Here is a 54,895-nt window from a genome sequence, read left to right as displayed (position 1 = left end):
CGCGACCAGCGCCAGCCAGCGATATCCGACCGCGAACAGGAACAGGATGGAAAAGGCGATCCCGTAGCCGAAGCTGATCGGGCTCATATTCGGTCCGAAGATGCGCAAAATCGACGACAGCCCGAGATCCTCGAACAACGGGCTGTTGAGAAAGCTGAAGCGGAAGCGGTCGATCAGATCGACCGGGACATTGCCGGTTTGGCGCATTTCGGCTTCCCAGGCTCCGGAGCGGGTCGCCTTCAGTTCGTCGAAGTGCCAGAACGTGTAGCCGTTGGTGATTTCGAGCCAGAAATCGCGAAACAGCAATTCGACATAGCCGCAGACGATCAGCAGCGTGGCGACGGTCACCAGGAACGGCGTGATGCGGATCTCGAAGGTTGCGGCGGTCAGCAGCGAGAGCTGAAACAGAAACAGCGGAAACGCGATGTTGCGCAGATAGACGAGGGCCGCATGCGCGTCCTGCGTGGCGCCGAGCAGGAAATAGGCTCCCACGACCGCGAGGGTCATCAGCCCCCAATTCATGATCCGGTCGATCTCGGGCGAATGCTTGCGCTCGCGCAGCATGTACAGCGCCAGCGTGACCAGCCACATCACCGCGCAGATCAGGAAATTGTAGCCCTTGACGAAATCCATCTCCTGCTCGGTCGTGATGTAGGACGATAGGATCGAGACGAACAGATTCTGGAAGAAGATGATGAAGACGGCGATCGACGGCGCATAGGGCGGCGCCGCGAGCACGATGGCGCAGCCGATCAGGCCTTCGACGACGATCGCGAGCCCTGCATTGGCCGCCTGCATGATCGGGGCGAATGCGATCGATGCCACGGCGATGCCGAGCGCAGGAACGAGGTCGCCGGCCAACAGCGGCCGCGGGGCTATGTCTGCTCGCACAGGCTCTGACCTAAATGACCGGATGGGTGGCGTGCCACACCCGCATCGTCGATCTAGCCGCGCATTGTGTAAGAACCGGTTAACCAGATCGGTCACCGCGTCCCGAGCAGCGCCCTCAGCACGTCGCGGTCGGCCTTGCCGGTGACGGCGTCGGCCAGGCCGAAGCCCTGCGACAGCTCCCAATGGGTCCAGCCCCAGCACTGCTGCCGGGCGTAGGCCGTGACGCCGGCGAGCCAGCGCAACCGGCTGTCGCGCGGTGCGCCGGCCTTGAGCACCCCGAACTCGTTGATGATGATCGGACGGGAATATTGCCGCTGCCAGGCAGCCGCGGGCTCGAGCCATTTATCGATGCCGCGGTCGGGGATGGCGCGGTCGACCATCGCAAGCGCCTTGGGCCTGTTCAGCGCAGTCAGCTGCTCCCGCAACTGCTGAACCTTCGGATCGTCGGCGCGGATCGGATAGGGCAATCCGACGACGTCGTGGAGCGGCTCGCTCCGATCCCAATGGGCCTGATGGGTGAACACCATCGGATCGTAGAAGTGGATGGCATAAACGACATTCGGATCGTCGAGCGGAGCGAAGTCCGGCAGCGAGTCCGCACGCTGCCAATTGACCGGACCGGTGATCAGCGTGGTCTGCGGCAGCAATTGGCGAATGAAACCGGCCAGCTCCCGAGCCTCGCCTTGCCACTGCGCGGCGTCGACCTCCGGCTCGTTCAGCAGTTCCGCAAACACCCGATCGGAGGGATAGCGCTGCATGACCCGCGCGAGCGCGGTCCAGGCGCTCTTCATTTCAGCCATCGCGCCGGGCGGATCGTCCTTGTGGAGCGCATTGAAGTGCTGACCCGAATGCAGGTCGATAGACACGGCATAGCCGAATGCGAGCAGGGTCTTCAGTGCGGCATCGACGGTTTGCAGCCGGCTGTCGATCTCCGCTTTCGTGGCGAAGCGCGGCATGACGAAGTCGGCAGGCACCGGCAGCCGGATGTGGGTCAGGCCGGCCTTGCGCAGTTCGAGCAGCAGGTCGCGCGGCGGCGCCGACCGCGGATCGACAATCCAGCCGTCGGCGTTGACACCGCGCGACAAGGCTTTGATCCGGTCCGGCGGAACGCCTTCGATCAGGGCAGGGCAGGCCCGCGCGGCGACCGACAGCAGAATGGATGCGGCGACGATGATGGCGGGGATCGACAGCCGGGCCATCGGACGATCAACTCGCGATCGCTGCCGCAGCAGCGAGCCAGAACGCGGGGCGGCTCTCACGCATATTGCCTGTCGTGCTGCCGACTGGCGACAGTGAGCTGGAGTTCGCTGAGAACGCCGCCATTCGTGTTGAATCAACATAACCTTGCGGCCTCGCGGCCGGGCAAACGGCAGCGCGAGCAGCGGGCGCGCGATCACGCGCTTCCAGGCCACGATCGGGAGGTTGCAGACCACGCTGTCCGCGCTGCCGACCGCGCGCCAGATATCGCCGATCCTGCCCTCGGTCTGGGTCAGGGTTAACGCCGTGCCAGCGCCGGGCTCGAGCTTGTCGATCGTCTCCTGCAGCAGGCGGGTGAATTGCCCGACGCCGCAGGGCATCCGCGGCCCGGCGCCGAGAAACAGCGCGCGATATCGGGGTGGTTCGGTCATTGAGTGCTGTCGGCCACGGCGTCCGGCTCCGGGAACGTCGCGGTTAGCCATATCGGCGAGACATTAGCTTTGCGTAACCCCGCGCGCATACGCGACGGCACCGTTCTTGCCAATCCCTGCCCAAGAGCTGCCAGCTCGTCCCGGAACGGGACATCGGATGAAGCGAAACGGCGCAGCCAGGAGCGCGATCATGACGACGGGCGTGATCTTTGCGAATTGGGATGACAACCATTCCAGGCTCTGGAGCCATCGGCCGATCCGGCTCGAGCACACCATGCACAGGCAGCCGGCGTTTTCGATGGACGATCTCGCCAAGCTGATCGAGCACTATCCGCGCGAGCATTACAGCCTGGTCAAGACTGGCGCCAAGGGATCGAGCCGGGTCTGGCGCGAGGGCGAGATCGGCAGGCTGCGCGGCTATCAGGTGATCGAGGCGATTTCGCGCGGCGGTCTGTGGCTGAACCTACGCAACGTCAGCGCGATCGATCGCCGCTACCGCGACATGATCGAGCGGATGTTCGGCGAGATCGCAGCCAAGGTTCCCGGTTTCGATGCGCCGACCCATCAGGCCGGCATCCTGATTTCATCGCCCGATGCACAGGTCTACTACCACGCCGATCTGCCGGGGCAGGGCCTCGTCCAGATCGCGGGTCGCAAGCGGGTCTACATCTATCCCAGCACGCAACCGTTCATCCGGCCCGAGCATCTCGAGAACATCGCGCTGTTCGACGTCGAGGTCGATATCCCCTACGAGCCCTGGTACGACTGGCATGCGCAGGTGATCGATCTCGAACCCGGCCAGATGCTGAACTGGCCGCTCAATGCGCCGCACCGCGTCGAGAACCTCGATACCGTCAACATCTCGATGACGATCTCCTATGTGAACGACGAGATCCGCCGCGCCCAGATCCTGCATCTCGCCAACGGCATGCTGCGTCATCGCTTCGGCTACACGCCGCGCAGCCGCAGCATCCGCGGCCCGACCTTCTTCGCCAAGCAGGTGATGCAGAAGCTGCTGCGCGACGGCAAACGGGTGAAGCGCGAACGCGCGGTTCGGCGCGCGATCGACTTCCGCCTCGACGAAAGCGATCTCGGCAAGATCGTCGACCTGCCCAAGGACCCGCCCAAGGCGGCGTTCGAGGCCGCCTAAGCAGGCTTGCCGGGTGCAGGTGCTGGAATGACGGTCTTGACGACAGCGGTTGAGAAATTCGGGGCGCGGGTCGCTTCCCATGCGGTCGGCCTGTTCGCCGGGCCGGCTGATCATCGATCGCACCATCGCAGCGCTGCACAAGGATGGTGTGCGGGAGTTCGAGCGAAGGGCGGCATTCCCGAATGAGAATGCCGCCCTGATCGCATTTGCCGCGAAGCTTAGCCGTGCAGCTTTCTGGCAGCCTCCGCGATCGCGCGGCCCTGATAGCGCGCGCCGGTCAGCTCGTTCTCGCTGGGCTGGCGGCTGCCGTCGCCGCCGGTGATCGTGGTGGCGCCATAGGGCGCGCCGCCGGTGACCTCGTCGAGCTTCATCTGTCCGGCAAAGCCGTAGTTCAGGCCGATCACCGTCATGCCGAAATGCAAGAGGTTGGTGATGATCGAGAACAGCGTGGTCTCCTGGCCGCCATGCTGGGTCGCGCTCGAGGTGAAGGCGCCGCCGACCTTGCCGTTCAGCGCGCCCCTGGCCCAGAGCCCGCCGGCCTGGTCGAGGAAGTTGGCCATCTGCGAGGCCATGCGGCCGAAGCGGGTGCCGGTGCCGACGATGATCGCGTCGTAATTGGCGAGGTCGTTGATCTCTGCGATCGGCGCGGGCTGGTCGAGCTTGTAGTACGAGGCTTTCGCGACCTCGGCCGGCACGAGCTCGGGCACGCGCTTGATATCGACGGTGGCGCCGGCTTCGCGCGCGCCTTCCGCGACGGCATTGGCCATCGCTTCGATGTGACCGTAGGCGGAGTAATAGAGAACGAGAACCTTGGCCATGACGGCCTCCTTTGGGGGTTGAGGTAGGGGGAGATGATTTGGAGGAGAAGCATGCGTGGACGTTCGTCCGCGCATGCAGGGTGAGTGGTGATCAGGCCGCGTCGACGAGCACGAGCTCGGCATCCTCGAGCGCGGTGATCTTCAGCTTGGCTTCATCGCGGATCGCGGCGCCGTCGCGCGCATTGACGCGCACGCCGTTGACCTCGATGCTGCCGGCCGCCGGCACCAGATAGAGGTGGCGGACCTTGTCGGCGGCGTATTCCGCGCTCTCGCCGGCCCTCAGCGTGGTGGCGAGCACCCGCGCATCGGCGCGGATCGGCAGCGCGTCGTTGTCGCCGGCGATGCCGGAGGCGATGGTGACGAGCTTGCCGGAGCGGTCCGCCTTCGGGAACGGCTTCGAACCCCAGGTCGGGTGACCGCCCTTCGTCGTCGGCTCGATCCAGATCTGGAAGATCTTGGTCTTGGACGGTTCCAGATTGTACTCGGAGTGACGAATGCCGCTGCCGGCGCTCATCACCTGCACGTCGCCGGCTTCGGTGCGTCCCTTGTTGCCGAGCGAGTCCTGGTGCGTGATCGCGCCTTCGCGAACATAGGTGATGATCTCCATGTTGGCATGCGGATGCGCCGGGAAGCCGGAGTTGGGCGCGATCTCGTCGTCGTTCCACACCCGCAGCGCGCCGTGGCTGACATTGTCGGGATCGTAGTAGCTCGCGAATGAGAAGTGGTGCTTGGCCTTCAACCAGCCGTGGTCGGCACCGCCGAGCTCTGCGAATGGTCTGAGTTCGATCATGGTGATTTCCCCTTGATTTAGATGTTGCGCGGTCGCCGGGCGTCAACGCTCGGCGTTGATTGCGATCAGGCGCCGAAGCCGCCGTCGACGTTGAGCACGGTGCCGGTCACGAAGGATGCTTCCGGGCTTGCCAGGAACACGACGCCTGCGGCGACTTCCTCCGGGAGGCCGAAGCGCTGCAGCGCGTGCTGCAAGCGTTGCGTCTCGGCAAACTCGCCGCCGTCCTTCGGGTTCATGTCGGTGTCGATCGAGCCGGGCTGCACCACGTTGACGGTGATGCCGCGCGGTCCGAGGTCGCGCGCCGCGCCCTTGGTGTAGCCGACGACGGCCGCCTTGCTGGCGACGTAGTCGGCGAGCCCCGGAAACGAGGCGCGATCGGCGAGCATCGAGCCGACGGTGACGATACGGCCGCCTTCACCCATCAGCTTCGAGGCGGCGCGGATCGCGGTGATGACGCCGTCGACGTTGATGGCCTCCTGGCGGGCGAGCGTCGCGGTGTCGGCCTTGGGATCGTCGACCGCACCACCCGATGCGACACCGGCGTTGTTGACGAGGATGTCGAGCCGGCCAAAATCCCGGGCGACGGTCTTTACCAGCTGATCGACGTCGGATGACGAGGCCTGGTCGGCCTTGTAGGCGCGGGCATTGACGCCCTTGCCCTTCAACTCGGCGACGACGGCTTCCGCCTTTTCGGGAGAGGCGACGTAGCTGATGGCGACATTGGCACCTTCCGCGGCGAGCGCGCGGGCGCTGGCCGCGCCGATGCCGCGCGAACCGCCGGTGACGAGAGCAACCTTGCCTGAGAGCTTCTTGGTCATTTGGATTTCTCCACCGATTGAATTTGATGGCACTTGGATATGCCTCCGGCTGTGGTATAGAAATAGAAACTATTGAAACTCATTGTTTCCAAATTGAACGATCAGGACAGCGGCCCATGTCGAAACTGCCGGACTTCGAGGCGCTCGCGATCTTCGCAAAAGTCGTGGAATTGCGGTCGTTTGCGGCAGCTGCGACGGAACTGTCGCTGTCCAAGGCGACGGTCTCGAAGGCGGTCAGCCGGCTTGAGGAGCGGCTCGGCGCGCGGCTGTTCAACCGCACCTCGCGGCGGCTGGCGCTGACCGATGCCGGCCAGAAATTGTCGGAGCGCGCCGCACGGCTGCTGGCCGACGGCGAGGCTGCCGAGAGCGAGGCGCTGGCGCAATCGACCACGCCGCGCGGCCTGGTGCGGCTCGCGGTGCCGATGAGCTTCGGCATCAAGACCGTGGCGCCGCTGCTGCCGGAATTCATGGAGGCCTATCCGGAGGTCGCGATCGATCTGCATCTGAGCGACGCCACGGTCGATCTGATCGGCGAAGGCTTTGATGCCGGCCTGCGCATCGCGCGGCTGCCGGATTCTTCGCTGATCGCGCGGCGGCTGTGCGGCATGCCGCGCTATACGGTGGCGGCGCCGTCCTATCTGAAGCGCCATGGCCGGCCGACCCATCCGATGCATCTCGCCGAGCACAAGTGCTTCGGCTACGCCTATCTCTCGACCCAGGGCGTCTGGCACTACACCAATGCGTCGGGCGAACAGGCGAGCGTGCGCCCCGCCGGCCAGTTGCGGGTCAACAATGGCGAGGCCGTGATGCCCGCCCTGCTCGCCGGTCTCGGCATCGCCGATCTGCCCGACTTCATCGTCGGCGAGGCGATCGCGCGCGGCGAGGTCGAAGTGATCCTGAAAGGCTGGAAGCAGCCTGAAGGCGCCGTGCATCTCGTCACGCCGCCCGGCGGCCCGCGTCCCGCCCGCGTCGAGGTGCTGGCGGATTTCCTCGCCAGCCGTTTCGCCAAAGGCCGCACCCAGCGGAAATAGAGAGCCGCGCTCACCGGAAGTCTTCGGCACTGCACACGCGGCTGAAGCCCGCGTGACCCGTCACATCCGTGTCATCCCTTTTAAATTGTATCACTTGTGTGAACTAACCCATGATCGTGGGCCGCCGCGATCGTCTATTTCTGCGTCCTGAACCTGTTGCCGCACCGCGCATTTTCGGAGGAACCAGATGATTGACCTGACCAAGCACGATTTCACGTCATTGTCGGTGAAGGATCTGCTCGATGCCCGCGAGGCCTATCATGTGCATCTGGCTCATCTGCAGTCGGTCTACGCTACGGCGACCGGCCGCTATCTGATCCGCGACAGCGACCGCAACGCGACCGAGCGGCGGCACCATTCCAAGCCGCAGGCGCTCGGACCGCGCACGCTGTTCAATTCGTCGGTCAAGGACTGGTCGTGGCCCTGCATCCTGGTCTTTGTGCGGGACTGGATGAAACGCTCCGAGCTGAAGAACCATCCGGAGAAGCAGGACCAGCTGGTGCCTCCGTTCCTTTATTTGCCTGACGGGCGCGTCGTCCCCACCTGCGTCGTCAAGGTCGATCCGAACGAGGGCAGCCCCGGCGTCGTCGACCCGCCGGTGTTCAAGAGCGATCTGGTTGGCGGCGGCTTTCCGGTCCAGACCATGATCCAGGGCAAGATCCATCGCGGCTCGATCGGCTGTCTCGTCACCAATGGCGAGACCGTGTTTGCACTCTCCAACCGCCACGTCGTCGGCGCGGCCGGGCGCGAGATCTTCGCCGGCTTCAAGAACACGGAGCGCCGTCTCGGCGTCAGCGATGCGCTGCAACTCGGCAAGCGCGCCTTCAGCGACGTCTATCCCGGCTGGCCCGGCGCGCGCGTGGTGGCCAATCTCGATGCCGGATTGATCCGCGTCGACGACGTCAAGGGCTGGACCGCGCAGGTCTACGGTGTCGGCCAGGTCGGCGACGTCGTCGATCTCAATGTCGGCACCTTCCGCCTCGACATCATCAACCAGCCGCTGATCGCCTTCGGTGCGACCAGCGGATTGATGAAGGGCAAGATCATTGGCCTGTTCTATCGCTACAAGACCGTCGGCGGCATGGAATATGTCAGCGATTTCGTGATCGGTCCGCGCGACGGCGACACGCCGCTCAACAACTATCCCGGCGATTCCGGCACGGTCTGGTTTCTCGACGATCCGGACGCGAAGAGGAACGCCGGCGGTGCGCGCATCCTCAGTCCCCTGGCGCTGGAATGGGGCGGCCAGGAACTGTTCGGATCGGGCGGCAAGATTCCGCTGCAGGTCGCGCTCGGCATCTGCATGGCGACGCTGTGCCGCGAGCTGGATGTCGAGCTGATCGGCGACTGGAACGCCGGCCACACCGAGTATTGGGGCGAATGGGGACACGTCAAGATCGGCGCCTACGCGACCGGCCTGATCGATGCGAAGCTTCCCAAGCTCTCGGCCATGATGGATGCCAATTCCGACAATATCGGCCTCGACGACAAGCTGCTTGCCGACCTCAAGCCATATCAGCGCGGCGCATTCGCGCCGCTGGCCGACGTCGCCGACCTGGTGTGGCGCTTCACCCGGCACACCGACGAGAGCAACCATTTCGCCGACATGGACAAGCCGGGCAAGGACGGCAAGACGCTGCTGGATCTTTGCGCCGAGTCGACGCGCAACGTCGATCCGAAAGTCTGGAACGACTATTATGAAGGGATCGGCGAGGACCGTCGTGGCGCGTTGCCGTTCCGGGTCTGGCAGATCTTCGACGAGATGGTCGAATATGCCGCCGCCAACAAGAAGCTGGAATTTGTCTGCGCCGCCGGGATCGTCGCGCATTACATCGGCGATGCCTGCCAGCCGCTGCACATCTCGCAATTCCACCATGGCCTCGATCCGAACGACAAGGCGCACGCCAAGGTGCACAGCATCTACGAGACCACGATGATCGGCCGGCACGGCAAGGATCTCATCAAGATGATCTCCGACGCCAGGACCAGCGACGTCGCGGAGATCGCCCCGGGCGGCACGCCGACCGGTCGCGACGCTGCGGTCGCCGTGGTTGCGCTGATGCAGCGAACCGTGAAGCGGCTGCCGCCGATGACCATCGTGAATCTGTTCAACTCGCATATGGGCAGCGGCCAGGTCGACGTGATGTGGTCGAAGCTGAAGGACGCCACCGCCGCCTGCATGCAGGACGGCGCCAAGACGCTTGCCCGGGTCTGGGAAGCGGCCTGGCGCGCCGGTGCGGGCGAGGACCGTGGGCAGGGCGGCAAGTTCGATCAGAACAGTTTGAGCAAGCTCTACAACGATCCGAGCTTCCTGCCGGCATATCCGCTCCAGCAGCTCACACTCGATGCGGACGACCACATCGTTCCCGTTGGGGGAGGTGGAGCACGTCGTCGGAGCGCGTCGACGGTACGGCGCGCGCGCCCGCAAGCAGCGAAGAAGGCGGCGAAGAAGGCAGCCAAGAGTTCGGCGAGGAAAGCGGTCAAGAAGGCCGTGGCACGCAAGCGTCCGGCAGCAGCCGCGCCGGTCCGCCGCGCAGCCGCCAGCAAGAAGACCGCAACCAAGCGCGGCGCGGCCAGGAAGCGGTCGGTTGCAAGGACGCGCAAGGCAAGTCGCAAGCGTTAGATGAGTTTACGTCGAAACGGGTAACGGATTCCGTTTCATCTCTCACCGCACGCGGGGAGAGATCGGAATGCATCGTAAGATGCGTTCCGGGTGAGGGGAGTCTCCGGTCCGGTCGCCTATCTGGACGCGCCGGATTTTTCAAAATTTGTTGCAGGCGAGGGCGCGCGCTTGATTGCGGCGGTGACGAACATCGGCAAGGTCGAATAGGGAACCTGGATTCATCCGCTTTCACATTTAGTTGTCTGCGCGAACCATCCTTGGCCGCATTCATTTGCCATTTCTGAAGCAACTCGCCGCGTGGAACCCGCGCGCGGATCAAATCGAAAGCAACGAACAAGGGCACTGGGCATGCAGACGGAGCGGATTGTCCTGAGCTTAGCGATCGCGATCGGCGGCCTTGGCGCCGCGGCGCCTGCGTTATCGCAGGAGTATCGCGGCACCTGGGAACAGCAGATGGCGTGCACGCCGGACGTGATGCGGCTGTGCAGCGATCAGATTCCCGACACCAATCGGATCGTCGCCTGCCTGCGGCAGAACACGGCGCTGCTTGGCAGTTCCTGCCGCGCGGTGTTCGAGTCGAATGCGCAACAACAGGCACAAACGCAGGGGCGCGCACCGCAGCCGCAGACGATGCAGCGGCCGCGCGCGCAGCAGATGCAGCCGGCCCCGGTTGCGCCGCCGCTGCGCGGCGATGACGAGGATTAAAGCATGATCCGGAAAAGTGCGAAGCGGTTTTCCGAAAAGATCATGCTCAAACAAAGAGCTGAAGCTCGATGACGATTCAACCTGATCTCATCGCGCTTTAGTGTCTACACAGTGACTTCTGTCTGAGACCTGACTTCGCAGACGTCGACCCATTCGGCCGCGGTCAGCTCGGCCATCCGCTCGGGCGTGATGCGTACCGCGCTGTGGGTCGAGCCCGCGGCCGGGACCACGACGTCGAATGCCTTCAGCGACACATCGCAATACACCGGCAGCGGCGTCTTCAGGCCGAACGGGCAGACGCCGCCGACTTCGTGGCCGGTGATGTCGGCAACCTCGTCGAGGCCGAGCATCTTCGGCTTGCCGCCGAAGGCTGCCTTCACCTTCTTGTTGTCCATCCGCGACGTGCCGGCGGCGACGATCAGCACCACGCGGTCGCCGACCCGCAGGCTCAGCGTCTTGGCGATCCGCGCCGGCTCGACGCCATAGGCCTCCGCCGCCAGCGCGACGGTCGCAGAGCTCACAGCGGATTCGATCACGGAGATATCGGGCGCCTTCTCGGCGAAGAAGGCGCGGACTGACTCGAGGCTCATACTTTTCAGGACCTTGCAGACACCAGGGCAGGAAGTTCGGACAGACCGTGGATCCGATGATCCGGCACCACGCCGAGCTCGTCCATCTGGGTACGCAGAGCCTTGAACATCGTCAATGGGGCGACCGTCTCGCTCTCGACGCAGGCCAGCGCCATCGCTTCCGGCGTCACCCGCTCGATCCAGGCGACATTGAGCCCAAACGCCTTGGCGCCGCAGGCGTCCCACGGATTGGAGGAGATGAACAAGACCTCCGCGGGCGGCACGTTCAGCACCTCCTCGATCAGCGTGTAGGCCTCGGGCGCCGGCTTGAATACCTTGTGGGCATCGACGCTGATGGTCGCATCGAGCAGGCGGTCGAGCCCCGAATTGCGCACCAGCGCGTTCAGCATGTCAGGGCTGCCGTTGGAGAGGATCGCGAGCTTTTTGTCTTTCATCGCCTCGAGCGCCGCGACGGCATCCGGATACAGCGCAAGATGCTGATACTTGTCGATGATGCCGCCCAAAGGTCGCTTCGTCATATTGCAGGCCGAGGCAACGCAGCGTGTAGGCGAGCGAATCGCGGGTCGCTGTGGAGAAATCCTGGTAGCGCCGCATCAGCGTGCGCAGCCAGGAGTATTCGAGCTGCTTGATGCGCCAGACCTGGGTGATGATGTCGCCATAGCCGGGGAATGCATCCTCGGTGATTTCGGCCACCGACTGGACATCGTAGAGCGTGCCATAGGCGTCGAAGACGATCGCTTTGATTGTCATTGTGATCTCCCTTGCCCGCCGATCGTCGCATACAGGAATTTCCTGAGTGCGTCGATGGACTGATCCCGGGCCGCCGCGTTGAATTCGAGGTGATGGCCGAGCAGCTGGGCCGGCGTGCTGTAATGCGACACGTCGAAATCATGGTAGGCGCCGGGATAGACGATCAGCTCGATCGGATAACCAAGGCCCTGCTGCCGCGAGATGCCGTCATCGTCGCGGCCTTCCGCCAGGTTCCGGCACTCTTGCGCCGGCGCCCAGTCGTCCAGTTCTCCGACCATTATCAGGGTCGGCACGGTCATGTTGCCCTTGATGCCGAGGCAGCGCGGATAGAAGGCGACGGCGGCACGGAATTTTACCGACGCGTTGACCTCGATCGCGCCATGCTCGACAGAGAACAATGCGAGCCATCCGCCTTGCGAAAAGCCGATCACGGCAATGCGTGTCGGATCGACCATGGATTGTCGGCTCAGGAAGCTCAGCGCGCGGTAGGCGTCGTGAACCGTTGCGGCAGGGACATCGCCGGTGCAGGTGTTGCTGATGCCACGCGGGCCGAACCGGTCCACGGTGAGCGTGACATAGCCCCAGGCCGCGAGCCGTTTGCCCCAGCGCTCGTCGAGTTCTCGCCACTGCCCACTGCAGCCATGCAGCAACACTACGGCGGGCAGGAGACCCGGTCGCTCCGGCCGCCGCAACAGGCCCTGCAGTGGCTGCGCGTTGTTGAGCGGGCTTTCGAACTCGACCAGCACAGAGGGCGCTTCGGCTGTTGCCGCAGGCTTGCCGTCCGCGCTCCCGACCAGGAGCACGGCGAGGAGGGTGGCAAGTCCGGCCCGGTTCGTCATCGGCCGCCCCGCAAGCGTGCGGCCGACGATACTCCCTTAAATCATGATGCGCTTCCCCGGAATCGCATCATGATCTCATCTCCTTATTTGAGCATGATCTTTTCGGAAAACCGCTTCGCACTTTTCCGGATCATGCTCTAAATCCCCAAAATCTTGCGCGCGTTGGCCTTCAGGACCTTGGGCCGGATCTCCTCGCGGATGTCGAGCTTGGCGAAGTCGGCGAGCCAGCGGTCCGGCGTGATGACAGGCCAGTCCGAGCCGAACAGCATCTTGTCCTGCAAGATCGAGTTGATGTAGCGCACCAGGATCGGCGGGAAATATTTCGGCGACCAGCCGGACAGGTCGATATAGACGTTCGGCTTGTGGGTCGCGACCGAGAGCGCCTCTTCCTGCCAGGGGAAGGAGGGATGCGCGAGGATGATCTTGAGGTCGGGAAAGTCGGCCGCGACGTCATCCATGTACATCGGGTTGGAATATTTCAGCCGCATCCCCATGCCGCCCGGCATGCCCGAGCCGACGCCGGTCTGGCCGGTGTGGAACAGCGCGATCGCACCGCCCTCGTTGATTGCCTCATAGAGCGGATAGGCCATGCGGTCGTTGGCGTAGAAGCCCTGCATGGTCGGATGGAATTTGAAGCCGCGGACGCCGTAGTCCTCGATCAGCCTGCGCGCCTCGCGGACGCCGAGCCTGCCCTTGTGCGGGTCGATCGAGACGAACGGGATCAGAACGTCGAGATGATCGGAGGCGATCTCCAGCATCTCCTCGTTCTTGTAGCGGCGGAAACCGGTCTCGCGTTCGGCGTCCACCGGGAAGATCACCGCGGCGATGTTCTTGGCGCGGTAATAGGCCGCGGTCTCCGGCACGGTCGGCGGATGCTTGTGCGGCGACTTGAAATAGTCGGCCATCTGCGCCTGGAAATCGTCATAGCCGTCGTCGCCATGCATGCCGCACGGCTCCTCGGCATGGGTGTGGATGTCGATCGCTGTGACCTTTTCGATGTCGGGCAGTTTGAGCTTGGGCATTCGGCTTCCCCGGCGGCGCGTTTGTTGGTGATGGAAAATAATTATATGATATAACAATTTTCGCAAGCGGTCTGAGTTGATGGGACGCGATGGCGAAGCGGGCTCGGTTCGGCCGCGAGTGGTCCTTGAGTGGGCGCGAGCGCGGCGTGCGAGCACGATTCGCTGGTCACGAATCCACCGCCAGGGCGCCGCGACGGGATCGGGGATTGGCGCCGCATACGCGACGGTCGCCGTTTCTGATGCGATCTCAATGGCGTGCCAGGGTGACCGACGCCGGTTCCAGGCCGCGATATGGCCGAAAATCGGCCCATCTCGGTTGACATTCAACGGTCCGATGGCTTAGAACCCGGCCGTCCCGCGCGGTCGGCCGCTTGTCGGGATAATCCCATTTTGCCATTCATTGGCATTAATCAGGTACGGCCTCCAACACGGGCCTTTCGAAGTAACAGGATTGTCCCATGAAGGTCCGTAACTCGCTGAAGTCGCTGCGCGGCCGCCATCGCAACAACCGTCTGGTCCGCCGCAAGGGCCGCGTCTATGTGATCAACAAGGTCCAGCGCCGTTTCAAGGCGCGCCAGGGTTGATCCGGCGCGGGTCGGCCGATTGCGCCGATCCCAACACATCTCTTTCACAGGTCTTTGACGCCGTGCTGCTTTGCAGCGCGGCGTTGTGCGTCTAGACTTCGGGCCATGGGATTCAACTTCCTTGGACTTGGCAACCGCCGGCTGGCGATCCTGATCGCCGCGCTGCTTGCCGTGCCGGTCGCGGCCATGCCTGTCGCGGCCGCCGCGCAGGACGATCCGCGGGTGGTCCCGCCGCCGAAGGCCCAGAAGAAACTGCCCGAAGCGCCGACCAAGCTGCCGAAGGTTCCGGCCGACCGTACTCGCGGGCTGGATTTCCTGTTCGGCGCCCTGAAGGCTGCGCCCGATGAGGACAGCGCCCGCCACGTCGAGGCGCGGATCTGGGCGCTGTGGCTGCAAACCCCGAGCGATACCGCGGCGCTGTTGATGGTGCGCGCCAAGGCTGCGCTCGACGCCCAGAATATCGATGTGGCGCTGAAGCTTCTGGACGCGGTGATCAAGCTCCGGCCCGATTATGTCGAGGCCTGGAACCGGCGCGCGACGATCTATTATCTCAAGAACGACTACGTCCGTTCGCTGGGAGACCTGCAGCAGGTGTTGACCCGTGAGCCTCGCCATTTCGGCGCGCTGGCGGGTGTCGGCATGATCATGCAGGACATGGGCGACGACAAGCGCGCGCTGGACGCCTTCCGCAAGGCGCTGGCTGTCGATCCCTATCTTGAGAAGGTGCCGCAGATCGTCAAGCAACTGACCGAGAAGGTCGAAGGCCGCGACATCTGATTGCGTGCGATTGACGCGAGGGGAGACGTTGCTCGCGAGCTGATGCTTGCTCGCGATACGGTCCGGCGCAGGAGATTAGTGCAGGAACTTGCCGCGGGATGCGCTGTCCTGGGCGACAGCAGCATAGAATTGCTGAAGCTCCGCCTCCAGGTGCTCATTCACGAGCAGCAGGGCCTTCAGGGCTCCGCGCAGGTCGCCGTTGCAGCTCGCCACGATCTGATCGATGGCCACATCGCTAGGGTCGGAAATCATGGTACTCCTCCGATTACTTCCCGTTGAACTCGTCGTGCGGACGCAGGTTCCTGTGGATTCAGTGCACAAGCCAAGAGGCACGTCCCGGTTTCGATGAAGCCTCGCCTCTGATGGCGAAATTGCCACGGGCAATCTATGGAATTACTAATGACGGTGGGATGAACCCGCTATCCACAGGCTGGGCGCATTGTGGACAACTGCGCCCTAGGCGCGAACCGGACAACCGAAAATTGGCTTTCCGAACAAGGGCATCCCAGGGCTGCGGGCAAATCCACGCGAAACCTGGCTTCGCCTTCGTCGTAATTTTCGGGTGCCCAAGACGCTTCAACTGCCCAAGACCCTTCGGACCCCCTCGATGTTAATCGCGATCATCGCGCTGGCGGCCGCAGGGCTGGCGCTGGCCTTGGCGACGCAAATCGGCGTCCAGCTGATCCAGCGCGCCTTTCCGCCGCAGGGGCGAATGATCGAGGTATCCGGCGCGCGGCTGCATGTCGTCGAGCTCGGCCCGCGCGATGCCGCGGGGGCGCCGGTCGTGCTGCTGCATGGCGCAAGCTCCAACCTGCGGGCAATGCAGCCGCTCAGCGACCGCATTGCCAAAACGCGCCGGGTGATCCTGATCGACCGGCCGGGCCATGGCTGGAGCACGCGCGCGCGCGTCGCGGATTCGACGCCGGCGATCCAGGGCCGGATGCTCGCGGAAGTGCTGACCAGGCTCGGTATCGACCGGGCGATCGTCGTGGCGCATTCCTGGGCCGGCGCGCTTGCCCTGCGCATGGCACTAGATCATCCGGATCGCGTGGCGGGCCTCGCGCTGCTCGCGCCCGTCGCCTATCCCTGGCGCGGCGGCGCCGGCCGCTACAATGATGTGATCTCGACGCCTTTGATCGGACCGCTGTTGGCGCACACAGTCACGCTGCCGCTCGGCTGCCTCGTCGCCAATTCGGGCGCGCGCGGGGTGTTTGCGCCGCAGCCGATGCCGGCCGATTTCGTCCGCGACAGCGAGACATTGCTCTTGCTGCGCCCGCGCGAATTCATCGCCAATGCGCGCGACCTCGTCACGCTGAAGGCCGCCGTGGTCGAACAGGCGCCGCGCTATGCGGAGATCAAGGCGCCGCTGTCCATCATTTCGGGCGACGTCGACAAGACGGTCTCGACCGGAATCCATTCGCGGCCGCTTGCAGCGTCAGCGCCCAACGCCAGGCTCATCGTGCTGCCGGGTGTCGGTCACATGGTGCAGTATGCGGCGCCCGACCTCGTGGCGTCCGAGATCGAGGCGATGGCCGACCAATTGGTCCAACCGGCGGCAACAGCGGACAAGATTGCGCCCGCGAATCTGTGATCCGGTGAGGCTTGCGCGGTTGCAGCCTGCCGAACATCATGCGGCTGCGCGGCTCGACAGATACCATCCAAAGGACAAGCCCCATGCGGATCGACAACATCGCCGACCTCATCGCTGAAACCCTCGCCCAGGCCGGCGTGAAGCGCATCTACGGTGTCGTCGGCGACAGCCTCAACGGCTTGACCGAGGCGCTGCGCAAGCGCGGCACGATCGGCTGGCTGCATGTGCGCCATGAGGAGGTGGCGGCCTTCGCCGCCGCGGCCGAATCCCAGATCACGGGCGACCTTGCGGTGTGCGCGGGCTCCTGCGGCCCGGGCAATCTCCATCTCATCAACGGCCTGTTCGACGCGCATCGCAGCCGCACGCCGGTGCTGGCGATCGCGGCCCAGATTCCATCAGCCGAGATCGGCGGCGGCTATTTCCAGGAGACCCATCCGCAGGACCTGTTCCGCGAATGCAGCCATTATTGCGAGCTGGTATCGGATCCGGCGCAACTGCCCTACATGCTGGAGAATGCGATCCGCGCCGCGGTCGGCAAGCGCGGCGTGGCCGTCTTGGTGCTGCCGGGCGACGTTGCGATGCGGCCGGCGCCGAAGCGCGACATCGCACCGAATGCCGGCCTGCTGCCGCCCGCGCCGGTGGTGCGTCCGGCCGAGGCCGAATTGAACGCGCTGGCCGCGCTGCTCAATGGCGCAAAGCGCGTCACGCTGTTCTGCGGCCGCGGTTGCGCCGGCGCGCATGCCGGCCTGATCAAGCTCGCCGAGACGCTGAAGAGCCCGATCGTGCATGCGCTCGGCGGCAAGGAATATGTCGAGTACGACAATCCCTACGATGTCGGCATGACCGGCTTCATCGGCTTCTCCTCGGGCTATGCCGCGATGCACGGCTGCGACGTGCTGCTGATGCTGGGCACCGACTTTCCCTACAAGCAGTTCTTCCCGACCGGCATCAGCATCGCGCAGGTCGATCTCCGTCCGGAAAACCTCGGACGCCGCTGCAAGCTCGATCTCGGCATCGTCGGCGACGTCGGCGAGACCATCGCCGCGCTGCTGCCGAAGCTGACCGTCAAGACCGAGCGCAAGTTTCTCGACGCCAGCCTCGCGCACTACAAGGACGCCCGCGCCGGACTCGACGATCTTGCCGGCGGCAAGCCGGGGCAAAAGCCGATCCATCCGCAATATCTGGCGCGCCTGCTCAGCGACCAGGCGACCGAGGATGCGGTGTTCACCGCCGACGTCGGCACGCCGACGATCTGGGCCGCGCGCTATCTGAAAATGAACGGCCGCCGCCGTCTGGTCGGCTCCTGGGTGCACGGCTCGATGGCCAACGCGATGGCGCATGCGATCGGCGCACAGGCGGCGCAGCCGGGGCGTCAGGTGGTGTCAATGTCCGGCGACGGCGGCTTTGCGATGCTGATGGGCGATTTGATCACGCTGACGCAGGCCAAGCTGCCGGTGAAGGTCGTGATCTTCAATAACAGCGTACTCGGCTTCGTCGCGCTGGAGATGAAGGCGGCCGGCTTCATCGAGACCGGCGTCGACCTGAAGAATCCCGATTTCGCGGCGATGGCCCGCGCGATGGGCATTCACGGCGTCAGGGTGGAGGATCCCGGCGAGCTCGAGGGCGCGATCCGCGGCGTGCTCGCACATGACGGCCCGGCCGTGCTCGACGTCGTGACCGCGACGCAGGAATTGTCGATGCCGCCGACCATCACGCTGGAACAGGTGAAGGGCTTCAGCCTGTGGGTGCTGCGCGCCGTGATGAGCGGCCGCGGCGACGAGGTGGTCGATCTCGCCAAGACCAATCTGTTGCCGCGCTGATCGCGGTAGCAGAGCATGATCCGGAAAAGTGCGTAGCGGCTTTCCGAAAAGATCATGCTCAAATCAGAAAGCCAGAAGGGGATGGCGATTCGAAGAAGAGCCATCCCCGTCCGCCCTGGCATTTGCGCAGGGCGGACGATGTCCGATACCGCCGATTACTGCTTCTGCTTGCCGTCCTTGTCGAACGACGACACGTAGGCCCACAGATTGTTGGCCTCGGTCTCGTTCTTGATGCCGGCGAAGGCCATCTTGGTGCCGGGGATCTTGGCCTTCGGATCCTTGATGTATTCGAGGAAGGTTTCCTTGTTCCAGGTGATGCCGGAATTCTTGTTGGCATCGGAATAACTGTAATCCGGCGCGGTGCCGGAGTGGCGGCCGTCGAGGCCGTTGAGCTCGGGGCCGACCTTGTTCTTGGCGCCTTCGCCGATCGCGTGGCAGGCGAGGCATTTGTTGAATGAGGTCTTGCCGGCGGCGGCATCCTGCGCCAGCGCGGAGGACGCGGTGGCCAGCGATGTGACGACCGCCAGCGCGCTCAAGGTCTTTAGGTTCATGGGGTTCTCTTCGTTTCGTCCCGGGGGGTAGTGTTTGGTTTGTGGCATGTCCGGCTTGGACAGGACAAGCCACGAAACTTTGACAGGTTTCATGGCCGTCCGCTTGTCCGAGAGAGAACTCGACATTGCGAGGCGGGGCAATCCGACCTTCGGCCGGGTAACTGAAACAGGTGCAGACCTGATTGATTTGTCGTAACAAATCCGCAAAGCGCCGAGCGCTCCGAGGGAACACCGATGTCCATCATGATGCCGGCGGCCGATCAGGCCGTCCTTGCCCGCCGCGCCGAAATCGTCGCCGCCTTGCGCGCCATCGTGCCGGGCGAGGGCGTGATCGACAGCGCCGCCGAAATGCTGGCCTATGAATCCGACGGTCTGACCGCCTATCGGCAACCGCCGATGGTCGTGGTGCTGCCCGATACCACCGAGCAGGTCGCGAAGGTCCTCAGATATTGCCAGGAGCAGGGCATCAAGGTGGTGCCGCGCGGCTCCGGCACCTCGCTGTCCGGCGGCGCGCTGCCGCTCGCCGACGGCGTGCTGCTCGGGCTCGGCAAGTTCAAGCGGATTCGCGAGATCGACTTCGACAACCGCGTTGTCGTCACCGAGCCCGGCGTCACCAACCTTGCGATCAGCCAGGCGGTCGCCCATGCCGGCTTCTACTACGCGCCCGATCCGTCGTCGCAGATCGCCTGCTCGATCGGCGGCAATGTCGCGGAGAATTCCGGCGGCGTGCACTGCCTGAAATACGGCACGACCACCAACAACGTGCTGGGCTGCGAGATCGTGCTGATGAGTGGCGAGATCCTGCGCATCGGCGGCAAGTCGGCGGAGAATGCCGGCTACGATCTGATGGGGATCATCACCGGCTCGGAGGGGCTGCTCGGCGTCATCACCGAGATCACGGTGCGCATCTTGCAGAAGCCCGAGACGGCGCGCGCGCTGATGGTCGGTTTCGCCGAGGTCGAGGCGGCCGGCGAATGCGTGGCTGCCATCATCGGCGCCGGCATCATCCCGGGCGGCATGGAGATGATGGACAAGCCGGCGATCCACGCCGCGGAAGCTTTCGTCCATGCCGGCTATCCGCTCGACGTCGAGGCGCTCCTGATCATCGAGCTCGACGGGCCCCAGGTCGAGGTCGACGAGCTGATCAAGCGGGTCGAGGCGATCGCGCAAGGCTGCGGCTCGACCTCCTGCCAGATCTCGACCTCGGAGGCCGAGCGCAATTTGTTCTGGGCCGGCCGCAAGGCGGCTTTCCCCGCGGTCGGGCGGATCTCGCCGGACTATCTCTGCATGGACGGCACCATCCCGCGCGGCGCGCTGCCGAAGGCGCTGGCGCGGATCCGCGAGCTCTCGGAGAAATACGGCCTCGGCGTCGCCAATGTGTTCCACGCCGGCGACGGCAATCTGCACCCCTTGATCCTCTACGATGCCAACAAGCCGGGCGAGATCGAGAAGGCGGAAGCGTTCGGCGCCGATATCCTGCGTTGCTGCGTCGAGGTCGGCGGCGTGCTCACCGGCGAGCATGGCGTCGGCATCGAGAAGCGCGACCTGATGCCGGAAATGTTCACCGAGATCGATCTCAACCAGCAGCAGCGGCTGAAATGCGCCTTCGATGCAGAGGGCCTGCTCAACCCCGGCAAGGTGTTTCCGACGCTGCACCGCTGCGCCGAGCTCGGCCGCGTCCATGTCCACGCCGGCAAGCTGGCGTTCCCGGATATCCCGCGGTTCTAAAAGCATGATCCGGAAAAGTGCGAAGCGGTTTTCCGAAAAGATCGTGCTCAAACAATGAGCTCAAGCGCGATGACGATTCAACCTGATCTCATCGCGCTTCAGGGCGATCGGTACATTTCGATCGATCGCGCTCGCCAGCCGATAACCTTAACCGATGCTTGCCGCGATGGCCCTGGCAGGTCGTCACGGCTGCCGTTGCGCGTCGCTGCAATTGCGGTGCCCACCCACCGTTTACACGGCCTTCAGCTGTTCCTCGGTATTTTCCCAAGATGCATGTCTTCGGAAACACATCGATGCCCAGCCTGGCCGATCAGCTGGCGCTTTCGCGCAATCGGCCCGCAGGTTTCGACTACATGCGGATTGCGCTGGCGGTATCGATCATCTGCCTGCACAGCCTGAACGTGACGCTCGGGCTTGGCCGGGCGCTGGAAATCCTGAGCTCGTTCCGCATCGGCATCGCGATGATCCTCGCGCTGTTCTTTGCGCTCAGCGGCTTCCTGGTGACGGCGAGCCTGCAGCGGTGCAAGAGCCTGATCTCCTTCCTCGGCCTGCGCGTGCTCCGGATCGGGCCGGCGCTCGCGGTCGAGACGACGCTGTCGGCCGTCATCATCGGCTCGGTGTTCACCGAGCTGCCATTGGCGCAGTATGTCGCCGACCCGACATTCCACGCCTATTTTCTCAACATGGTCGGCGACATCCATTACGAGCTGCCGGGCGTCTTCCTGCACAATCCGCTGCCGGAGGTGGTGAATGCCCAGCTCTGGACGGTGCCGTATGAATTGTGGTGCTACGTCGTCCTGGCGCTGCTCGCGGTGACCACGATCTGCTTCAACAGGGTGGCCTACCTTGTGTTCCTGGTGATCGTTCAGGTCGCGCTGGTGAGCTACGACGTCTACCGCTGGGAGGAGGTGCCGATCCAGCTTCGCCCGCACCTTCTGGTGTTCTGCTTCCTTGCCGGCGTCGGCTTCTACCTCTGGCGCGACAAGGTGCCGTTCAACCGCACGGCGTGCCTGGTCGCGCTGTTGCTGTGCGCCGCCGGCATGGCCACCGGACGCGGCGACGCGCTGGCTCCGGTGCCGGCCGCCTATGTCGCGTGCTATCTCGGTCTGCTGAACCCGCGACGGGGCTGGATCGTGTCGTCAGGCGATTACTCCTACGGGCTCTATCTCTATGGGTTCGTCATCCAGCAGTGCGTTGCCTCGTTCGGGCCGCCGGTCCAGCACTGGTATCTGAACATCCTGATCAGCCTGCCGCTTGCCTTCGGCGTCGCGTTCGTGTCCTGGCATCTCGTCGAGAAGCATGCGCTTCGGCTCAGGGCGCAGGTCGAACGGATCGAGGCGGCCGTGCTCTCCCGGATTTCGATCGCAGCCTTCTGGCGCAAATCGCCCGAGCGAATCGAGTTGGGTGCGACGCTCGGCGGCAGCCGCGCGTCGGTCTGATATTGCACCGGAGGGGGAGGACCTGCATCGCAAGCCCTCCCGCGGCACCGTCTTACAGCAGCACGTATTGCGTCCGTTCGCGCTTGGCCAGCAGCGGCAGCGCCTGCTCCGCGATATAGGTCTTGAAGCAGGCGCTCTCCGCATGCGCCTTGAATGCCGCTTCGTCCTGGAACAGTTCGTAGAACAGGAATTGCGCCGGGTTGTCCTTGCCGCGGCCGATCAGGAACAGCTTGGTGCCGGGGTCCTTCTGCGCCTCGGGCAGGAAGCCGTCGAGAATTGCCGCGACCTTGTCGGCCTGGCCTTCCTTGGCTTCCCATTGCGCCACGACCAGAAGGCCTGATGTGTTGATCGCATCGCTGATGGTTCTCGTGCTCATCGCATAGTGCTTCATATGCATTCCTCCGTTGCTTTGCTCCGATCGAGCTTGCGATCCGGTCCAGGGCGAGACGCCGGCGATCGTCATGATCGCCGCGAACGAGCCGATGGCCGATCGTCGGGTGAGCATCATCGTCGTGGTCGTGACTCCGAACGTTTCATGATCGCCTCCAGATGAAGTGCGCCAACCGTCGTGCCGGCCGAACCGCCCGCGAGAGATAGTGGATCGTGCTGCGCACTCGGTTAGGCGACGATCGAAATGTCGATGTCGTGAAAATGGTTCGACTTCGGTCGAAGTGTTACGTCTCCGCCTGCGCAGGACGCGCGATGTGGCCAAAACCTCGAGCGGAGTGGCCCGACCGCCGTTCCCACCTTTGTTGGGTGGCAAGCCCCGCTCCCGGACCATTCCGTCGGCATTGCGAGGGTGGGGTTCGTCGCATTTGATCTCGGAGCCAAATTTCGTTACCGACTAGCGTGTGGAAACGCTGAAAGTCAGAGACGTCCAGGACCTCGAAGAGGCGGTGCGCGCGGCTGTTGCCAGCGAGCAGCCGCTCGAGGTCATTGGTCATGGATCGAAACGCGCCATCGGCCATCCGATGGCGACCAATGCCGTGCTCGACGTTTCGGTGCTGAACGCGGTCAGCTCCTATGAGCCGAACGAGCTGATCATCACGGTGCAGGCCGGCGCGCCGCTCGCCGACGTGCAATCCCTGATCGACGCCAAGAACCAGCAATTCGCCTTCGAGCCGATGGACATGTCCGTGCTGCTCGGCACCGCGGGAGCCGGCACGATCGGCGGCATGATCGGCGCCGGCCTTGCCGGTCCGCGCCGTATCAAGGCCGGCGGCGCCCGGGATCACCTGCTCGGGGCGCACGCGGTGTCCGGATTCGGCGACAGTTTCAAGACCGGCGGGCGGGTGGTGAAGAACGTCACCGGCTACGATCTCTGCAAGCTGCTGACCGGTTCCTGGGGCACGCTGGCGGTCATCACCGAAGTGACGCTCAAGGTGATGCCGAAGCCGGAAGCCGAGCGGACGCTGGTGCTGCGCGGGCTCGACGACGTCGCCGCCAACAAGGCGATGACGGCAGCGCTGGGCTCGCCCTTCGACGTGTCGGGCGCGGCGCATCTGCCCGGCTCGTCGCTGCGGTCGGGGACCGGCGCGCTCGCCGGCCTCGCGGCCTCCGGCCAGCCGGTCACGCTGGTGCGGCTTGAGGGCATTTCGGCGTCGGCGGCGCACCGGGCGGCCTCGCTCAGCCAGGCACTCTCCTCCTATGGAACGGTCGAGAGCCTGGCTGACGACGCCTCAGCTGCGATCTGGAGCGCGCTACGCGACGTGGTGCCGCTCGCGGCGAGCGGCGCGCTCGGGGCCTGGCCGGTGTGGCGCATCGTTTGCCCGCCAGCCTCAGGCGGCTCGCTCGGTCAGGCGTTGTCGCGCGCCACCGGCGGCGACGTGATCTACGATTGGGGTGGCGGGCTGATCTGGGCCGCGGTGCCGCCCAATGCCGACGCGCAGGCTGCGCTGGTCCGCAGCCAGGTCGAGGCGGTCGGCGGGCACGCCACCCTGATCCGCGCCACCGAGGATGTGCGCCGTGCGGTCGACGTGTTCCAGCCGCAGCCGGCCGGGCTTGCCGCACTCGGCGAACGTATCAGGGCGAGTTTCGATCCGAGATCGGTCCTCAACCGCGGCCGGATGATTCGAGGCGGGGGGGCATGAAGACCGAGTTTACCCTGGCGCAGCTCGCCGATCCCGACATCAAGGAAGCCGACAAGATCCTGCGCGCCTGCGTGCATTGCGGCTTCTGCACCGCGACCTGTCCGACCTATGTGCTGCTCGGCGACGAACTCGATAGCCCGCGCGGCCGCATCTACCTGATCAAGGAGATGCTGGAGACGGACAAGCCGCCGACGGCGGACGTGGTCAAGCATATCGACCGCTGCCTGTCGTGCCTCGCCTGCATGACCACCTGTCCCTCGGGCGTGAACTACATGCACCTCGTCGACCAGGCCCGGGTCAGGATCGAGCGGGATTACGAGCGGCCGCTGACCGAGCGGCTGCTGCGGTCGGTGCTCGCCTACGTGCTGCCGCGGCCGGGCCTGTTCCGCATCAGCATGATCCTGGCCGGTCTCGCCCGTCCGCTCACAGCGCTGCTGCCAACGCCGTCGGTCGGTGCGGCGAGCCCGGGCCTGCTGCGGCGGATCAAGGCGATGCTGGTGCTGGCGCCGCGCAGCCTGCCGCCGCCGGGTCCGGCTGCGGGAACCGTGTTTGCGGCGACCGGCCGGCGGCGTGGGCGGGTCGCGCTGTTGCAGGGCTGCGCCCAGCAGGTGCTGGCGCCACGCATCAATCAGGCCGCGATCAACGTGCTGACCCGGCACGGCGTCGAGGTGGTGCTGGTCAAGGACGAGCAATGCTGCGGCGCGTTGACCCATCACATGGGGCAGGACGCCGACGCGCTGGCGCGCGCACGGGCCAACGTCACGGTGTGGCAAAGGGAAGCGGACCAGAACGGGCTCGACGCCATTCTGGTGACGACCTCGGGCTGTGGGACAGTTGTCAAGGACTACGGCTACCTGCTGCGCGAGGACAAAACATTCGCGGAAGCAGCCAAGCGAATCTCGGCGCTGGCAAAGGATATCACCGAGTATCTCGCTGGCCTCGAGCTCGCGCCTTCAACGCAGATAGGCGACGTCACCGTCGCCTATCACTCGGCTTGTTCGTTGCAGCATGGACAGAAAATCACTCAACTTCCGAAAGAATTGCTTTCCAAGAATGGATTCGTGGTGAAAGATGTGCCTGAGAGCCATTTGTGTTGCGGTTCGGCGGGGACCTACAACATTCTCCAGCCCGACATTGCGAGCAGATTGCGCGATCGCAAGGTCGCCAATATTGCGCTTGTCAAACCGGACATGATCGCTGCGGGCAATATTGGTTGCATGGTTCAGATTGCCGGCGGCACGTCAGTTCCTGTGGTGCACACGATTGAGCTTCTCGATTGGGCGACAGGAGGTCCCCGGCCAGGATTGAATTGATCGACTGCCATTCGAGCATGATCCGGACCCCAGCCTTGCCCTGACGCAAACTGAAGGACCGGCGCTTCCCTGCCACAGACGCGAAGCGATCGCGCGGCCATCATGCCCGACAAGCGAAGTGGAAGGTGCCTCTCCTCGGGGTGCAGCTGCTGACCGGCAAGCGATCACTTCAATACGCGGTGGACTCAAATCAGCGGCAACAGGAGGACCACGATGGCGAAGTCGAAGAAGGCGAAGAAAAGCAAGAAGGCCAAAAAGGCCAAGAAGGCGGTAGCGGCGAAGAGGAAGTCCGCGAAGAAGTCGGCCAAGAAGACTGCGAAGAAGGCCGCGAAGAAGTCTGCAAAGAAATCGGCGAAGAAGTCAGCCAAGAAGACCGCTAAGAAAGCTGCGAAGAAGGCTGCTCCGAAGAAGGCCGCGAAGCCGGCTGCGAAGAAGGCCGCCAAGAAGAGCGCTCCGAAGAAGGCCGCCGCGCCGAAGCCGGCTGCCCCGGTTGCAGCGCCCCCGGCGTCCGAGCCCGCGCCGCAGCCGGCCCCGAGCTGGGCCACGCCGAGCCACGAGCCGACGCCGAGCTGGGGCACGTCCGACAGCGAGCACCACTAGCCCGGATCTGCACCGGTTCACCTGATCGAAGCCGCAGCGGACGCCGCTGCGGCTTTTTCCGTATCGGCCGTCCGTAGGTTTGCGGAGACGCGATTCGCGACGATACCGACTGCTGCATGTCGAACTGTTGCTCGAATCCGATTTTGCGTGCCGCTCAACCGGGGCGGGAGCCCTGAGTCTTGTGGTGTAAATGCAACACTCGTCAACCAACGTGTGGCGAGAGTGCTGGAACGCCTAAAAAGTCGGCACATGCATGTCTTTTTGGCTTCACGGTCCCGTGCATGGGCTTCAGATTGAGCCCACGCGATTTAGTCGCAGTCCGTTATCGCGCGCCCTGGGGGCCACCGGAGCGGGGCTGTCTGGAAAAGTAGATGGGGATCGTCATGAAGAAACTGGCTTTGTTGGCAACGGCGCTGGCAATGATTTCGAGCTCGGCAATGGCCGCTGACATGGCGGTGAAGGCCGTCAAGGCGCCGCCGCCGGCTCCCTTCGATCCCTGGGACATCGCCTTCGGCGCCGGCATCGTCAGCGACTACATCTTCCGCGGCGTCACCCAGTCCAACCACAATCCGTCGGTCACCGCCTATTTCGAGCCGCGCTACAACGTCAACAAGGACCTGCAGCTCTACATTGGCACCTCGACCGAAAGCATCTCCTTCGCCAACCGCGCTGCGGCTGAAGTCGACGTCTACGGCGGTATCCGCCCGACCTTCGGCGCCTTCGCCTTCGACATCGGTGTCTGGGGTTACCTGTATCCGGGTGGAACCTGCTACTACGGCGCGCCGTTCGACACCGCCGGCAAGGCGCTGGGTGCCGATTGCGCCCTCAACTTCCTGCCGAACGGCAACGTCATGAAGAAGGACGTCTCGTTCTTCGAAGTCTACGGCAAGGTGACTTACACCATCAACGACAATTGGGCGTTCACCCTGAACGAATACTACTCGCCGAACTTCCTCAACACCGGCGCCTGGGGCAACTACTCCTCGATCATCGGCAAGTACACCGCGCCGAGCACCGTGTTCGGCACCAGCGGCGTCGGCATGTATGTGTCGGGTGAGTTCGGCCGGCAGTGGCTCGGCACCTCCGACAGCTTCTACGGCGTTCCGGCGTTCCCGAACGGCATCAAGTATGCCGACTACAACACCTGGAACATCGGCATCGGCTTCACCTACAAGGTGTTCACGCTCGATCTGCGCTACTCCGACACCGACATGTCGAAGGGCAATTGCAGCGCCTTCACCAGCGACTACACCGCAGGCGGCACCACCAATGTCACCCCGATCAACCCGCTCGGCACGGGCTCCAACTGGTGCGGCGCGGCCGGTATCGCCAAGCTCTCGGTCGACCTGACCGCGATGTCCAACCTGAAGTAATTTCCTCTTCCGAGGATCCGGGGGCGGCAGAGCAATCTGCCGCCCCTTTTGTTTTGCGGACTCGGGTGATGGCGAGACTGGAGCGGCAGACTGGCTGGACCTCTCCCGCTTGCGGGGGAGGTCGCCGCGCGTAGCGCGGCGGGTGGGGGCTCTTTCCACAATGCGATTCGTGGAGAGAGCCCCCACCCCAACCCTCCCCCGCAAGCGGGAGAGGGAGCCGAGTGCCTTCCGGGCTAGCTGTTCGAGTTCGTAGCCAAGTTCGCTCACCTACGACGCGGCGGCCTCAACCTTGTCACGCAAGGTGAAGCGGTCGCCGCCGCGGACCAGCGACACGTTGCGCTGGTGGAAGGCGTCGAGCGTCGAACGGTGGCCGATCGAGACCACCGTGGTGTCGGGCAGCTTCTCGGCGATCAGTCGGTACAGGGCGGCTTCCGACGGCTCGTCGAGCGAGGCCGTCGCCTCGTCGAGGAACAGGAATTGCGGCGCATGCAGCAGCGCCCGGGCGATGCCGAGCCGCTGCTGCTCGCCGAGCGACAGCATCCGGTTCCAGTGCGCTTCTTCCTCCAGCCGCGCCGCGAGTTGCGGCAGTCCGACGGCGGTGAGAACCTCGCGGACCCGTCCCGCATCGTAGCTTGCAGCCTGGCCCGGATAGACCACCGCGCCATGCAGCGAGCCGATCGGCAGATAGGGACGTTGCGGCAGCATCATCAGGCTGGCATTGGCGGGGATATGGACCGCGCCGCGGCCGAACGGCCAGATGCCGGCCACCGCGCGGAACAGCGTGGACTTGCCGGCGCCGGAGGGACCGGTGACCAGGGTGCGTTCATTGTCGCGAAGGCTGAAGCCGTCAGCCGCGAGCAGCGGCTTGCCGTCCGGCAGGGTGACCAGGAGATCGTCGAGATCGATCGTGTCGCCGGCTGTGGGCTTGACGTGGATGATGTCCTGCCGCTGCGCGAGCGCATCGCCGCCGCGGATCGAGTTCTCGAAGCCATCGAGACGCGCGACCACCGATTGCCATTCAGCCAGCGTCCGGTAGGCCGTGATGAAGAACGACAGTGAATCCTGCACGCTGCTGAAGGCGGACGCGGTCTGCATCATGCCGCCGAGCTGGATCTTGTTGGCGAAATAGGCCGGTGCGATCAACACATAGGGGAAGATCACGGCGGCCTGCGAATAGGTCGCGGTGAACGCGGTCAGCTTCTTGGTTCGTTGCATGATGTCGAGCCAGTTCCCGACCACGAATCCGAAGCGATCGAGCAATCGCGTGCGCTCGGCCGGTTCGCCGCGGAGCAGCGCAATCTGCTCGGCGTTCTCGCGGGTCCGCACCAGGTTGAAGCGGAAATCGGCTTCGAACCGTTGCTGCCGGAAGTTGAGGTCGACGAGCGGCCTGCCGATCACATGGGTCAAGACCGTTCCGAGGATCGCGTAGATCAGCGCGCCCCATACCAGATAGCCGGGAATCCCGATCTCTCTGCCGAACAGATGCAGCGGCGCCTGATTGGAAAGGCCCCACAGGATGAACACGAAGGAAGCAAGCGTCACGACGGAGCTCAACAATCCGATCCCGAGCGTCAGGGTCTGTTCGACGAAGCGCTGGGTGTCGTCGGCGATACGCTGGTCGGGGTTATCGGCGGCATCGCCGAGCAACTGCATGCGATAGTGGTTGGCATCGTTCAGCCAGCCGCCGAGATAACGCGTGGTCATCCAGCGCCGCCAGCGGATCTGCAGCCATTGATTGAGATAGAGCTGGTAGACTTTCAGGCCGATCCAGAACGCCGCGAGCACGCAGAAGTAACCGATCTGATAGGTGAAGACCGCCTGATCACGATCCTGCAGCGCGTTGTAGAAAACATTGTTCCAGCGGTTGAACAGCACGGTCAGAAACACGCTGGCGAGCTCGATGATCACCACCGCGGCCAACAGTCCGCGGCCTGCCCATTTGTCGTCGGAGTTGAAATAGGGCGAGGCGATGCGCCACACCGTCGCGAGCGTCGAGCGAATGTTGTTCACAGATTATCGTCTCCGGAGAAGTGGCCGCAACGGCCTGAAGTATCGGGACAATCGGCGTGATCCTCGACTAAAGTCGTAGGTCTGGCATGCAAGCGTTGGCTTGTCCCGGCGATCAAGTCAACCCTAGCATGACGACAACGGCGAGGGGCGGGGGACCTTCGATTTTTCGCGAGGATGTGAGCGATCCTTACCGATCGTTCATTCGCGAGCCTGGGCTGCAATTCTTCCGACGGGACTCCCGCAATCGCACCAGCGCGCCTGCCTGCACCGAGGCCGGGCGCTGCATAAGAATGTGGGAAGGACCCCGAGATGAGCACCTGGAATCAAATCTACAATCCGTTGGGCAATGCCGGGCTGTCGACGATCGCGGCCGCCATTCCCGTGGTCACGCTGCTGGTGCTGATCGCCAGCGGCAAGGTGAAGGCGCATATCGCGGCCATCATCGCCGTGATCGTGACCAACCTGATCACGATCTTCGTGTTCACGATGCCGGCCGGCATGTCGATCCGCGCATCGATCCTCGGCATCGTCACCGGGTTCTTTCCGATCGGCTGGATCGTGCTCAACGTCATCTTCCTCTACCAGGTCACGGTGAGATGCGGGAAGTTCGAGCTGCTCAAGCGCGCGGTCGGCGGCGTCACCGAGGATCGCCGCTTGCAGCTGCTCCTGATCGCGTTCTCGTTCGGCGCCTTCTTCGAGGGCGCCTCGGGCTTCGGCACGCCGGTCGCCATCACGGGTGCGGTGCTGATCGGGCTCGGCTTCTCGCCGCTCGCAGCCTCCGGCCTGTCGCTGATCGCCAACACCGCGCCGGTCGCCTTCGGTGCGCTGGGTACGCCGATCCAGGGCCTCGCCTCGGTCACCGGGCTCGATCCCTACGTCCTCGGCGCCATGGTCGGCCGGCAGCTGCCGCTGTTCTCGCTGATCGTGCCGTTCTGGGTGGTATGGGCGTTCGCGGGCTGGCGCGGCATGAAGGAAATCTGGCCGGCGATCCTGGTCACCGGCGTGTCGTTCGCGGTCCCGCAATTCGTGATCTCGAACTACATCAACCCCTGGATCGTCGACATCGGCGCATCGCTGATCTCGATGGGCGCGCTGATCCTGTTCCTGAAGGTCTGGCAGCCGCGTCAGCTCTGGCTGTCGCCCGCGCTGCGCGGCCGCGATGAATCGGCGGCGACGATGGCGGCAGCCAAGCCGCTCGACAAGACGCCGTTGACCCAGGGCGAATTGTGGAGCGCGCTGCTGCCGTGGATCATCGTCTGCATCCTGATGCTGATCTGGGGCAACGGGGCCTTCAAGACCTGGGCGAACGCCAACTTCACCTGGAACTATGCGGTGCCCGAGCTCGACAAGCTGATCTTCAAGGTGCCGCCGGTAGCCGCCAAGCCGACGCCGGAAGGCGCCGTGTTCAGCTTCACCTATCTGTCGTTCACCGGCACCGGCATGCTGATCGCGGCAATCATCTCCGGCCTCCTGATGGGCTTCTCGCCGCTCAAGCTGATCGCCGAGTACGGCCGCACCATCCGTCTGTGCGCGATCTCGCTGATCACGATCTCCGCGATGCTGGCGATCGGCACGCTGACCCGGCTCTCCGGCGTCGATGCCACGCTCGGCCTCGCCTTCGCGGCGACCGGCGTGCTGTATCCGTTCTTCGGCACCTTGCTCGGCTGGCTGGGCGTGGCGCTGACCGGATCGGATACCGCCTCGAACGTGCTGTTCGGCAATCTGCAGAAGATCACCTCCGAGCAGCTCGGCCTGTCGCCGATCCTGATGGCGGCGGCAAACTCCTCGGGCGGCGTGATGGGCAAGATGATCGACGCGCAATCGATCGTGGTCGCCTCCACCGCGACCAACTGGTACGGCCACGAAGGATCGATCCTGCGCTACGTGTTCCTGCACTCGATCGTGCTGGCGTGCCTGGTCGGTCTGTTCGTGACCCTGCAGGCCTATGTCTATCCATTCACGACGCTGGTGCTGAAATAGCGCGGCGAGGCGTCGCCCACGAAGATCCCCGCGGGTGCGAGCCCGCGGGGATTTTGCTTTTCAAGCGCTTTTTCTCGCGCCGCCATTCTGGCCAATCGCAGCCTCGTCCCATACAAGGGCGGCGTCGCAATTGCTGGGAATGGCGTGATGTCGATGAGGCGGATTCTGAACGGCGGCATCGCCGCGTTGGTGGTCGTTGCAGCGGCGCTTGGCGCGGGGCCGGTCCAGGCCCAGGAAGAATTCCCGTTCGGCTTCGTGATGACGCTCGATGCCGCGCGCATGCCGGGCTCCAAGCGGATTCCCTCGATCGAGGTCGGCGACAATGGCGAGGTGATCCTCGAGCTGTGGTGCGACGGCGGCAAGGGCCAGTTCTCGGTTGCTGGCAACACCATCGTGTTCGTTGCCGGCGCGATGGAGAACCGCAACTGCACGCCGGACCGGGCGCAAGCCGACAAGGATCTGCTCACCGCGCTCGGCGATACGACGAGCTGGCGGCGGCAGGGTGATCAGGTCACGTTCATCGGAAGCAAGTCGCTGCGTTTCGTGATCAACAGCAACTAGGGCATGATCCGGAAAAGTGCGAAGCGGTTTTCCGAAAAGATCATGCCCAAGCAAAAACTGACGAACTCATCGCGCTGTTGCGTCGAACGCGCGCTCAGGGCGTTGCGACCAAGCCGCTCGCGGTGGCAACGATCCAACGATTGCCCCAGCGCACGATGGAATCGACCCGGCCGAGGCCTGGGACGACGTCGCCGCGTGCGGCCATCTTGACGCCCTCCGGCCCCTCCAGCACGGCGGTGCCGTCGCGGACTTCGACCACCGACCATCCGGGAATCGTGCTTGGCCGGGTCTCCGCCGTCGCCACGGGCGGCTTCGTCCCGAGCGCCGCGGCCTGCGCGTTCAGGGTGGTGGGCGCGGCGCCGAGAGCGAGCGGGCGCGGGCTGGCAGGGGTGCTCTTCGGAATGCTGCCGGTGACGGCGGGGTCGGCGTTGGACGCGGTCCGGCGCTCGCCCCTCGATTCGCTTCTTGGGCTCGGCCGCGTCTCGGCAACGTGCGGGATAGGCGCTTCCTTCTGGGCCACCGGGACCGGGGCGGGAGCTGCAAAATCGTGCCAGTTGGCGCCGCCGGTCCATCCCAGCACGAAGCTTGCGGCCAGTGCGGTGGCTGCCAGCAGCGCGGTGCCGATCCGGTCGGCGAACGGCTCCCGCAGCAGCAGGGCGGCGTCGTGGTTCTCGCCTGAGACGTCCCAGAGGTCCGCCGTCTGCGCCGGCGAATGACCCTCCGTCACATCCGTTGGCCAGATGCTTCCAGGACTGATCGGCTCGCGGTCTTGCATGGCGTGACCCGTGTTCGGTAACGCAAAGGATGATCCTCGAAACTAAATCGAGCCTTAATTTTCGGTGACCGAACTGCGGCAGCACGAAGTCTTTTGGTCGCAGGCCCCGTAAATTGACGGGGCGGCGAGCGCGGCCCACAATCGCGCCGACGACCCCGCAATGGGCCAGAGATGCACAAGCCTGACATCAGCATCGCCCCCGAAGACCCGCGGCAGCCCGACGTGCGGCAGCTGATCGATCTGTCAGACGCCCACATGCAGGCGCTGTATCCGCCCGATAGCAATCACCTCGCCCCCGTCGAGACGCTTGCCGACGCGGCTACGGTCTTCCTCGTCGCGCGGCGCGATGGCGAGGTGCTCGGGTCGATCGCCTTCCGCCTCATCGCGCCCGGTCATGCCGAGATGAAGCGGATGTTCGTGCGTGCCGGCGCGCGCGGCACGGGCTCGGCCGCCGCCTGCTCGACGCGCTGGAGGACGCCGCGCGCGACCGGCGGATCGCGCGCATCAGCCTGGAGACCGGAATCCGGCAGCCGGAGGCGATCGGGCTCTATCGCGCCGCCGGTTACCAGGAGTGCTCGCCGTTCGGGGACTACGCGCCAGATCCGCTCAGCCTGTTCATGACCAAGCGCCTCTAGCTCCAGGCGGTCGTTTCCGGACGCCGTCACCGCAAAGCGGGTCGTCGCGGCGCTCAGCCGCCGCTATAGCGATGGCATGCTCGATTTCGACGCCCAGTATGCAGCCTTTCAACGCCGCGACCCGGCCTGGGACGGCATCGTGTTCGTCGCGGTCAGGACGACAGGCGTGTATTGCCGTCCCGTGTGCCGGGCGCGCACGCCGCTCGCCCGCAATGTGCGATTCTACGGCAGCGCCGCGTCGGCCGAGCGCGCCGGCTTCCGGCCCTGTCTGCGCTGCCGTCCCGAGGCGGCGCCGTTCTGCCCGGCATGGAAGGGCACCAGGACGACGGTCGAGCGCGCGCTGGCGCTGATCGAAGCGGGCGCCCTCGACCGCGGCAATGTTGCTGCGCTGGCCGATCGGCTCGGCATCGGCGCGCGGCATCTGTCGCGTCTGTTCGCCGAGCATCTCGATGCCTCGCCGCTGCAGGTCGCGCTCTCGCTGCGCGTGCAGCGCGCCAAGCGACTGATCGACGGCAGCGATCTTCCGATCTGTCTGGTGGCGCAGCGCGCCGGCTTCTCCAGCGCAAGGCGCATGAACGCCGCATTCGCAAAGCTCTACGGCCGCTCGCCCGTCTCGCTGCGACGGAAGCGGCTGCCAAACATCACGATGCAATGATGGAGATCAGCAATGGCCAAGAGCTACGGCACCGTCAGTGCCGAACAGAAACTCAGGATGAGCGGCCTCGAATTCGTCCAGGGGCTCGCCAGCGGCGCGTTGCCGCTCAACACCATCGCGCGGACGCTCGGCTATGACGTCACTGAAGCCGAGCACGGCCGCGTCGTCGTCACGCTGCTGCCGACGGATGCGCATCTCAATCCGGCAGGCACCGTGCATGGCGGGCTCACCGCGACACTGCTCGACAGCTGCATGGGCCTTGCAGTGCAGTCGACGCTCGATGCCGGAACGAGCCAGACCACGCTCGAATTCAAGATCTCGCTGGTACGGCCGATCACGCCGGACACCGGTCCGATCCGGGCCGAGGGCCAGGTGCTCAATTGCGGCCGCCGCATCGGCACCGCGGAAGGCAGGGTCACCGACGAGAAGGGGCGGCTGCTCGCGCATGGCACGACGACGTGCATGATCTTTCCGGCTTGATGAAGGGCCGCTGTGGAGAGCCTGCGCCGGCACCGCATCAGGAGATGCGATGCCGGCGCAGCAACATTGGAATGCGTCCAGCGAGCCCGCGGATCAGAGCGCTTCGATTTCACCAAGCCGATCGTTTGCGCTACCCGAGCGCAGCGAAGTGCGTTCGGGTAGCCGCGATGCGATCGTCGATGAAACGCCGGTTCAGCCGGCGTAGCCGCTCTGTTCAGGCAAGCGAATGAGGCCGAGCTGCAGCATGGCGGTCAGCGCATCTTCCTGTCCGAGCTCCTCGGCGATCCGTCCGTCCCGCACGCGCAGCACGGTCGTGCCGGCGAACGTCATCTTGCGGCCGGAGGCCGCGGGCAGCGAGCCGAGCCGGAAGTCGCTGAAGGCGGGCCCGGTGTGCGTGCCGCCACCCTCCCAGCGGCCGACGACGAGATCACCTTCCGCGACGAGATCGCCGACGCCCCAGAAATTGAGATCGGGAAACGCTTCGCGAAACTCGGTCATGAACTGCGTGATCGCGGCGCGGCCCCTCTTCGGTTCGTGCATCGGGTAGTGCACGACAATGTCTGACGTCGCGAGTTCTTCAATGATGCGCGGATTCCACGGGTTACCCCAGAACTCCTTAAACCATCGGCCGACCACGTTCTTGTTCTGCTCTGACATCTCATCGTCTCCATGTGCGCGTTGCCGGTATCGCGACCGGCGCTGTGTCGATGTGCGCATTAGGCAATTTGAGACGCGTGCCGCACCACCCGATTCCAGATCGGACGTGCTGTCAGCCTTCAGACGAAATTCCGCTTTGTCGATATGATGCTTGGCACCGCTTACCGAACGTCGTCGCGCAATCGGGAAGCGGGTGGCTCAGCGCCACACCGATTTGTCGGCGTCCCAGCGCTGACCTTTGAATTCCTTGAGCAGCGCGTCGATCGCGCCGTTGTCGTCCTTGGCCTCGCTGCCTTCCTCGTCGCTGCCGGAATCGTCGGACAGATTGAGCTTGGCGCCGGGGCTGTCATCCGACGTCGAGACGGTCGGGCTCGAGACCCACAGCATCAGCCTGTCCGAGCTGCCGGGCTTGTCGGGCGAGACGAGGGCGGTGACCTCGTAGTTCTGGGTGAGGCCGAGCGCAGGGTAGATCGCGCTTGGCCGCTTCAGCACCAGCTTCAGCTTGCCGGTATTTGCGTTCCAGGTCGCCGAGGCGGGCTTTGCTGCGAGCGTCTTCGCCAGCACGCCCGCGATCGCGGATGCGAGCTTGTCCTTGTTGATCTTGTCGCCATCACGCCAGTCGGCGGCGGCGAAGCGGATGGTGCGGTCCATCTCGACCATGCCGCTGGTCCAGCCGGCCGCCGTCACGCCGGGCGCTGATTTCGCCTTGGCGAGCAGCGCACTGGCGTGCTCGGGATCGACGGTGAGGTTGATGGTCTGCTCGCCGGAGCGCATCGCATCGCAGGTCACCGCGAGGCTGGAGGTGCCGATCTCGACGGCCTCGCCCTTCAGGCTCTTGAGGAAATCGGCCGCAGCATCGAGCTTGACCCGCACCCCGATCGATTCCGGCGAGACGTCGGTGAAGTCCTTCGGCTGCGGCGTGATGCCGTCCTCGGTGGCCTGGTTGTCCTGGAATTCCTTCTCGCTGAGATCGGAATTGTCCGTCGAAGCGACCTCGGTCACGGTCTGGCCGATCGTGATCTGGCCGCGGAACTCGAAGCTGTCGCCGGTCTGCTTGCGGTTCAGCTTGACCGTGACCGGCTGCTTGTCGGCGACGCTCTGGGTGGTGCCGGAGAGCGTCTGGCCGTTGACGGTCAGGTTGGCGACGAAGCGGTCCTTGCGGTCCGAGCTCTTGTCGGCGGGATAGCAGACGTCGAGCACGGCCGCGGTCACGGTCTTGCCCTGGCGGGTTTCCTTCAGCACCACGTCGGCATTGCCGTCCATCAGGCCGTCGATCGAAGTGAAATAGCGCGTCTCGGGGCCGTTCGACGGTGCCGGCTTGGTTTGCAGCTTCATCTGGGCGAGGGCAGGTGCCGAGACGACGGCAAGACCGAGCAGCAGGAGCGGGAGCGCGCGCATACGATAAGTCCTCGAAGGGCAGAATCGGTTCCGCCGTAACTAGCAAACCTCCGTGTCATTGGCCAAAAAAGAAGGCCGCCTGACGGCGGCTATCAATTTCGAACGATCTGACCTTTGGCACTGTCATGGCCCGCCGTATCGGTCCGGAGAGCGGTGCAGCCGATGTTCCGGCCATGACGAACGGAGACGGGGATCCGCGTCACGCGCGAACATTCGGTTCTTCGCCGTTCTCCAGCCTGCCGCGCAATGTGCCGACGACGCGGCTCACGGTTTCGATGTCCTTCATCGACAGTCCATCGGCGAGGCCGTTCACCCAAGGCAATTGCAGGCGCATCGCAGCGTCGAAGGCTTGCTGCCCCTTTTCGGTCAGCACGACGAGCTGGGCGCGGCGATGATGCGGATTGGTCTCGAATGTGACGAGCCCCTCCCGTTGCAGGTCGTTGACGATCCGCTGCACGTTTTGTCTGGCAGCGCCGAGGTCGCGCGCCAGCCACGCCACCGGTTGCGGGCGTTCGGCGGTGACGATGGCGCCGAGGATCTGCCAGCGCGCGCTGGTCAGGCCAAGTCCGGCCACCATCCGGTCGCCGGCGGTGAACAGCAGGCTGTTGAGTCTGAACAGGTCGAGAATCAGGTTGCTCAGGGCTTCGCCGGCCGGCGTTCGCTTGGTCTGTGGCATTTGTCACCATAAGTTTATATTGACATCATGATGTCAAAATAATATGTATCCATCGTAACGGAATGACAACATAGCACCATATCAACGGAGCCAGCCATGCCGCAGATGCGTCCCCTCGACCCCGCATTCCCGATCGACCGTCAGCTCGCGGTCGATGCCAGCAATATCGTGCTCGTCAACCTCTTCACGCTCGATGCGGCCGACGAGGACACGTTTCTGAAAGCCTGGCAGGCCGACGCCGCCATCATGAAGCGGCAGCCCGGCTTCATCTCGACCCAGCTGCACCGCGCGCTCGGGGACAGCCCGGCCTATCTGAACTACGCGGTCTGGGAATCGACCGCCGCCTTCCGTGCCGCCTTCATGAACCCGGAGTTCAGGGCCAAGTTGTCGGCCTACCCGGCCTCGGCCGTGGCGTCGCCGCATCTGTTCCAGAAGGTGGCGGTGGCTGGCATCTGCGTGGCTTAAATTCGTACCCACGTATCCCGGCCCATCCACGTCATTGCGAGCGAAGCGAAGCAATCCATCGAGCCGCAAGTGGAAAAATGGATTGCTTCGTCGCTATCGCTCCTCGCAATCACAGTGCCAAGCATCACAGCCCGTCCGCGAAGGAAAAAGGCGAGGTTTGGATGTCGCCTCAAAATCGCTCAGCTATGCACCAGCATGCCAACGCCGAGCGTGGCGGCAGCAGCCAGAAACGATATGTCCAGAAATCGCAGCGGCGCCTTTGGACGATGACCGGTCGAACCGGAAATGACGTAGTAGAGGCAATAGCCTGCGCCGAGGACGACAAACGTCAAGGTTTGCTTGAACCAGAACGTCAAGACGACCGCAAAGTCATCGATGCTGTCCAGGGCATAGGCGCCCAACGCGAGCACCGCGCCGATCGCATAGAACAGCGCCAGTGTCGACATCAGTGATTTGGCGTCGCGGGACATGCGATGATCCTTACGTCTCATTGTAATCGAATCGCAAAAAAGAAGGCCGCCCGGAGGCGGCCTTCGGTCTCGATGCGAATGCGGCGGGGCTTAGAAGCCGCCCATGCCGCCCATTCCACCCATGCCGCCGCCGCCCGGCATCGCCGGGGCCGCGTCCTTCGGCAGTTCGGCGACCATGGCTTCGGTGGTCACCAAGAGGCCGGCCACGGAGGAGGCGTCCTGCAGCGCGGTGCGCACCACCTTGGCGGGGTCGATGATGCCCTTGTCGACCATGTCGACATAGTCCTCGGTCTGGGCGTCGAAGCCGAAGGTCTCCGACTTGTTCTCGAGGATCTTGCCGACCACGATCGAGCCCTCGACGCCGGCGTTCTCCGAGATCTGGCGAACCGGAGCTTCGAGCGCCTTGAGCACGATGTTGATGCCGGCCTGGACGTCGGCATTCGCGTTGGTGAGACGGCCGACCGCCTTCTTGGCGCGCAGCAGCGCGACGCCGCCGCCCGGCACGATGCCTTCCTGCACCGCGGCGCGGGTCGCGTTCAGCGCGTCCTCGACACGGTCCTTCTTCTCCTTGACCTCGACCTCGGTCGCACCGCCGACCTTGATGACGGCAACGCCGCCGGCGAGCTTGGCGAGGCGCTCCTGCAGCTTCTCACGGTCGTAGTCCGAGGTGGTTTCCTCGATCTGCGCCTTGATCTGGCCGACGCGGGCGTCGATGTCCTTCTTCTTGCCGGCGCCCTTGACGATCGTGGTGTTCTCCTTGTCGATCACGATCTTGCCGGCGCGGCCGAGCATGTTGACCGTGACGTTCTCGAGCTTCATGCCGAGGTCGTCGGAGATCAGCTGACCGCCGGTCAGGATCGCGATGTCCTCCAGCATCGCCTTGCGGCGATCGCCGAAGCCCGGCGCCTTGACGGCGGCGACCTTGAGCCCGCCGCGCAGGCGGTTGACCACCAGCGTCGCCAGCGCCTCGCCCTCGACGTCCTCGGCGAGGATCAGGAGCGGACGGCCCGACTGCACCACGGCTTCCAGCACCGGCAGCATCGACTGCAGGCCGGTCAGCTTCTTCTCGTGCAGCAGGATGTAGGCATCCTCGAGCTCGGCGGTCATCTTCTCGGCATTGGTGATGAAGTAGGGGCTGAGATAGCCTCGGTCGAACTTCATGCCCTCGACGATGTCGACCTCGGTATCGAGCGACTTGTTTTCCTCGACGGTGATGACGCCCTCGTTGCCGACCTTCTGCATCGCCTGCGCGATCATCTTGCCGATCGCGGCATCGCCATTGGCCGAGATGGTGCCGACCTGGGCGACTTCCGAAGAGGAGGCGACCGGCTTGGCGCGCTTCTCGATGTCCTTGATCACGGCGGCGACCGCGGTGTCGATGCCGCGCTTGAGGTCCATCGGGTTCATGCCGGCGGCGACCGCCTTGGCGCCCTCGCGGACGATGGCCTGCGCCAGCACGGTCGCGGTGGTGGTGCCGTCACCGGCGGTGTCGTTGGTCTTGGAAGCGACCTCGCGCAGCATCTGCGCGCCCATGTTCTCGAACTTGTCGTCGAGCTCGATCTCCTTGGCGACGGTGACGCCGTCCTTGGTGATGCGGGGAGCGCCGAAGCTCTTCTCGATGACGACGTTGCGGCCTTTCGGGCCGAGCGTCACCTTCACGGCATTGGCGAGCACGTCGACACCGCGCAGCATGCGGTCGCGGGCGTCTCCGGCGAATTTTACGTCCTTGGCAGCCATTGATTTGAACTCCTGGAATGTCTGTGAATTGCTTGCCGCTCGCTTTGCGCGTCATTGCCGGGCTTGACCCGGCAATCCATCGCCCTCGTGAGAGTCTTGGGAAGCGTGATGGATGCCCGGGTCAAGCCCGGGCATGACAGCGGAGCGAACGCCGCGTTTCTCGAATTGGTCGTGGCCTTACGCCAGCACGCCCATGATGTCGGACTCCTTCATGATCAGGAGCTCCTGGTTGTCGAGCTTGACTTCGGTGCCCGACCACTTGCCGAACAGCACGCGGTCGCCGACCTTGAGGTCGATCGGGATCAGCTTGCCGGCCTCGTCGCGGCCACCCGGGCCGACGGCGACGATCTCGCCCTGGGACGGCTTCTCCTTGGCCGAGTCCGGAATGATGATGCCGCCCTTGGACTTCTCCTCGGCATCGATACGCTTGACCACGACGCGGTCATGCAGTGGGCGGAAGTTGGATTTAGCCATGACGTTCCCTCTTGGAGGCTCGGTTTCAGGTCCGGTTCATCGGGACCGGCGTTGAATGCCGGTCCGGTCGGCGCCAGGCAGGACGCCCGGCGCATTTAGCAATCGTGCTGCGAGAGTGCTAATTGTGCGCCGGGAAATATGGCTTGGCGCAGTTTCTGTCAAGCAAAGGGGTTAAGGCCTTGGTGAGGCCAATATAGGATGGTGGACCGGAAACCAAATCGTAGCGATGACGTAATTTTGTCAGACGTTATTGCTCCGCCTTAAGTTTTACGCTTGGCTGCATGACGGGTGCGGCCGGGAGATAGTTCGGGGGATGCATATGATTAGGTCACTCAACGCGCGATTGGTCGCACGGTTCGCGGCTGTTTCGGCGCTGACGACACTTTTGGGGGCGTGCGGCAGCATGAGCCTGCCGTCCTTGTCGTCGAACCCCGAGCCGGGGCCGGTCGAACCGGGAGTGGCCCCGGAGATGCCGGCGAGCATCCGCCCCGACGAAATCGTCGGCCGCTGGGGCCTCGCCTCGTTCCAGAATCCCGCCGACCGCGCCCGCACCGAGGCCGCCGCACGCGGCCAGTGCAAGCAGCCTTACGTGATCGGCGCCGGCCAGAACGGCGGCGTCATCATGCATCTGGCCGACCAGGCCACCCCGCAGGAACTGCGGCTGAAGGGTTCCCCGAGCGGCAAGAACTATATCGGCCCGCCCGGACCTGTGCCCGGCGAGCAGGACCGCGAGATCATCTCGTTCGACGGCCGGGTCCTGATCACCCGCTTCGTCGACAAGGACGCCGCCACCCGCTACGGCAATATGGTCTACGTCCGCTGCGCGCCGCGGGCGTAGCGGCGAACTCCTTCAGCATGAGATAGTGCCGCATCGGCAGTGCACCTCTCCCCTTGTGGGAGAGGTCGGATTGCATCGCCAGATGCTCTCCGGGTGAGGGGTTTCTCTCCGCGGCTGATCCTCTTGCGATTTGAGTAAGCGGCGACAACCGCTTATCCGGCGTGCTACCGTCGCACTCCGACGCGATTGACGCCGCCATTCATATTGCCGCCCGCGTTATGACGAACCGCAGTACGCGCCACCGGACGAGGCCTGAGCACGACGCCCGCCCTCGCCACGCACCCCCCCGGATACCCGACGTACTGGCAATAAACGACGGCCTTGGCCGGTGCCGGACTGAGAGTGACACCTGCAAACCCCAGCACGAGGCTGGCCGCAATTCCCGCAACTGTCACTGACTTGGTCGAAAGAATTTTCATCTGTCGCATGGTGATCCTCCTCATCGCACGTGAACCGAATGGTGATTGAGCCGCTGCAGATGCGACCCAACGCATCGTCGGTGGCAAAGGATGTGCGATGTTGATGTGGATCAATGCCGGGCGTGCCCTGCCGCCATGCGCGATCGATTGACGTCGTCGAGAGGGCGGCTCGAGGAGCCGCCCTCTCGCGGTGCCTTTGCGCGGACTTCACTGACAGACGTACATCTGGCCGTCAGACATTTTCGTCATCGTACCGGGTTCGCAGCCGATACCATTGGCTGCCTTGTAGTCTGCCCATCCGGCATAACCGTAATACGGGCTGACCCCGTAGTAGGCTCGTGCCGGATAGTAAGGCTGGCCAAAGTGGGGATCCGTCTGGGCAGCATATGCATCGGCCCAGTTATTTGTGCCCCAGCCGGAATAAGCTGCCGTGGTAGCCGCCGCCGTAGCGACCGCGGCCGTAGCGGCGATCCCCGCGCCGTATCCGTATGCAGCGCGCCGGGTGTGACGACGCGCAACGCCCGCGGCGCTCATGGGCGTCAGCGGTCGGCCCACGCGCGCCTGGGCGCTTTCGACCGAAGCCGAAATGCCGCCCTGCTCAGACCAGGTGATGGACAACAGTGTCGCGCAAGCGAAAGTCGAGAGTGCAATTGCAGTATTCCTGACAATTCCTTGCGTCATGTTCAATCTCCAGCGTTGCGTACTCCAGTGATGCCCCCGATCAGTGATCCGATAACAAGGCGGTACGTACCAGCGCGAAAGAAACCCGCCGCGCGTCGTTACAGCTTCGCATGCGGCCTCGCGTTTCTGCAGCTCCAGAGAGAAAAGCAGGATTGTACTCGTTTGATGCGCGCCGCGAACCTGTGACTGTATGCGTGTGGAACTATGACGCCCCGCTCGGGGGCGACCGGATTCACTCCGGAAGTCCGATGCAACCGGCACCCTGTGTTGGCACCCGGCATGCGCGTGAAAATTTCCTTCATGCCCAGTGTGCGCCCGCGACACCTGCCAGTAAATTTGCAAGTGTCGCAATTGGCACAAACTGCATGCGATCGAGACAGAGGTGCTGACTGATGTGTCTCTCGAGGCGCATGCAAGGAAGGCCTCAGCGCACTCTTCGCGAAGCGGCGGCTGACAATCTTGTCTGGCGATTGATTACGGGGCGAGCGGACCATCGCCTAAACAAAAACGCCGGCCCGAAAGCCGGCGCTTTCATTTTCGATCCGACAGATCTCAGTTGAACATCGCGTCGATGTCGTCCTGCGAGGCGTGGCCGGCGTCGCCGTCGAGCTTCGGGCCGTTGAGCAGGCGGGCATCGCCCTCGCGGGTGTCGACGATCGGCGGGACGTGCGACTTGATCGCGTCGACACCGCCCCAGATGTTCATCATCTCGTTGATGTGCTGCTCGATGAACTTCATCGTCTGCATCACCTTGCTGATGCGCTGGCCGGTGAGGTCCTGGAAGTTGCAGGCCTCGAAGATCGAGACCACGCGCTCCTGAATATCTTCGCTGAGCCGCTTCTGCTGGTCGGGCGTGACGTTGTTGGCGAGCGCGGTCGCGGCCTGGTCGATCGCTTCCACCGCTTCGAGGATCTGCTGGGTGGCCTGTTCGGTGCCGCCGACCACGGCGCCGAGTTCGCCATTGACCTTGGCCATCTCCTCGCCGTTGAAGCTCTTGCCGTGCAGCACGGCGATCTCGCGCTTGGTGCGGCTGATTGCGTCGTGGATCAGGTCGAGCTCGACCTTGAGCTTCTCGCACTGTTCGACTTGCGCGCGGTAGGTCTCGAGCAGCGCGTGCGTCTCGGCGACTTCGCGGGCGACGGCGGCATCGACGCTGTCGCCGCTGCGCTGCGCCGGTGCTGCGGCCATCTGGGCGCGGATCGAGCGAAGCTCCGCCATGATCTCCCGATGCATCGGACCGAGCTCGGCGCCGCCGGCAGCTTCCGGCTCCGGCATCACGACTTCTCCCATGGCCTGCTCGACACGAAAACGCTTACGCTTCACTGACATGATTTCATTCCCGCCCCTTCACTGCCGTCCGTTCTAGCGAGAGGTGATTTAACGTCAGGTTCACGCAGGAACAGTTTGCGCCGAGTGCACACGGCCGCCGCGATACCGGCGATTAACCATGGCGCCGCGACGTTCACGCAAAATAAACGCTGTCCGGCAAAACCGCGCGGCATCGTCGAGATGGTGAATCGAAACGGCCGATCCGTTTACCAAACCGATGCGGTTTTCATTGCTTATTGACCACGTGCAACGGCGCATGTGCGCTCCGTCCACGTCATACGTCACGACGAAACCAGTACAGAGTACGTCGATGTTCAGGAAAACCACGCTTGCGCTGCTCGCCGGCGCTTCTTCGCTTATTGCCGTTCCCCATCATGCCATGGCGATCGACGCGTCGGCTCAGCCCGAGCCCACCGTGATCTACGCCAATCAGGGCGCACCGCAGCCGCCGATGCGCACCGCCTATGCGCAGCCGCAGCGCTCCAACATGGGCGGCGGCTTCATCGAATTCCTGTTCGGCGATGCGCCGTCGTCGCAGGGGTATTCGCGAGAGCCGATGTATCAGCAGCAGCCGGCCTATTACGGCAACCACCAGGGGCTGCCGCCGATGGATCCGCAGCAGCAGATGATCCGCCAGCAGGAAGAGGCGGCCGGCGATCCGACGCAGCGTCCGTTCGATCCCAGATATGAAAAGCAGCTGGTCGATTACAGCGGCAAGGAGAGCGCCGGCACCATCGTCGTCGATACGCCGAACAAGTTCCTCTATCTGGTGCAGGGCGACGGCCGCGCGCTGCGCTACGGCATCGGCGTCGGACGGCCCGGCTTCACCTGGGCCGGCGTCAAGACGATCTCGGCGAAGAAGGAATGGCCGGCCTGGACGCCGCCGCCGGAAATGCTGGCGCGCCGTCCCGATCTGCCGCGGCACATGGAAGGCGGCCCGGAGAATCCGCTCGGGGCGCGGGCGATGTATCTCGGCTCCTCGCTCTATCGCATCCACGGCTCCAACGAGCCCTGGACGATCGGCACCAACGTGTCGTCCGGCTGCATCCGGATGCGCAACGAGGACGTCATCGACCTCTACGGCCGCGTCAATGTCGGCGCCAAGGTCGTCGTGATGTGATCGCGACGAACAAGTGAAATGAAAAACGGCCGCTCGATGGGAGCGGCCGTTTGTCTTTCAGGCGACACACTCACGCGTAGTCGCTGTCACTGTCTCCGCCACCGTCGAAACCGTCGTCATCATTGTCGAAGCCGTCGGAATCGTTGTCGGTGTTGTAGTTGTCGTCGTTGTTGCTGTTGTTTGACGCCTGGTCGAACAGGCCGGCGCGCGAGCCGCTGTCATTGTCGCGGTTGGAGCCGATGTCGTTGACCCCGGCGTCACGGGCGAGGTCGCTCGACGACTGGTCGCCGCCCCAGGGACGCGAACCACCACCGAGGCCGCCGGCGTCCGCCAGCGACTGGTGGCCGCCGCCACCCATCATGCCGCGGATGCTGGACAGCAGCAGCCCGCCGCCGACCACGCCGGCCGCGGCCGCAGCCGCGGTGCCGAGGAACGAGCCGCCACCGCCACCGGGAGCGCCGCCGCCGAAGGCCGGGGGCTGCTGGCCGCCATAAGGCTGGCCGTATTGGGGTTGTCCGTATTGGGGCTGGCCGTATTGCTGCGGCGGTTGGCCGTAGCCGCCGGCCTGCTGCATCGCCTGGCCGGAGTTCCAGACCGGGCGGCTGCCGCCAATATCAGGCGCGCGCACCGGCGGCACCGAGCCGTGCGGCTGCTGCTGGCCCTGTCCGAAGATCGCATCGCGCATCGAATCGAGGAAGCCGCCGCCCTGCTGCTGTGCGGGCTGCTGCTGGCCGACCGCGGCTTCGAGCTCCTGGATCCGGTCATGGGCGCGCTTCAGCGCCTCGTCCTGAACCAGCGCGGTCTGCACCAGCGCGTAAACCGCATTCGGCGCGCTGCGCAGGCCCTGCATGATCGCGGACATGGCCTCGTTGTCGCGTGGGGCATTCTCCAGCTTGGCGAGCCGGTCGAAGAGATCGTCAATCAGTTGGCGTTCTTGCGGTGTCATGGCGTTCTCCATCGCGTCGATCGAATCGCCGCGCGGCTCATGTAGGACGGGCTTTGTGGCGCAAGGAGTGGGGGCCAGGATTAAATTTCTGTATGCGACAATACGACCGGCGGTTTTTCGTGAACCTTATCAGGCGAGTGTAACTTTATTCAGGGCCAGCAAAGCGGGGAAATCCTCGCCTGCGAGATAGGCATGTTCGGTCTCGCGCTGCGTCGTCAGCGGGTCGAGGTTCTTCAGGGTTTCATCGACAAAACCGGGATGGCACATCACGAGCCCATCTTCCGGCAGGCCGTCGAGGAAGCCCTGCATCAGCGCGGCGAATTCGCTGCCGCGCGTAAAATCGTAGGCGCCGGCGAAGGCCGGATTGAAGCGCAGGCCCGATCGCTGGGCCTTGATCCGGAATTGGGTGCTGAGCACGTTCAGCACCAAAGCCTTCGGCGCCGTCAGCTGGCGTGCCAAGGGACCCTCGCGTCCGCACTGCCGCACCCAGGCGCCCGGCGCGCGCTCCTTCACGGCACGCAGGAAGCCGTCGCGCACCTGCGGGAACAGCTGCGCGTGCTGATGGCCATCGACGAAATCGGGCGCGCGGCCGAACAGATCGTGGAAGGCGTCGAGCTGCGCCAGCACCTCGGCATGGACCAGATCGGCATCGAGCCGGTGCATCAGCCCGGCGCGCAACAGCCGCGGGAACGGCAGGAACATGTCGCCGTCGAGCGGGCGGAAATGCATCGTCAGCGGCCGGAACGGCGCGGTCAGCGTCACGTGCAGCCCGATCGCGCAGCGCGGGCTCTTCGCCACCGAGGCCTGCAGCGCGGCCGCAGCCTCGCGGCCGATAGCCGGCGTCACCATCATCACCGACGTCGCATTGAGACGGTCGCGCTCGATCAGATCGCGAATCGCGCGGTTGACGCCGCAGCTCAGGCCATAGTCGTCAGCACACAGCCAGATCCGGCGCGGCGAATTTTCGCTCATTCGGCGGCGGTCCGCTCGGTGGCGCCCTGCGCCGCGCCGGTGTCGGCGTGCTTCTCGGTATGCTCGGCGACGAAGTAGATCGGCCGTGCCTTCAATTCGGAGAGGATCTTGCCGATATATTCGCCGACGATGCCGATCATGATCAGCTGCACGCCGCCGATCGTCATCACGCCGATCATCAGCGACGGATAGCCGGGGACCTGCTTGCCGGTGGTCAGCACTTCCCACAGGATCGAGAGCCCGAACAGGAACGCCGCGCCGGCGAGCAGCGCGCCGAGCAGGCTGGCGAAGCGCAACGGCGCCACCGAGAACGAGGTCAGGCCCTCGATCGACAGGCCGATCAGCCGGCCGGCATTGAAGGTGGTGACGCCATGCGCGCGCGGCGCCGGCTCGTAGTCGACGCGGATCTGCCTGAAGCCGATCCAGCTGGCGAGGCCCTTGAAGAACCGGTTGCGCTCAGGCAATTGCCGCAAGGCCGCGGCCGCGCGCGGCGACAGCAGGCGGAAGTCGCCCGCATCCTCGGGGATCTGCTGCCGCGCGCCCCAGTTGATCAGCGCGTAGAAGCCGCGCACCGCAAGCCGGCGCAACGCCGATTCATTGTCGCGATGCGCCTTCGCCGTGTAGACCACGTCATAGCCGTCATCGATCCAGTGCGCCACCAGTTGCTCGACCAGGGTCGGCGGATGCTGGCCGTCGCCGTCCATGAACAGCACCGCGCCGCGGCGGGCATGGTCGAGGCCGGCCATCAGCGCCGCCTCCTTGCCGAAATTGCGCGACAGCGACACCACCTGGAGATCGAGCCCATCGGCGGGCAGGCCGCGCGCGATCGCCAGCGTGTTGTCGGCGCTGCCGTCGTCGACATAGACCACTTCGCAATTGAGCCCGTAGCGGGCGCGCAATGACCTGGCGAGGTCGATCAGCCGCTGGTGCAGCGCTACAAGGCCGGCGGCCTCGTTGTAGACGGGCACGACGATGGACAGACCCTGCGCTGCGGCGGTCTTGGCGGTTGTGGTCAGGCTGGAAACGTCAGAGCCCAGCATCATCGGTCAGGTTCCAGAACTAGAGCGTTTTCCACCGAAATTGGGTTCCGGTTCGCGTGAAAGAAAACGCCTCACAACGAGAGATCATGAACACAATATGGTACCGACGGCCGGCTGTCGCCAACATGAACGGCCCCGCCTGCTCATTGTCGCAGGAACGACTCGAGCTTGGCGAACAGCGGGTTCTCGCGGTCGAACACGTAGTCGAGCGACACCACCGACACCGTCTCGGCGCCGTGCTCGCGCAGGAAGCTGCCGAGCGCGTAAAGCTTGCCCGGTGGGCAGTGCAGCGTCAGCATGCCCGATGAGGTCGGGCTGCCGAACGGGGCGACCACGCCGAAACGGGTATGCGCCTCGGACAGCAGCGCGTCGTTACAGCCGGCGAACCGGGTACGCACCTCGCGGTATTTGCTGGCGCGGGCGCGCGCGGCGATGTGGTCGAGGATGACGCGCGCGGTCTCGCGGGCGCTATTCGACCAGTCGGCATCGCGGGAGGCGACGAGGTTGGCCTGGCTGCGCAGCATCACGCCGTCGTCGAGCACCTTGAGCCCGTTGGCGGCGAGCGTCGCACCCGTGGTCGTGATGTCGACGATCAACTCGGCGGTGCCGGCCGCGGGCGCGCCTTCGGTGGCGCCGGCGCTCTCGACGATGCGGTAGTCGCCGACGCCGTGCCTGGCGAAGAAGCCGCGTGTCAGGTTGATGTATTTGGTCGCAACCCGCATGCGGTGATTGTGCTGCTCGCGGAAGCCGCTTGCGACGTCGTCGAGATCGGCCATGGTGCGGACGTCGATCCAGGCCTGCGGCACCGCGACCACGACATTGGCATAGCCGAAGCCGAGGCCTTCGATCATCAGCACGCGCTTGTCGGCATCCGGAATGCTCTCGCGCACCAGATCCTCGCCGGTGACGCCGAGATGCACCGAGCCGCGCGCCAGATTGGCCGCGATCTCGCTGGCCGACAGATAGGCGATCTCGACATTGTCGACACCCGCGATGGTGCCGCGATAGTCGCGCGCGCCGCCGGCCTTCGACAAGGTCAGCCCGGCGCGGGCGAAGAAGCTCTCCGCGTTTTCCTGCAAACGCCCCTTGGAGGGAACGGCGACGACGAACGGCGTGCTCATTGGGCGGCTCCGGAGGCACCGGCCTTGCCATGGCGCGTCATCGCCTCGATCCAGACCGAGAAGCCGACCGCCGGGATCGGATTGGCCGAGCCCAGCTGCGACATCAGCCCGTCATAGCGGCCGCCCGCGACCAGCGGCTCGGCGCCGTTGCCCTTGGCGTGCAGCTCGAACTCGAAGCCGGTGTAATAGTCGAGGCCGCGGCCGAACGCGGTCGAGAACCGCGTCTTCCGGATATCGATGCCGCGCGCGGCCATGAAGCCGACCCGGCTCTCGAACTGGTCGATCGCCGCGGCAAGGTCGAGCCCGGCGTCGGAGGCCAGCGCGCGCAGCTGCGCGATTGCGTCGTCGGGATCGCCCGATATGGCGAGGAAGCGCTTGATGGTGGCGAGCGCATCGCGCGGCAGTGCGCCGCCCTTCAGCGTCGATTGCTCGAGGAAGCGGTCGGCGATCTCGGCGACCGTGCGTCCGCCGACATTGGTGGTGCCGGCGATCGACATCAGATCGGTGACCAGCGCCAGCGCCGCCTTGCGGTCGGAGCCGGCCAGCGCTGCGAGCACACCCTCATATTCGTTGCGGCCCGGCGCAGTCGCCAATGTCAGCTGCTCGATGTCGTCGGTCAGCGAAACCTTGCGGTTGAAATCCTTGATCAGCCGGCGCCGCCACACCGGATAGAGCTCGAGTGCATCGATCAGCGCGTTGAACAGCGCGACGTCGCCGGTGCGGATCTCGACATCCTTCAACCCAAAGGCCGCGGTCGCCTCCAGCGCCAGGGCCAGCATCTCCGCGTCGGCCGCGGCGCGGTCCTGCCGCCCAAAGGATTCGATGCCGGCCTGCAGGAACTGGCTCGGCTGGCCGTCGCGATAGCGGAACACCGGGCCGAGATAGCTGAAGCCGGCCGGCTGGCCGGCGCGAGGCGAGGCGAGGTAGTCGCGCGCCACCGGGATCGTGAGATCCGGCCGCAGGCAGAGCTCCTCGCCGCTCGGGTCGGTCGTCAGATACAGGCTCTTGCGGATGTCCTCGCCGGACAGGTCGAGGAACGGCTCGGCCGGCTGCAGGATCGCGGGCTCAGACCTCTGATAACCGGCCTGCGCGAACGAGGCCAGCAGCGCATCCGCCCAGGAAGCCGCTCCTGGAGCGGATCCGGCGGCGGGTCGTGGTGCGGCAGCTTCGCTCATCTCGACGTCCAATTCGCTCCGAAATCGCGTTTCAGAGCCGGTTCCATGGGTGGTGTTGGCGGAGCCCTTAGCATGGCCGTGTCAGGGTTTCGACAGGGATCAGCCAAGTGGCTTAATGATTGGGTTCGTTAACGATTTTGCGACGGCTTGGCTAGGGGCAGGGCACGCCGAATTGCGAGTGATGTGAGCACGTCTCTCAGGCTCCCTCCCCCCCTTGTGGGGGAGGGTTGGGGAGAGGGGTAAGTCCCGGGCTCCAGCGGTCGATATTTCTACACGGTCCGAGCAATCCAGCTCTTGTAACGCGCACGCCGCAAGTGTGTATCCGCGCGAACCGTCACGCGGCCGAGCAAGCGGCACCCCTCTCCCTAACCCTCCCCCGCAAGCGGCAGGGCTGTCCGGGGAAATTCAACCATAGCAGAGTTCCATCTGGTCGAGGGACGTTGTGGATTTGCGACGGCCAGGGTTGATTGGCGGAGGCTTTTCGATGCTGGCGAAGGCTCGCCGGGTGAACAGGAACTGGCTGACGAGTTCGGCGAGCCTGAGCGGCAGCATTTTGATGCAATTGGTCCGCGCGGCAATGCGCAACAGTAGGTAGGCAATCATCGCAGCAAGGACTTGCAGGCGGATTGCATTGTCATTGGTGCCGAGGAACTTGCGAATGTCGAGGTGTTGCTTGATCCAGCGGAACAGCAGTTCGATCTGCCACCGGCTCTTGTAGAGGGCGGCGATCTCGACAGCCGTTCGGGTCGTGTCGTTGGTGAGAAGCGTGATCACGCTGCCGTTCTCCCGCCTGACCTTGATGCGCCGCAGCGGTATCGGCAAACGCGAGGCGCCCTTACTGGTGAGCTTCACCTCGTCGTCGACGATGATCTTGAAGCCGTCCCCCTTGCTGTTGCGGATGGTGCGATGCCTGACCGCGCGTAGCCGGATGCTCGTCTTCGGCCGGGTCACGAAGAAAGCCTTGCTGTCATTGATCTTATGCCACCAGTCGAAACGGCAATATCCCTTGTCGAACACATAGGTTGTGCCGGCCTGGATCGGAGTCTGGCGACCGATCTCGATATCGTTGACGTTGGCAGCCGTCACCTCGACGCACTTCGGGATATCGCCCTTGGGATCGTAGACCACGTGCAGCTTCATGCCGCGGATGCGGCCGTTCCACGCCGCCCAGGTGCAAACTTTGCCAAGCGGGATCGGACTGGCATCGATCAGGCGCACCATCTCCATGCCTTCGCCCCGCAACTGCCGGCTTGCCATCGCCGACAATCGTGCAAAGGTTTGCGCAAAAATGCTGGACGGGCGGCGGCTGTTGGCATCCGACAGTGTCGAGCGGGACAACCTGCCGGTGCCCAGGTGATAGTGATGCTGAGGATTGGCGTTGAAGCCGGTCACCACGGCGCGCAGGCTGTTGTTCCCGCTCAACTGCGCATAGATCAGCGCTACCAGGTGATCCCAGCTCTTGAACGACTTGTCATAGGCATCCCCGTCCAGACGATCCACAGCCGCCTGAAACTGCCGCCGATTGATCGGTTCAAGCAGCCTACTAAAAATGCTATCGCGAAATCGCATGCTCGGCCTTCTGTGTCTCGACAACCAGAAAAGACCGATTTGCCTCGGTTTCGCCGAGCATGCACCGCGACACAGTGAATCATTCCCCGGACAGCCCTGCCGCAAGGGGGGAGGGAACCCTTCCGCCGGTCCGTCCATCACTACCTCCCCAATCCCCCAGTGCCGCCTGCACCAGCGCCAGCGCGGCGACGGCGGCAGTATCGGCGCGCAGGATGCGCGGGCCGAGTGCGAGACGGAGGATGTCGGGCTGGCGCAGCAGCAGCGCGCGCTCTTCGTCGGCAAAGCCGCCCTCGGGGCCGATCAGCACGTCGATCCCGCCGTTTGCGGCGGTCGCCGCCTGCAACGCCTGCACCGGGTTCGCGACTTCTGCCGCCTCGTCGCAGAACACCAGAAGCCGCGCCGAATCGCGCCCCGCCAGGAAACGTTCGAGCGGGAGGGGATCGGCGACCTCGGCGAGCGAGATGATCCCGCACTGCTCGGCGGCTTCGACCACATTGGCGCGCATCCGTTCGCTGTTGACCCGCGACACCTGAGTGAAGCGGGTCAGCACCGGGACCAGCCGTGCCGCGCCCATCTCGACCGCCTTCTGCACCATGTAGTCGAGCCGCGCATGTTTCAGCGGGGCGAACACATAGGTCACGTCGGGCAGGCGGTCCTGCGGGCGGGTCTGCGTCGTGATCGTCAGCGTGTCGGCGCGCTTGCGGCCGGAAATCTCGGCGCGCCATTCGCCATCACGCCCGTTGAACACCAGCACGGTATCGCCGGCGCCAAGCCGCAGCACGTTGCCGAGATAGTTGCTCTGGTCGCGTTCGAGCGAAACGGTCGCGCCGGCACCGAGCGGGGCATCGACAAACAGGCGGGGGCTGCGAAAATCGAGTTCAGGCATGTCCTGGGTTCCTGAGCCGCCTTCTAGCCTAAAGGCGCCGCCAAGTATCGTTCAGGTCTGCCTGCTGCTGATTGCGACCGGAGAGGATCGTCGGATTTCGACATCGTTGGTCAGAGCTCCGGCCGCTTCCAAGCCGCGAAGCAAGTTAACCAAACCGGGCGACACCGTAGTCCCTCGGACTCGCCAGGAACGCTCCGGCCAACTACTACAATGGTGTCGATATATTGCTTCTGTCACCAAGTCCTTTTGAAGTCCGAGGGGTCGCTTGCACGCGGCCCCTTTTGTTTTTCGGTCGGTGCGGAGCCGCATATTCGAGCCGAGGCATCACCGAAAATCCCGTTCAGGCACATGCGATGGTCCGCTTTTACCGCCGTTCGAGGCCTAAAGGCTTCAAATCGGGGAACAATTTAATGTGGCCGGTGTGGCCCTACGCCGCGCTGTCGCCCAAATCCACGGGTTGTTAAGGGCTCACAGGAATCGTAAAACGCCCCCAAATTTCGTTGCTTCGTTTTGTTGCGCTGGGGTTGCCTGGACCTTTTGCCGGAGAAACACCCTCGATGATCCGCCGACTGATCGTGCTGACCGTTGCCGCGACCGCCCTGTCCGCGGGGCACGCCGCGGCCCAGAGCGCCTTTCCGGCGCCGCTGCCCAATCAAGGCCTGGCCGGCACCGCCTCGGATCCCGCGTTCCCGCCGGTGAACGGCGCGCGTGCAAGCCGCGCAGGCACCGCTTCGGATCCTGCGTTCCCGCCGGTCAACGGCGCACCGGCGGCCAGGATCGGCGCCACGCCGTCGGCATTTCCGACCAATGGCGCAGCTCCCATCGCCGGCGGCGGTCTGTCGTCACCGCCGCCCCCGCCCGGCGCCGGTGGTGGCGCCGCCGGTGACGCCTGCATGAAGGATTTCGTCCCGCTGCGCGAGGAAGCCGAGAAGCGCGGCAAGGCGATCAAGGCGGCGAGCGACCGGCACGCCAGCCCGCAGGAGGCCTGCAAGCTGATCGGCAATTACAGCCAGGCCGAAGTCAAGATGATCAAGTACGTCGACACCAACGCGTCGAAGTGCGGGATCCCGCCGCAGATCTCCAACCAGCTCAAGGACGGTCACAAGAATACCGAGGCCTTGCTGAAGAAGGTCTGCAACGTCGCGGAGCAGGCGGCGGCACAGCCGCGCGGGCCCGTGGGGCCGTCGTTGAGCGACGTGCTCGGCTCGTCCGCCTCGCTGCCGGAAGCGACGCCGACCAAGAAGGGCGGCAGCACCTTCGACACGCTGAATGGCAACGTTCTGACCCGATGATTGGGCGCCCGATGATTGACCGGCCATGAGCGAGGTCTCCGCCCGCGTTGCCGACTCCACAGGCAACTGGGTGGATACCCATGCGCCGGTCTGGTCGCGGCCATATCTGCGGCTTGCGCGCTACGACCGGCCGATCGGCTCCTGGCTGTTGTTGATGCCGTGCTGGTGGTCGGCGGCGCTTGCCGCCGGCGTCGCGCACGATGTGCGCTCGCTGCCGCTCGTCGTCCTGCTGTTCTTCATCGGCGCCTTCGTGATGCGCGGCGCGGGCTGCACCTGGAACGACATCACCGATCGCGATCTCGACGCCAAGGTCGAGCGTACGCGGTCGCGGCCGATTCCGGCCGGGCAGGTCACGGTGACGCAGGCGGCGGTCTTGATGGTCCTGCAGGCGCTGATCGGGCTTCTCGTGCTGCTGCAGTTCAACCGCTTTGCGGTCATGACCGGCATCGCCTCGCTCGTGATCGTCGCGATCTACCCGTTCATGAAGCGGATCACCTGGTGGCCGCAGGTCGTGCTCGGCCTCGCCTTTTCCTACGGCGCACTGATGGGATTTGCGGTGACCTTGGAGCGCATCGATGCGGCCGCGATCGCGCTTTACGCCGGATCGATCGCCTGGGTGATCGCCTACGACACCATCTACGCCCATCAGGACGCCGAGGATGATGCGCTGATCGGCGTCAAATCCACCGCGCGCCTGTTCGGCGCACGCACCCATCGCGCGCTGGTGATTTTCTATGGTCTCGCCGTGCTCTTGATCGGCGTGGCCTTCGCGCTCGCGGGCGCGCGCTGGCCGGCCTGGATTGGGCTAGCGGCATTCGCGCTGCATCTCGCCTGGCAGGTCCGCCGGCTCGACACCAGCCACCCCGCGCTCTGCCTGCGCATCTTCAAATCCAACCGCGACGCCGGCTTCATCCTGTTCGCAAGCCTCGTCGTCGACGCGGTGTTGCGCGCGGCGTAGCTCTCGTTGTTCCGGGCGACCGTTGCAAAAGGTCGGGCGATTCACGTAGCGAGAA

53 protein-coding genes and 2 pseudogenes (1 of these 55 only partly in view) are annotated in these 54,895 nt (G+C 64.6%); 23 read left to right on the top strand and 32 right to left on the bottom strand.

Annotation, left to right across the window (positions count from 1 at the left end):
- Together ACVW1C_RS14090 and ACVW1C_RS14085 are read right to left on the bottom strand one after the other, a co-directional pair.
- A protein-coding gene (locus ACVW1C_RS14090; RefSeq protein WP_456758937.1) for a hypothetical protein crosses the window boundary here: on the bottom strand, positions 1 to 891 show its 5' portion. The gene continues 612 nt to the left of window position 1, outside the view; the window shows 891 of its 1,503 coding nt (coding positions 1–891); it begins with the start codon at positions 889 to 891; its stop codon lies off the left edge, out of view.
- Between the two features lie 92 nt (positions 892 to 983).
- Positions 984 to 2,519, bottom strand: coding sequence for a glycoside hydrolase family 5 protein (locus ACVW1C_RS14085; protein WP_456758936.1), 1,536 nt, complete (start codon positions 2,517 to 2,519; stop codon positions 984 to 986).
- A gap of 190 nt (positions 2,520 to 2,709) precedes the next feature.
- Between ACVW1C_RS14085 and ACVW1C_RS14080 the strand changes: the two genes are divergently transcribed.
- Entirely contained in the window at positions 2,710 to 3,669 is a 960-nt protein-coding gene (locus ACVW1C_RS14080) for a cupin-like domain-containing protein (RefSeq protein ID WP_456758935.1), read from the top strand.
- A 218-nt stretch (positions 3,670 to 3,887) separates the two neighbouring features.
- Here ACVW1C_RS14080 and wrbA read toward each other — a convergent pair whose 3' ends face one another.
- The 3 genes from wrbA to ACVW1C_RS14065 form a co-directional block, all read right to left on the bottom strand.
- On the bottom strand, positions 3,888 to 4,487 hold the full coding sequence (wrbA, locus tag ACVW1C_RS14075; RefSeq protein WP_456758934.1) for an NAD(P)H:quinone oxidoreductase: 600 nt from the start codon (positions 4,485 to 4,487) through the stop codon (positions 3,888 to 3,890).
- A 91-nt stretch (positions 4,488 to 4,578) separates the two neighbouring features.
- Entirely contained in the window at positions 4,579 to 5,277 is a 699-nt protein-coding gene (locus ACVW1C_RS14070) for a pirin family protein (RefSeq protein WP_456758933.1), read from the bottom strand.
- Between the two features lie 65 nt (positions 5,278 to 5,342).
- Positions 5,343 to 6,095 (bottom strand): SDR family NAD(P)-dependent oxidoreductase, encoded by a 753-nt coding sequence (locus tag ACVW1C_RS14065; protein WP_456758932.1) that lies wholly within the window; start codon positions 6,093 to 6,095, stop codon positions 5,343 to 5,345.
- A gap of 116 nt (positions 6,096 to 6,211) precedes the next feature.
- Between ACVW1C_RS14065 and ACVW1C_RS14060 the strand changes: the two genes are divergently transcribed.
- The 3 genes from ACVW1C_RS14060 (at position 6,212) to ACVW1C_RS14050 (ending at position 10,454) form a co-directional block, all read left to right on the top strand.
- Entirely contained in the window at positions 6,212 to 7,126 is a 915-nt protein-coding gene (locus ACVW1C_RS14060) for a LysR family transcriptional regulator (RefSeq protein ID WP_456758931.1), read from the top strand.
- A gap of 187 nt (positions 7,127 to 7,313) precedes the next feature.
- The gene (locus ACVW1C_RS14055; protein ID WP_456758930.1) at positions 7,314 to 9,749 is read left to right on the top strand and encodes a Nal1-like putative serine protease; all 2,436 of its coding nucleotides are present in this window, start codon (positions 7,314 to 7,316) and stop codon (positions 9,747 to 9,749) included.
- 348 nt (positions 9,750 to 10,097) lie between these two features.
- On the top strand, positions 10,098 to 10,454 hold the full coding sequence (locus tag ACVW1C_RS14050) for a hypothetical protein (RefSeq protein ID WP_456758929.1): 357 nt from the start codon (positions 10,098 to 10,100) through the stop codon (positions 10,452 to 10,454).
- 104 nt (positions 10,455 to 10,558) lie between these two features.
- On the opposite strand, the gene ACVW1C_RS14045 is transcribed toward ACVW1C_RS14050, so the two are convergent.
- From ACVW1C_RS14045 to ACVW1C_RS14030, 4 genes and pseudogenes are all read right to left on the bottom strand, one after another.
- A complete protein-coding gene (locus ACVW1C_RS14045; protein WP_456758928.1) occupies positions 10,559 to 11,044 on the bottom strand; it encodes a YbaK/EbsC family protein in 486 nt (161 codons plus the stop codon).
- A gap of 5 nt (positions 11,045 to 11,049) precedes the next feature.
- A pseudogene (locus ACVW1C_RS14040) lies at positions 11,050 to 11,794 on the bottom strand (haloacid dehalogenase type II).
- Entirely contained in the window at positions 11,791 to 12,633 is an 843-nt protein-coding gene (locus tag ACVW1C_RS14035) for a dienelactone hydrolase family protein (RefSeq protein ID WP_456758927.1), read from the bottom strand. Before ACVW1C_RS14035 ends, ACVW1C_RS14040 begins: the two are co-directional and overlap by 4 nt.
- A 137-nt stretch (positions 12,634 to 12,770) precedes the next feature.
- Positions 12,771 to 13,655: an amidohydrolase family protein gene (locus ACVW1C_RS14030; RefSeq protein ID WP_456758926.1), complete on the bottom strand. Its 885-nt coding sequence runs from the start codon at positions 13,653 to 13,655 to the stop codon at positions 12,771 to 12,773.
- Between the two features lie 458 nt (positions 13,656 to 14,113).
- On the opposite strand from ACVW1C_RS14030, the gene ykgO reads away from it, so the two are divergent.
- Both ykgO and ACVW1C_RS14020 read left to right on the top strand, forming a co-directional pair.
- Positions 14,114 to 14,239, top strand: coding sequence for a type B 50S ribosomal protein L36 (gene ykgO, locus ACVW1C_RS14025; RefSeq protein WP_002718645.1), 126 nt, complete (start codon positions 14,114 to 14,116; stop codon positions 14,237 to 14,239).
- Positions 14,240 to 14,344: 105 nt separating this feature from the next.
- Positions 14,345 to 15,016, top strand: coding sequence for a tetratricopeptide repeat protein (locus tag ACVW1C_RS14020; RefSeq protein ID WP_456758925.1), 672 nt, complete (start codon positions 14,345 to 14,347; stop codon positions 15,014 to 15,016).
- A 75-nt stretch (positions 15,017 to 15,091) separates the two neighbouring features.
- Here ACVW1C_RS14020 and ACVW1C_RS14015 read toward each other — a convergent pair whose 3' ends face one another.
- Positions 15,092 to 15,268, bottom strand: coding sequence for a hypothetical protein (locus ACVW1C_RS14015; RefSeq protein WP_171948016.1), 177 nt, complete (start codon positions 15,266 to 15,268; stop codon positions 15,092 to 15,094).
- A gap of 355 nt (positions 15,269 to 15,623) precedes the next feature.
- On the opposite strand from ACVW1C_RS14015, the gene ACVW1C_RS14010 reads away from it, so the two are divergent.
- Together ACVW1C_RS14010 and poxB are read left to right on the top strand one after the other, a co-directional pair.
- Positions 15,624 to 16,607, top strand: a complete 984-nt coding sequence (locus ACVW1C_RS14010; RefSeq protein ID WP_456758924.1) for an alpha/beta fold hydrolase — start codon at positions 15,624 to 15,626, stop codon at positions 16,605 to 16,607.
- 83 nt (positions 16,608 to 16,690) lie between these two features.
- Positions 16,691 to 18,427, top strand: a complete 1,737-nt coding sequence (gene poxB, locus ACVW1C_RS14005) for a ubiquinone-dependent pyruvate dehydrogenase (protein ID WP_456758923.1) — start codon at positions 16,691 to 16,693, stop codon at positions 18,425 to 18,427.
- Between the two features lie 155 nt (positions 18,428 to 18,582).
- Here the strand turns inward: poxB and cycA are convergent, their stop codons facing one another.
- Entirely contained in the window at positions 18,583 to 18,978 is a 396-nt protein-coding gene (gene cycA / locus ACVW1C_RS14000) for a cytochrome c-550 CycA (RefSeq protein ID WP_106323665.1), read from the bottom strand.
- A 234-nt stretch (positions 18,979 to 19,212) separates the two neighbouring features.
- On the opposite strand from cycA, the gene ACVW1C_RS13995 reads away from it, so the two are divergent.
- Complete coding sequence (locus tag ACVW1C_RS13995; protein ID WP_456758922.1) at positions 19,213 to 20,706, top strand: FAD-linked oxidase C-terminal domain-containing protein; 1,494 nt, start codon at positions 19,213 to 19,215, stop codon at positions 20,704 to 20,706.
- Between the two features lie 293 nt (positions 20,707 to 20,999).
- The gene (locus ACVW1C_RS13990; RefSeq protein WP_456758921.1) at positions 21,000 to 22,145 is read left to right on the top strand and encodes an acyltransferase family protein; all 1,146 of its coding nucleotides are present in this window, start codon (positions 21,000 to 21,002) and stop codon (positions 22,143 to 22,145) included.
- A 52-nt stretch (positions 22,146 to 22,197) separates the two neighbouring features.
- Here ACVW1C_RS13990 and ACVW1C_RS13985 read toward each other — a convergent pair whose 3' ends face one another.
- Positions 22,198 to 22,536 carry a putative quinol monooxygenase gene (locus ACVW1C_RS13985; RefSeq protein WP_456758920.1) on the bottom strand — a complete coding sequence of 113 codons (339 nt, stop codon included), beginning with the start codon at positions 22,534 to 22,536 and terminating at the stop codon, positions 22,198 to 22,200.
- Between the two features lie 460 nt (positions 22,537 to 22,996).
- Between ACVW1C_RS13985 and ACVW1C_RS13980 the strand changes: the two genes are divergently transcribed.
- Both ACVW1C_RS13980 and glcF read left to right on the top strand, forming a co-directional pair.
- Positions 22,997 to 24,235: an FAD-binding protein gene (locus ACVW1C_RS13980; RefSeq protein ID WP_456758919.1), complete on the top strand. Its 1,239-nt coding sequence runs from the start codon at positions 22,997 to 22,999 to the stop codon at positions 24,233 to 24,235.
- Positions 24,232 to 25,548, top strand: a complete 1,317-nt coding sequence (gene glcF / locus ACVW1C_RS13975; RefSeq protein ID WP_456758918.1) for a glycolate oxidase subunit GlcF — start codon at positions 24,232 to 24,234, stop codon at positions 25,546 to 25,548. The genes ACVW1C_RS13980 and glcF overlap by 4 nt, the downstream gene beginning before the upstream one ends.
- A gap of 185 nt (positions 25,549 to 25,733) precedes the next feature.
- Here the strand turns inward: glcF and ACVW1C_RS13970 are convergent, their stop codons facing one another.
- Positions 25,734 to 26,126, bottom strand: a complete 393-nt coding sequence (locus tag ACVW1C_RS13970; protein WP_456758917.1) for a hypothetical protein — start codon at positions 26,124 to 26,126, stop codon at positions 25,734 to 25,736.
- A gap of 405 nt (positions 26,127 to 26,531) precedes the next feature.
- Here ACVW1C_RS13970 and ACVW1C_RS13965 point away from each other — a divergent pair, with 405 nt between their 5' ends.
- The gene (locus ACVW1C_RS13965; protein WP_456758916.1) at positions 26,532 to 27,521 is read left to right on the top strand and encodes a TorF family putative porin; all 990 of its coding nucleotides are present in this window, start codon (positions 26,532 to 26,534) and stop codon (positions 27,519 to 27,521) included.
- Positions 27,522 to 27,788: 267 nt separating this feature from the next.
- Here ACVW1C_RS13965 and ACVW1C_RS13960 read toward each other — a convergent pair whose 3' ends face one another.
- Positions 27,789 to 29,531, bottom strand: a complete 1,743-nt coding sequence (locus tag ACVW1C_RS13960; protein WP_456758915.1) for an ABC transporter ATP-binding protein/permease — start codon at positions 29,529 to 29,531, stop codon at positions 27,789 to 27,791.
- Positions 29,532 to 29,840: 309 nt separating this feature from the next.
- Between ACVW1C_RS13960 and ACVW1C_RS13955 the strand changes: the two genes are divergently transcribed.
- Positions 29,841 to 31,511: an L-lactate permease gene (locus ACVW1C_RS13955; RefSeq protein ID WP_456758914.1), complete on the top strand. Its 1,671-nt coding sequence runs from the start codon at positions 29,841 to 29,843 to the stop codon at positions 31,509 to 31,511.
- A 153-nt stretch (positions 31,512 to 31,664) separates the two neighbouring features.
- Positions 31,665 to 32,072: an META domain-containing protein gene (locus ACVW1C_RS13950; RefSeq protein ID WP_456763076.1), complete on the top strand. Its 408-nt coding sequence runs from the start codon at positions 31,665 to 31,667 to the stop codon at positions 32,070 to 32,072.
- 94 nt (positions 32,073 to 32,166) lie between these two features.
- Here the strand turns inward: ACVW1C_RS13950 and ACVW1C_RS13945 are convergent, their stop codons facing one another.
- The gene (locus ACVW1C_RS13945) at positions 32,167 to 32,799 is read right to left on the bottom strand and encodes a hypothetical protein (protein WP_456758913.1); all 633 of its coding nucleotides are present in this window, start codon (positions 32,797 to 32,799) and stop codon (positions 32,167 to 32,169) included.
- A gap of 219 nt (positions 32,800 to 33,018) precedes the next feature.
- Here ACVW1C_RS13945 and ACVW1C_RS13940 point away from each other — a divergent pair.
- The 3 genes and pseudogenes from ACVW1C_RS13940 to ACVW1C_RS13930 all read left to right on the top strand — a co-directional run bounded on the left by ACVW1C_RS13940 (position 33,019) and on the right by ACVW1C_RS13930 (position 34,617).
- Positions 33,019 to 33,482: pseudogene (locus ACVW1C_RS13940) on the top strand (GNAT family N-acetyltransferase).
- Between the two features lie 76 nt (positions 33,483 to 33,558).
- The gene (locus ACVW1C_RS13935; protein WP_456758912.1) at positions 33,559 to 34,137 is read left to right on the top strand and encodes a bifunctional transcriptional activator/DNA repair enzyme AdaA; all 579 of its coding nucleotides are present in this window, start codon (positions 33,559 to 33,561) and stop codon (positions 34,135 to 34,137) included.
- Positions 34,138 to 34,149: 12 nt separating this feature from the next.
- Positions 34,150 to 34,617: a PaaI family thioesterase gene (locus ACVW1C_RS13930; RefSeq protein WP_456758911.1), complete on the top strand. Its 468-nt coding sequence runs from the start codon at positions 34,150 to 34,152 to the stop codon at positions 34,615 to 34,617.
- A gap of 192 nt (positions 34,618 to 34,809) precedes the next feature.
- Here the strand turns inward: ACVW1C_RS13930 and ACVW1C_RS13925 are convergent, their stop codons facing one another.
- From ACVW1C_RS13925 to ACVW1C_RS13915, 3 genes are all read right to left on the bottom strand, one after another.
- Positions 34,810 to 35,274, bottom strand: a complete 465-nt coding sequence (locus ACVW1C_RS13925) for an ester cyclase (RefSeq protein WP_456758910.1) — start codon at positions 35,272 to 35,274, stop codon at positions 34,810 to 34,812.
- Between the two features lie 198 nt (positions 35,275 to 35,472).
- Positions 35,473 to 36,672, bottom strand: coding sequence for a hypothetical protein (locus ACVW1C_RS13920; protein ID WP_456758909.1), 1,200 nt, complete (start codon positions 36,670 to 36,672; stop codon positions 35,473 to 35,475).
- A 199-nt stretch (positions 36,673 to 36,871) separates the two neighbouring features.
- Positions 36,872 to 37,348 (bottom strand): MarR family winged helix-turn-helix transcriptional regulator, encoded by a 477-nt coding sequence (locus ACVW1C_RS13915; protein WP_456758908.1) that lies wholly within the window; start codon positions 37,346 to 37,348, stop codon positions 36,872 to 36,874.
- Positions 37,349 to 37,444: 96 nt separating this feature from the next.
- Between ACVW1C_RS13915 and ACVW1C_RS13910 the strand changes: the two genes are divergently transcribed.
- Positions 37,445 to 37,813 (top strand): antibiotic biosynthesis monooxygenase family protein, encoded by a 369-nt coding sequence (locus ACVW1C_RS13910; RefSeq protein ID WP_456758907.1) that lies wholly within the window; start codon positions 37,445 to 37,447, stop codon positions 37,811 to 37,813.
- A gap of 179 nt (positions 37,814 to 37,992) precedes the next feature.
- Here ACVW1C_RS13910 and ACVW1C_RS13905 read toward each other — a convergent pair whose 3' ends face one another.
- The 3 genes from ACVW1C_RS13905 to ACVW1C_RS13895 form a co-directional block, all read right to left on the bottom strand.
- Positions 37,993 to 38,283: a hypothetical protein gene (locus tag ACVW1C_RS13905; RefSeq protein WP_456758906.1), complete on the bottom strand. Its 291-nt coding sequence runs from the start codon at positions 38,281 to 38,283 to the stop codon at positions 37,993 to 37,995.
- Between the two features lie 90 nt (positions 38,284 to 38,373).
- Positions 38,374 to 40,020 carry a chaperonin GroEL gene (gene groL, locus ACVW1C_RS13900; RefSeq protein ID WP_456758905.1) on the bottom strand — a complete coding sequence of 549 codons (1,647 nt, stop codon included), beginning with the start codon at positions 40,018 to 40,020 and terminating at the stop codon, positions 38,374 to 38,376.
- 177 nt (positions 40,021 to 40,197) lie between these two features.
- Complete coding sequence (locus ACVW1C_RS13895; protein ID WP_173638580.1) at positions 40,198 to 40,494, bottom strand: co-chaperone GroES; 297 nt, start codon at positions 40,492 to 40,494, stop codon at positions 40,198 to 40,200.
- Positions 40,495 to 40,813: 319 nt separating this feature from the next.
- On the opposite strand from ACVW1C_RS13895, the gene ACVW1C_RS13890 reads away from it, so the two are divergent.
- Complete coding sequence (locus ACVW1C_RS13890; RefSeq protein WP_173638579.1) at positions 40,814 to 41,332, top strand: hypothetical protein; 519 nt, start codon at positions 40,814 to 40,816, stop codon at positions 41,330 to 41,332.
- Between the two features lie 164 nt (positions 41,333 to 41,496).
- Here the strand turns inward: ACVW1C_RS13890 and ACVW1C_RS13885 are convergent, their stop codons facing one another.
- The 4 genes from ACVW1C_RS13885 to ACVW1C_RS13870 all read right to left on the bottom strand — a co-directional run bounded on the left by ACVW1C_RS13885 (position 41,497) and on the right by ACVW1C_RS13870 (position 44,088).
- Positions 41,497 to 41,760 (bottom strand): hypothetical protein, encoded by a 264-nt coding sequence (locus ACVW1C_RS13885; RefSeq protein ID WP_224943571.1) that lies wholly within the window; start codon positions 41,758 to 41,760, stop codon positions 41,497 to 41,499.
- Positions 41,761 to 41,958: 198 nt separating this feature from the next.
- A complete protein-coding gene (locus ACVW1C_RS13880) occupies positions 41,959 to 42,432 on the bottom strand; it encodes a hypothetical protein (protein ID WP_456758904.1) in 474 nt (157 codons plus the stop codon).
- Positions 42,433 to 42,984: 552 nt separating this feature from the next.
- On the bottom strand, positions 42,985 to 43,761 hold the full coding sequence (locus ACVW1C_RS13875) for a protein phosphatase CheZ (protein WP_456758903.1): 777 nt from the start codon (positions 43,759 to 43,761) through the stop codon (positions 42,985 to 42,987).
- Positions 43,762 to 43,821: 60 nt separating this feature from the next.
- Positions 43,822 to 44,088, bottom strand: coding sequence for a hypothetical protein (locus ACVW1C_RS13870; RefSeq protein WP_456758902.1), 267 nt, complete (start codon positions 44,086 to 44,088; stop codon positions 43,822 to 43,824).
- Between ACVW1C_RS13870 and ACVW1C_RS13865 the strand changes: the two genes are divergently transcribed.
- On the top strand, positions 44,072 to 44,881 hold the full coding sequence (locus ACVW1C_RS13865) for a L,D-transpeptidase family protein (RefSeq protein ID WP_456758901.1): 810 nt from the start codon (positions 44,072 to 44,074) through the stop codon (positions 44,879 to 44,881). The two genes, ACVW1C_RS13870 and ACVW1C_RS13865, sit on opposite strands and share 17 nt — an antisense overlap.
- Before the next feature lie 70 nt (positions 44,882 to 44,951).
- Here the strand turns inward: ACVW1C_RS13865 and ACVW1C_RS13860 are convergent, their stop codons facing one another.
- From ACVW1C_RS13860 to ACVW1C_RS13830, 7 genes are all read right to left on the bottom strand, one after another.
- On the bottom strand, positions 44,952 to 45,827 hold the full coding sequence (locus ACVW1C_RS13860) for a DUF2076 domain-containing protein (RefSeq protein ID WP_456758900.1): 876 nt from the start codon (positions 45,825 to 45,827) through the stop codon (positions 44,952 to 44,954).
- A 129-nt stretch (positions 45,828 to 45,956) separates the two neighbouring features.
- Entirely contained in the window at positions 45,957 to 46,799 is an 843-nt protein-coding gene (locus tag ACVW1C_RS13855) for a ChbG/HpnK family deacetylase (RefSeq protein ID WP_456758899.1), read from the bottom strand.
- Positions 46,796 to 47,842: a glycosyltransferase family 2 protein gene (locus ACVW1C_RS13850; protein ID WP_456758898.1), complete on the bottom strand. Its 1,047-nt coding sequence runs from the start codon at positions 47,840 to 47,842 to the stop codon at positions 46,796 to 46,798. The genes ACVW1C_RS13855 and ACVW1C_RS13850 overlap by 4 nt, the downstream gene beginning before the upstream one ends.
- A gap of 140 nt (positions 47,843 to 47,982) precedes the next feature.
- Entirely contained in the window at positions 47,983 to 48,960 is a 978-nt protein-coding gene (gene hisG / locus ACVW1C_RS13845) for an ATP phosphoribosyltransferase (RefSeq protein WP_456758897.1), read from the bottom strand.
- Entirely contained in the window at positions 48,957 to 50,135 is a 1,179-nt protein-coding gene (locus ACVW1C_RS13840) for an ATP phosphoribosyltransferase regulatory subunit (RefSeq protein ID WP_456758896.1), read from the bottom strand. The genes hisG and ACVW1C_RS13840 overlap by 4 nt, the downstream gene beginning before the upstream one ends.
- 405 nt (positions 50,136 to 50,540) lie before the next feature.
- Entirely contained in the window at positions 50,541 to 51,704 is a 1,164-nt protein-coding gene (locus ACVW1C_RS13835) for an IS4 family transposase (protein WP_456758895.1), read from the bottom strand.
- A 79-nt stretch (positions 51,705 to 51,783) separates the two neighbouring features.
- The gene (locus tag ACVW1C_RS13830; RefSeq protein ID WP_456758894.1) at positions 51,784 to 52,590 is read right to left on the bottom strand and encodes a 16S rRNA (uracil(1498)-N(3))-methyltransferase; all 807 of its coding nucleotides are present in this window, start codon (positions 52,588 to 52,590) and stop codon (positions 51,784 to 51,786) included.
- Between the two features lie 557 nt (positions 52,591 to 53,147).
- Here ACVW1C_RS13830 and ACVW1C_RS13825 point away from each other — a divergent pair.
- Complete coding sequence (locus ACVW1C_RS13825; RefSeq protein ID WP_456758893.1) at positions 53,148 to 53,882, top strand: hypothetical protein; 735 nt, start codon at positions 53,148 to 53,150, stop codon at positions 53,880 to 53,882.
- A gap of 25 nt (positions 53,883 to 53,907) precedes the next feature.
- Positions 53,908 to 54,840: a 4-hydroxybenzoate octaprenyltransferase gene (ubiA, locus tag ACVW1C_RS13820; RefSeq protein ID WP_456758892.1), complete on the top strand. Its 933-nt coding sequence runs from the start codon at positions 53,908 to 53,910 to the stop codon at positions 54,838 to 54,840.
- Positions 54,841 to 54,895 lie beyond the last annotated feature (55 nt).

The sequence above is a fragment of the Bradyrhizobium sp. USDA 4011 genome, assembly GCF_054063415.1.
Note: the sequence above shows the minus strand (reverse complement) of the source record. Positions and strands in the feature narration are given on the sequence as shown.

Coding starts and splice junctions, on each gene's coding strand:
- ACVW1C_RS14070 (WP_456758933.1), bottom strand. CDS start 5,277: ATGATCGAACTCAGACCATTCGCAGAGCTCGGCGGTGCCGACCACGGC.
- ACVW1C_RS14085 (WP_456758936.1), bottom strand. CDS start 2,519: ATGACCGAACCACCCCGATATCGCGCGCTGTTTCTCGGCGCCGGGCCG.
- ACVW1C_RS14050 (WP_456758929.1), top strand. CDS start 10,098: ATGCAGACGGAGCGGATTGTCCTGAGCTTAGCGATCGCGATCGGCGGC.
- ACVW1C_RS13835 (WP_456758895.1), bottom strand. CDS start 51,704: ATGCGATTTCGCGATAGCATTTTTAGTAGGCTGCTTGAACCGATCAAT.
- ACVW1C_RS13905 (WP_456758906.1), bottom strand. CDS start 38,283: ATGTCCCGCGACGCCAAATCACTGATGTCGACACTGGCGCTGTTCTAT.
- ACVW1C_RS13915 (WP_456758908.1), bottom strand. CDS start 37,348: ATGCCACAGACCAAGCGAACGCCGGCCGGCGAAGCCCTGAGCAACCTG.
- ACVW1C_RS13825 (WP_456758893.1), top strand. CDS start 53,148: ATGATCCGCCGACTGATCGTGCTGACCGTTGCCGCGACCGCCCTGTCC.
- poxB (WP_456758923.1), top strand. CDS start 16,691: ATGCGGATCGACAACATCGCCGACCTCATCGCTGAAACCCTCGCCCAG.
- ACVW1C_RS14055 (WP_456758930.1), top strand. CDS start 7,314: ATGATTGACCTGACCAAGCACGATTTCACGTCATTGTCGGTGAAGGAT.
- ykgO (WP_002718645.1), top strand. CDS start 14,114: ATGAAGGTCCGTAACTCGCTGAAGTCGCTGCGCGGCCGCCATCGCAAC.
- ACVW1C_RS14065 (WP_456758932.1), bottom strand. CDS start 6,095: ATGACCAAGAAGCTCTCAGGCAAGGTTGCTCTCGTCACCGGCGGTTCG.
- ACVW1C_RS13850 (WP_456758898.1), bottom strand. CDS start 47,842: ATGATGCTGGGCTCTGACGTTTCCAGCCTGACCACAACCGCCAAGACC.
- hisG (WP_456758897.1), bottom strand. CDS start 48,960: ATGAGCACGCCGTTCGTCGTCGCCGTTCCCTCCAAGGGGCGTTTGCAG.
- ubiA (WP_456758892.1), top strand. CDS start 53,908: ATGAGCGAGGTCTCCGCCCGCGTTGCCGACTCCACAGGCAACTGGGTG.
- wrbA (WP_456758934.1), bottom strand. CDS start 4,487: ATGGCCAAGGTTCTCGTTCTCTATTACTCCGCCTACGGTCACATCGAA.
- ACVW1C_RS13995 (WP_456758922.1), top strand. CDS start 19,213: ATGTCCATCATGATGCCGGCGGCCGATCAGGCCGTCCTTGCCCGCCGC.
- ACVW1C_RS13840 (WP_456758896.1), bottom strand. CDS start 50,135: ATGAGCGAAGCTGCCGCACCACGACCCGCCGCCGGATCCGCTCCAGGA.
- ACVW1C_RS13965 (WP_456758916.1), top strand. CDS start 26,532: ATGAAGAAACTGGCTTTGTTGGCAACGGCGCTGGCAATGATTTCGAGC.
- ACVW1C_RS13865 (WP_456758901.1), top strand. CDS start 44,072: ATGTTCAGGAAAACCACGCTTGCGCTGCTCGCCGGCGCTTCTTCGCTT.
- ACVW1C_RS14035 (WP_456758927.1), bottom strand. CDS start 12,633: ATGACGAACCGGGCCGGACTTGCCACCCTCCTCGCCGTGCTCCTGGTC.
- ACVW1C_RS13910 (WP_456758907.1), top strand. CDS start 37,445: ATGCCGCAGATGCGTCCCCTCGACCCCGCATTCCCGATCGACCGTCAG.
- groL (WP_456758905.1), bottom strand. CDS start 40,020: ATGGCTGCCAAGGACGTAAAATTCGCCGGAGACGCCCGCGACCGCATG.
- ACVW1C_RS14015 (WP_171948016.1), bottom strand. CDS start 15,268: ATGATTTCCGACCCTAGCGATGTGGCCATCGATCAGATCGTGGCGAGC.
- ACVW1C_RS13985 (WP_456758920.1), bottom strand. CDS start 22,536: ATGAAGCACTATGCGATGAGCACGAGAACCATCAGCGATGCGATCAAC.
- ACVW1C_RS14060 (WP_456758931.1), top strand. CDS start 6,212: ATGTCGAAACTGCCGGACTTCGAGGCGCTCGCGATCTTCGCAAAAGTC.
- ACVW1C_RS13895 (WP_173638580.1), bottom strand. CDS start 40,494: ATGGCTAAATCCAACTTCCGCCCACTGCATGACCGCGTCGTGGTCAAG.
- ACVW1C_RS13860 (WP_456758900.1), bottom strand. CDS start 45,827: ATGACACCGCAAGAACGCCAACTGATTGACGATCTCTTCGACCGGCTC.
- ACVW1C_RS13890 (WP_173638579.1), top strand. CDS start 40,814: ATGATTAGGTCACTCAACGCGCGATTGGTCGCACGGTTCGCGGCTGTT.
- ACVW1C_RS13830 (WP_456758894.1), bottom strand. CDS start 52,590: ATGCCTGAACTCGATTTTCGCAGCCCCCGCCTGTTTGTCGATGCCCCG.
- ACVW1C_RS13920 (WP_456758909.1), bottom strand. CDS start 36,672: ATGCGCGCGCTCCCGCTCCTGCTGCTCGGTCTTGCCGTCGTCTCGGCA.
- ACVW1C_RS13875 (WP_456758903.1), bottom strand. CDS start 43,761: ATGTCAGTGAAGCGTAAGCGTTTTCGTGTCGAGCAGGCCATGGGAGAA.
- ACVW1C_RS13925 (WP_456758910.1), bottom strand. CDS start 35,274: ATGTCAGAGCAGAACAAGAACGTGGTCGGCCGATGGTTTAAGGAGTTC.
- ACVW1C_RS13880 (WP_456758904.1), bottom strand. CDS start 42,432: ATGACGCAAGGAATTGTCAGGAATACTGCAATTGCACTCTCGACTTTC.
- ACVW1C_RS13955 (WP_456758914.1), top strand. CDS start 29,841: ATGAGCACCTGGAATCAAATCTACAATCCGTTGGGCAATGCCGGGCTG.
- ACVW1C_RS14045 (WP_456758928.1), bottom strand. CDS start 11,044: ATGAGCCTCGAGTCAGTCCGCGCCTTCTTCGCCGAGAAGGCGCCCGAT.
- ACVW1C_RS14030 (WP_456758926.1), bottom strand. CDS start 13,655: ATGCCCAAGCTCAAACTGCCCGACATCGAAAAGGTCACAGCGATCGAC.
- ACVW1C_RS14020 (WP_456758925.1), top strand. CDS start 14,345: ATGGGATTCAACTTCCTTGGACTTGGCAACCGCCGGCTGGCGATCCTG.
- ACVW1C_RS14010 (WP_456758924.1), top strand. CDS start 15,624: ATGTTAATCGCGATCATCGCGCTGGCGGCCGCAGGGCTGGCGCTGGCC.
- ACVW1C_RS13950 (WP_456763076.1), top strand. CDS start 31,665: ATGAGGCGGATTCTGAACGGCGGCATCGCCGCGTTGGTGGTCGTTGCA.
- ACVW1C_RS13935 (WP_456758912.1), top strand. CDS start 33,559: ATGCTCGATTTCGACGCCCAGTATGCAGCCTTTCAACGCCGCGACCCG.
- glcF (WP_456758918.1), top strand. CDS start 24,232: ATGAAGACCGAGTTTACCCTGGCGCAGCTCGCCGATCCCGACATCAAG.
- ACVW1C_RS13990 (WP_456758921.1), top strand. CDS start 21,000: ATGCCCAGCCTGGCCGATCAGCTGGCGCTTTCGCGCAATCGGCCCGCA.
- ACVW1C_RS13930 (WP_456758911.1), top strand. CDS start 34,150: ATGGCCAAGAGCTACGGCACCGTCAGTGCCGAACAGAAACTCAGGATG.
- ACVW1C_RS14080 (WP_456758935.1), top strand. CDS start 2,710: ATGACGACGGGCGTGATCTTTGCGAATTGGGATGACAACCATTCCAGG.
- cycA (WP_106323665.1), bottom strand. CDS start 18,978: ATGAACCTAAAGACCTTGAGCGCGCTGGCGGTCGTCACATCGCTGGCC.
- ACVW1C_RS13885 (WP_224943571.1), bottom strand. CDS start 41,760: ATGCGACAGATGAAAATTCTTTCGACCAAGTCAGTGACAGTTGCGGGA.
- ACVW1C_RS13855 (WP_456758899.1), bottom strand. CDS start 46,799: ATGAGCGAAAATTCGCCGCGCCGGATCTGGCTGTGTGCTGACGACTAT.